This window comes from Streptomyces solicamelliae (assembly GCF_045348655.1).
GTDB lineage: Bacteria > Actinomycetota > Actinomycetes > Streptomycetales > Streptomycetaceae > Streptomyces > Streptomyces solicamelliae.
This window is the reverse complement of record NZ_CP160404.1, coordinates 2,105,289-2,161,495: the sequence shown is the minus strand read 5'-3', so window position 1 is coordinate 2,161,495 and position 56,207 is coordinate 2,105,289. Positions and strand designations below refer to the sequence as shown.

The 56,207-nt window shown below is 73.5% G+C and carries 51 protein-coding genes and 3 tRNA genes (2 of these 54 cut by a window edge); 32 read left to right on the top strand and 22 right to left on the bottom strand.

All coding sequences use genetic code 11. The features are described from left to right. From ABZO31_RS10035 to ABZO31_RS10015, 5 genes are all read right to left on the bottom strand, one after another. A protein-coding gene (locus ABZO31_RS10035) for a hypothetical protein (RefSeq protein ID WP_406860773.1) crosses the window boundary here: on the bottom strand, window positions 1–26 show its start. 211 nt of this gene lie to the left of the window's left edge; the window shows 26 of its 237 coding nt (coding positions 1–26); its start codon is at window positions 24–26; its stop codon lies off the left edge, out of view. Window positions 27–56: 30 nt separating this feature from the next. Beyond that, window positions 57–1,982, bottom strand: a complete 1,926-nt coding sequence (locus ABZO31_RS10030) for an ABC transporter ATP-binding protein (RefSeq protein ID WP_406860772.1) — start codon at window positions 1,980–1,982, stop codon at window positions 57–59. Continuing rightward, the gene (locus ABZO31_RS10025) at window positions 1,982–3,715 is read right to left on the bottom strand and encodes an ABC transporter ATP-binding protein (RefSeq protein WP_406860771.1); all 1,734 of its coding nucleotides are present in this window, start codon (window positions 3,713–3,715) and stop codon (window positions 1,982–1,984) included. Before ABZO31_RS10025 ends, ABZO31_RS10030 begins: the two co-directional genes overlap by 1 nt. A gap of 99 nt (window positions 3,716–3,814) precedes the next feature. Continuing rightward, on the bottom strand, window positions 3,815–5,251 hold the full coding sequence (locus tag ABZO31_RS10020) for a xylulokinase (protein WP_406860770.1): 1,437 nt from the start codon (window positions 5,249–5,251) through the stop codon (window positions 3,815–3,817). A 75-nt stretch (window positions 5,252–5,326) separates the two neighbouring features. After that, window positions 5,327–5,629, bottom strand: a complete 303-nt coding sequence (locus ABZO31_RS10015) for a YtxH domain-containing protein (protein WP_406860769.1) — start codon at window positions 5,627–5,629, stop codon at window positions 5,327–5,329. A 157-nt stretch (window positions 5,630–5,786) separates the two neighbouring features. Between ABZO31_RS10015 and ABZO31_RS10010 the strand changes: the two genes are divergently transcribed. From ABZO31_RS10010 to ABZO31_RS09910, 21 genes are all read left to right on the top strand, one after another. Further along, a tRNA-Asn gene (locus ABZO31_RS10010) sits at window positions 5,787–5,859 on the top strand. 5 nt (window positions 5,860–5,864) lie between these two features. Further along, window positions 5,865–5,940 (top strand) — tRNA-Asn (locus ABZO31_RS10005). A gap of 163 nt (window positions 5,941–6,103) precedes the next feature. Beyond that, window positions 6,104–6,177 (top strand) — tRNA-Ile (locus ABZO31_RS10000). 144 nt (window positions 6,178–6,321) lie between these two features. After that, a complete protein-coding gene (locus ABZO31_RS09995) occupies window positions 6,322–7,308 on the top strand; it encodes a helix-turn-helix transcriptional regulator (RefSeq protein ID WP_406860768.1) in 987 nt (328 codons plus the stop codon). A 301-nt stretch (window positions 7,309–7,609) separates the two neighbouring features. Then, entirely contained in the window at window positions 7,610–7,789 is a 180-nt protein-coding gene (locus tag ABZO31_RS09990; protein WP_406860767.1) for a hypothetical protein, read from the top strand. Window positions 7,790–7,851: 62 nt separating this feature from the next. Next, window positions 7,852–9,177: a nucleotide sugar dehydrogenase gene (locus ABZO31_RS09985; RefSeq protein ID WP_406860766.1), complete on the top strand. Its 1,326-nt coding sequence runs from the start codon at window positions 7,852–7,854 to the stop codon at window positions 9,175–9,177. Then, entirely contained in the window at window positions 9,174–12,320 is a 3,147-nt protein-coding gene (locus ABZO31_RS09980; protein ID WP_406860765.1) for an amino acid adenylation domain-containing protein, read from the top strand. Before ABZO31_RS09985 ends, ABZO31_RS09980 begins: the two co-directional genes overlap by 4 nt. Next, complete coding sequence (locus tag ABZO31_RS09975; protein WP_406860764.1) at window positions 12,317–13,084, top strand: polysaccharide deacetylase family protein; 768 nt, start codon at window positions 12,317–12,319, stop codon at window positions 13,082–13,084. Before ABZO31_RS09980 ends, ABZO31_RS09975 begins: the two co-directional genes overlap by 4 nt. Next, window positions 13,077–14,396: an MFS transporter gene (locus ABZO31_RS09970; RefSeq protein WP_406860763.1), complete on the top strand. Its 1,320-nt coding sequence runs from the start codon at window positions 13,077–13,079 to the stop codon at window positions 14,394–14,396. Before ABZO31_RS09975 ends, ABZO31_RS09970 begins: the two co-directional genes overlap by 8 nt. Before the next feature lie 26 nt (window positions 14,397–14,422). After that, window positions 14,423–15,718, top strand: a complete 1,296-nt coding sequence (locus tag ABZO31_RS09965; protein WP_406860762.1) for an ATP-grasp domain-containing protein — start codon at window positions 14,423–14,425, stop codon at window positions 15,716–15,718. A 58-nt stretch (window positions 15,719–15,776) separates the two neighbouring features. Continuing rightward, window positions 15,777–16,205, top strand: a complete 429-nt coding sequence (locus ABZO31_RS09960; protein ID WP_406860761.1) for a glyoxalase — start codon at window positions 15,777–15,779, stop codon at window positions 16,203–16,205. Between the two features lie 62 nt (window positions 16,206–16,267). Then, entirely contained in the window at window positions 16,268–17,824 is a 1,557-nt protein-coding gene (locus ABZO31_RS09955) for an Ldh family oxidoreductase (RefSeq protein WP_406860760.1), read from the top strand. Continuing rightward, the gene (locus tag ABZO31_RS09950; protein WP_406860759.1) at window positions 17,821–18,756 is read left to right on the top strand and encodes a Gfo/Idh/MocA family protein; all 936 of its coding nucleotides are present in this window, start codon (window positions 17,821–17,823) and stop codon (window positions 18,754–18,756) included. The genes ABZO31_RS09955 and ABZO31_RS09950 overlap by 4 nt, the downstream gene beginning before the upstream one ends. Beyond that, window positions 18,753–19,511, top strand: coding sequence for a hypothetical protein (locus ABZO31_RS09945; RefSeq protein WP_406860758.1), 759 nt, complete (start codon window positions 18,753–18,755; stop codon window positions 19,509–19,511). The genes ABZO31_RS09950 and ABZO31_RS09945 overlap by 4 nt, the downstream gene beginning before the upstream one ends. A gap of 56 nt (window positions 19,512–19,567) precedes the next feature. Next, a complete protein-coding gene (locus ABZO31_RS09940; protein ID WP_406860757.1) occupies window positions 19,568–20,419 on the top strand; it encodes a sugar phosphate isomerase/epimerase family protein in 852 nt (283 codons plus the stop codon). After that, window positions 20,416–21,225, top strand: coding sequence for a sulfotransferase (locus tag ABZO31_RS09935; RefSeq protein ID WP_406860756.1), 810 nt, complete (start codon window positions 20,416–20,418; stop codon window positions 21,223–21,225). The genes ABZO31_RS09940 and ABZO31_RS09935 overlap by 4 nt, the downstream gene beginning before the upstream one ends. A gap of 8 nt (window positions 21,226–21,233) precedes the next feature. Then, window positions 21,234–22,523 carry an ATP-grasp domain-containing protein gene (locus ABZO31_RS09930; RefSeq protein ID WP_406860755.1) on the top strand — a complete coding sequence of 430 codons (1,290 nt, stop codon included), beginning with the start codon at window positions 21,234–21,236 and terminating at the stop codon, window positions 22,521–22,523. Then, window positions 22,520–23,338: a glycosyltransferase family 2 protein gene (locus ABZO31_RS09925; RefSeq protein WP_406860754.1), complete on the top strand. Its 819-nt coding sequence runs from the start codon at window positions 22,520–22,522 to the stop codon at window positions 23,336–23,338. Before ABZO31_RS09930 ends, ABZO31_RS09925 begins: the two co-directional genes overlap by 4 nt. 2 nt (window positions 23,339–23,340) lie before the next feature. Continuing rightward, the gene (cysC, locus tag ABZO31_RS09920; protein WP_406860753.1) at window positions 23,341–23,874 is read left to right on the top strand and encodes an adenylyl-sulfate kinase; all 534 of its coding nucleotides are present in this window, start codon (window positions 23,341–23,343) and stop codon (window positions 23,872–23,874) included. After that, window positions 23,871–24,809 carry a sulfate adenylyltransferase subunit CysD gene (cysD, locus tag ABZO31_RS09915; protein ID WP_406860752.1) on the top strand — a complete coding sequence of 313 codons (939 nt, stop codon included), beginning with the start codon at window positions 23,871–23,873 and terminating at the stop codon, window positions 24,807–24,809. The genes cysC and cysD overlap by 4 nt, the downstream gene beginning before the upstream one ends. Next, on the top strand, window positions 24,809–26,155 hold the full coding sequence (locus ABZO31_RS09910) for a sulfate adenylyltransferase subunit 1 (protein ID WP_406860751.1): 1,347 nt from the start codon (window positions 24,809–24,811) through the stop codon (window positions 26,153–26,155). Before cysD ends, ABZO31_RS09910 begins: the two co-directional genes overlap by 1 nt. Here ABZO31_RS09910 and ABZO31_RS09905 read toward each other — a convergent pair. Then, window positions 26,145–28,202, bottom strand: a complete 2,058-nt coding sequence (locus ABZO31_RS09905; RefSeq protein WP_406860750.1) for a phosphocholine-specific phospholipase C — start codon at window positions 28,200–28,202, stop codon at window positions 26,145–26,147. The two genes, ABZO31_RS09910 and ABZO31_RS09905, sit on opposite strands and share 11 nt — an antisense overlap. 218 nt (window positions 28,203–28,420) lie before the next feature. Further along, entirely contained in the window at window positions 28,421–28,837 is a 417-nt protein-coding gene (locus ABZO31_RS09900) for an organic hydroperoxide resistance protein (RefSeq protein ID WP_406860749.1), read from the bottom strand. Between the two features lie 112 nt (window positions 28,838–28,949). On the opposite strand from ABZO31_RS09900, the gene ABZO31_RS09895 reads away from it, so the two are divergent. From ABZO31_RS09895 to ABZO31_RS09885, 3 genes are all read left to right on the top strand, one after another. Beyond that, entirely contained in the window at window positions 28,950–29,462 is a 513-nt protein-coding gene (locus ABZO31_RS09895; RefSeq protein ID WP_406860748.1) for a MarR family winged helix-turn-helix transcriptional regulator, read from the top strand. Window positions 29,463–29,527: 65 nt separating this feature from the next. After that, window positions 29,528–29,974, top strand: coding sequence for a GNAT family N-acetyltransferase (locus tag ABZO31_RS09890; protein WP_406860747.1), 447 nt, complete (start codon window positions 29,528–29,530; stop codon window positions 29,972–29,974). Beyond that, window positions 29,971–31,233, top strand: coding sequence for an MFS transporter (locus ABZO31_RS09885; RefSeq protein WP_406860746.1), 1,263 nt, complete (start codon window positions 29,971–29,973; stop codon window positions 31,231–31,233). Before ABZO31_RS09890 ends, ABZO31_RS09885 begins: the two co-directional genes overlap by 4 nt. On the opposite strand, the gene ABZO31_RS09880 is transcribed toward ABZO31_RS09885, so the two are convergent. From ABZO31_RS09880 to ABZO31_RS09860, 5 genes are all read right to left on the bottom strand, one after another. Then, window positions 31,217–32,875: a carboxyl transferase domain-containing protein gene (locus tag ABZO31_RS09880; protein ID WP_406860745.1), complete on the bottom strand. Its 1,659-nt coding sequence runs from the start codon at window positions 32,873–32,875 to the stop codon at window positions 31,217–31,219. The genes ABZO31_RS09885 and ABZO31_RS09880 overlap by 17 nt on opposite strands. Beyond that, window positions 32,868–34,319 (bottom strand): acyl-CoA synthetase, encoded by a 1,452-nt coding sequence (locus ABZO31_RS09875; protein WP_406860744.1) that lies wholly within the window; start codon window positions 34,317–34,319, stop codon window positions 32,868–32,870. Before ABZO31_RS09875 ends, ABZO31_RS09880 begins: the two co-directional genes overlap by 8 nt. A 118-nt stretch (window positions 34,320–34,437) precedes the next feature. Continuing rightward, window positions 34,438–35,967 carry a GAF domain-containing protein gene (locus ABZO31_RS09870; RefSeq protein WP_406865306.1) on the bottom strand — a complete coding sequence of 510 codons (1,530 nt, stop codon included), beginning with the start codon at window positions 35,965–35,967 and terminating at the stop codon, window positions 34,438–34,440. A 74-nt stretch (window positions 35,968–36,041) separates the two neighbouring features. Beyond that, window positions 36,042–37,085, bottom strand: a complete 1,044-nt coding sequence (locus tag ABZO31_RS09865) for a rod shape-determining protein (RefSeq protein ID WP_406860743.1) — start codon at window positions 37,083–37,085, stop codon at window positions 36,042–36,044. Between the two features lie 279 nt (window positions 37,086–37,364). After that, on the bottom strand, window positions 37,365–38,003 hold the full coding sequence (locus ABZO31_RS09860; RefSeq protein ID WP_406860742.1) for a hypothetical protein: 639 nt from the start codon (window positions 38,001–38,003) through the stop codon (window positions 37,365–37,367). A gap of 123 nt (window positions 38,004–38,126) precedes the next feature. Between ABZO31_RS09860 and ABZO31_RS09855 the strand changes: the two genes are divergently transcribed. Continuing rightward, on the top strand, window positions 38,127–39,032 hold the full coding sequence (locus ABZO31_RS09855; RefSeq protein WP_406860741.1) for an SCO2400 family protein: 906 nt from the start codon (window positions 38,127–38,129) through the stop codon (window positions 39,030–39,032). 27 nt (window positions 39,033–39,059) lie between these two features. Here the strand turns inward: ABZO31_RS09855 and ABZO31_RS09850 are convergent, their stop codons facing one another. Continuing rightward, a complete protein-coding gene (locus tag ABZO31_RS09850; RefSeq protein ID WP_406860740.1) occupies window positions 39,060–39,518 on the bottom strand; it encodes a MarR family winged helix-turn-helix transcriptional regulator in 459 nt (152 codons plus the stop codon). Window positions 39,519–39,608: 90 nt separating this feature from the next. Here ABZO31_RS09850 and ABZO31_RS09845 point away from each other — a divergent pair, with 90 nt between their 5' ends. The 4 genes from ABZO31_RS09845 (at window position 39,609) to ABZO31_RS09830 (ending at window position 43,676) form a co-directional block, all read left to right on the top strand. Next, complete coding sequence (locus ABZO31_RS09845; RefSeq protein ID WP_406860739.1) at window positions 39,609–40,628, top strand: NADP-dependent oxidoreductase; 1,020 nt, start codon at window positions 39,609–39,611, stop codon at window positions 40,626–40,628. A gap of 61 nt (window positions 40,629–40,689) precedes the next feature. After that, window positions 40,690–41,112: an organic hydroperoxide resistance protein gene (locus ABZO31_RS09840; protein WP_406860738.1), complete on the top strand. Its 423-nt coding sequence runs from the start codon at window positions 40,690–40,692 to the stop codon at window positions 41,110–41,112. Between the two features lie 113 nt (window positions 41,113–41,225). Then, window positions 41,226–42,839, top strand: coding sequence for a serine/threonine-protein kinase (locus ABZO31_RS09835; protein ID WP_406860737.1), 1,614 nt, complete (start codon window positions 41,226–41,228; stop codon window positions 42,837–42,839). A gap of 9 nt (window positions 42,840–42,848) precedes the next feature. After that, window positions 42,849–43,676 carry an EI24 domain-containing protein gene (locus ABZO31_RS09830; protein WP_406860736.1) on the top strand — a complete coding sequence of 276 codons (828 nt, stop codon included), beginning with the start codon at window positions 42,849–42,851 and terminating at the stop codon, window positions 43,674–43,676. 13 nt (window positions 43,677–43,689) lie between these two features. On the opposite strand, the gene ABZO31_RS09825 is transcribed toward ABZO31_RS09830, so the two are convergent. After that, window positions 43,690–44,409: a carbon-nitrogen hydrolase family protein gene (locus ABZO31_RS09825; protein ID WP_406860735.1), complete on the bottom strand. Its 720-nt coding sequence runs from the start codon at window positions 44,407–44,409 to the stop codon at window positions 43,690–43,692. Between the two features lie 7 nt (window positions 44,410–44,416). Continuing rightward, window positions 44,417–44,995: a TetR/AcrR family transcriptional regulator gene (locus tag ABZO31_RS09820; protein ID WP_406860734.1), complete on the bottom strand. Its 579-nt coding sequence runs from the start codon at window positions 44,993–44,995 to the stop codon at window positions 44,417–44,419. Between the two features lie 154 nt (window positions 44,996–45,149). Between ABZO31_RS09820 and ABZO31_RS09815 the strand changes: the two genes are divergently transcribed. Beyond that, the gene (locus tag ABZO31_RS09815) at window positions 45,150–47,618 is read left to right on the top strand and encodes a beta-glucosidase (RefSeq protein WP_406860733.1); all 2,469 of its coding nucleotides are present in this window, start codon (window positions 45,150–45,152) and stop codon (window positions 47,616–47,618) included. A gap of 65 nt (window positions 47,619–47,683) precedes the next feature. Here ABZO31_RS09815 and ABZO31_RS09810 read toward each other — a convergent pair whose 3' ends face one another. Continuing rightward, entirely contained in the window at window positions 47,684–48,565 is an 882-nt protein-coding gene (locus tag ABZO31_RS09810; RefSeq protein ID WP_406860732.1) for an SGNH/GDSL hydrolase family protein, read from the bottom strand. Between the two features lie 261 nt (window positions 48,566–48,826). Between ABZO31_RS09810 and ABZO31_RS09805 the strand changes: the two genes are divergently transcribed. After that, complete coding sequence (locus ABZO31_RS09805) at window positions 48,827–49,321, top strand: DUF3145 domain-containing protein (protein ID WP_406860731.1); 495 nt, start codon at window positions 48,827–48,829, stop codon at window positions 49,319–49,321. Between the two features lie 148 nt (window positions 49,322–49,469). Here the strand turns inward: ABZO31_RS09805 and fabF are convergent, their stop codons facing one another. The 5 genes from fabF to fasR form a co-directional block, all read right to left on the bottom strand. Then, window positions 49,470–50,732: a beta-ketoacyl-ACP synthase II gene (gene fabF / locus ABZO31_RS09800; protein WP_406860730.1), complete on the bottom strand. Its 1,263-nt coding sequence runs from the start codon at window positions 50,730–50,732 to the stop codon at window positions 49,470–49,472. A 79-nt stretch (window positions 50,733–50,811) separates the two neighbouring features. After that, window positions 50,812–51,060 (bottom strand): acyl carrier protein, encoded by a 249-nt coding sequence (locus ABZO31_RS09795; protein WP_406860729.1) that lies wholly within the window; start codon window positions 51,058–51,060, stop codon window positions 50,812–50,814. A gap of 84 nt (window positions 51,061–51,144) precedes the next feature. Further along, the gene (locus tag ABZO31_RS09790; RefSeq protein WP_406860728.1) at window positions 51,145–52,146 is read right to left on the bottom strand and encodes a ketoacyl-ACP synthase III; all 1,002 of its coding nucleotides are present in this window, start codon (window positions 52,144–52,146) and stop codon (window positions 51,145–51,147) included. A gap of 13 nt (window positions 52,147–52,159) precedes the next feature. Continuing rightward, the gene (locus ABZO31_RS09785; protein WP_406860727.1) at window positions 52,160–53,071 is read right to left on the bottom strand and encodes an ACP S-malonyltransferase; all 912 of its coding nucleotides are present in this window, start codon (window positions 53,069–53,071) and stop codon (window positions 52,160–52,162) included. A gap of 89 nt (window positions 53,072–53,160) precedes the next feature. Continuing rightward, window positions 53,161–54,342, bottom strand: a complete 1,182-nt coding sequence (gene fasR / locus ABZO31_RS09780) for a fatty acid biosynthesis transcriptional regulator FasR (RefSeq protein ID WP_406860726.1) — start codon at window positions 54,340–54,342, stop codon at window positions 53,161–53,163. 91 nt (window positions 54,343–54,433) lie between these two features. Between fasR and ABZO31_RS09775 the strand changes: the two genes are divergently transcribed. Beyond that, window positions 54,434–55,096 carry a pirin family protein gene (locus ABZO31_RS09775; protein ID WP_406860725.1) on the top strand — a complete coding sequence of 221 codons (663 nt, stop codon included), beginning with the start codon at window positions 54,434–54,436 and terminating at the stop codon, window positions 55,094–55,096. 266 nt (window positions 55,097–55,362) lie between these two features. On the opposite strand, the gene ABZO31_RS09770 is transcribed toward ABZO31_RS09775, so the two are convergent. After that, window positions 55,363–56,207, bottom strand: the 3' portion of a protein-coding gene (locus ABZO31_RS09770; RefSeq protein WP_406860724.1) for a L,D-transpeptidase. It continues 325 nt past the right edge of the window; 845 of the gene's 1,170 nt are visible here — the last part of the coding sequence; its start codon lies off the right edge, out of view; the stop codon is at window positions 55,363–55,365.

Sequence of the window (56,207 nt, the reverse complement as noted above, 5' to 3'; positions counted from 1 at the left end):
TCCTGCTCGTTCTTCTCGTCCGCCATGGCGGTTCCCCCTTCGTGGTCGTGCTGTGGTCAGTCGACCTCGGCGACCGCCTGGGCGAACTGGGCCGCGTACAGGCGCGCGTACGCGCCCTCCGCCGCCAGCAGCTCGCTGTGCGTCCCCTGTTCGACGATGGCGCCATTCTCCATCACCAAGATCACGTCGGCGTCGCGGATCGTCGAGAGCCGGTGCGCGATCACGAAGGACGTGCGGCCGTGCGCCAGCCGGGCCATCGCCTTCTGGATCAGCACCTCGGTGCGGGTGTCGACGGAGCTGGTCGCCTCGTCGAGGACCAGGATCACCGGGTCGGACAGGAACGCCCGCGCGATGGTGATCAGCTGCTTCTCGCCGGCGCTGACGCCGCTGCCTTCGTCGTCGAGGACCGTGTCGTACCCGTCCGGCAGCGTCCGGACGAATCGGTCCGCGTGCGCCGCCCGGGCCGCCTCCTCGATCTCCTCCCGGCTCACCGCGCGCGAGGCGCCGTACGCGATGTTGTCGGCGATGGTGCCGCCGAACAGCCAGGTGTCCTGGAGCACCATGCCGATCCCGGCCCGCAGGTCCTCCCGCGACATGTCCGCCACGTCCACCCCGTCGAGGGTGATGCGGCCGCCGGTGACCTCGTAGAACCGCATCAGCAGGTTCACCAGGGTCGTCTTGCCGGCGCCGGTCGGGCCGACGATCGCGACCGTCTGCCCCGGCTCCACCGTGAGCGACAGGTCCTCGATCAGCGGCTTCTCCGCCTCGTAGCGGAACGCCACCTTCTCCAGCGCCACCCGGCCCTTGAGCTGCTCCGGCTTCTGTGACCCGGGGGCGTCCGGCTCCTGCTCCTCCGCGTCGAGCAGCTCGAAGATCCGCTCGGCGGAGGCCACGCCCGACTGCACCAGGTTCGCCATCGACGCGACCTGCGTCAGCGGCATCGAGAACTGCCGGGAGTACTGGATGAACGCCTGCACGTCGCCGATGGACAGGGTGCCCGAGGCGACCCGCAGACCGCCGACCACGGCGACCAGCACGTAGTTGATGTTGGAGATGAAGAACATCACCGGCTGCATCACACCGCTGTTGAACTGGGCCTTGAAGCCCGCCTCGTACAGCGCCTCGTTCTGCTCGGCGAAGTCCTTCGCGGCCTCGTCCTGCCGGCCGAAGATCTTCACCAGGGAGTGCCCGGTGTACATCTCCTCGATGTGCGCGTTCAGCTTGCCGGTGGACTGCCACTGCTGCACGAAGTGCGGCTGCGAGCGCTTGCCGATCCGGGCCGCCGCCACGACCGACACGGGCACGGTCACCAGCGCGACGAGCGCGAGCAGCGGCGAGATCCAGAACATCATCACCAGCACGCCGACGATGGTCAGCAGGGAGTTGATCAGCTGGCCCATCGACTGCTGCAGGGTCTGCGAGATGTTGTCGATGTCGTTGGTGGCCCGGCTCAGCACCTCGCCGCGCTTGGCCTTGTCGAAGTACGACAGCGGCAGCCGCGACAGTTTCGCCTGGACGTCCTCGCGCATCCGGTACACGGTCCGGTTGATCACCGTGATCGACAGCCGCGTCGACACCAGCATCAGCAGACCGGCCGCCACGTAGATCGCGAGGACCAGCAGCAGCACCGTGCCGACCGCGGAGAAGTCGATGCCCTGCCCGGGGGTGAAGTCGACGCCGGAGAGCATGTCCGCCATGCCGTCGTCGCCCTCGGCGCGCAGCCCGGCGACGGCCTGCTCCTTGGTGGTGCCGGCGTCCATCCCGCGGCCGACGACGCCCGCGAACACCAGGTCCGTCGCCTTGCCGAGGATCAGCGGCCCGACCACCGAGGCCGCCACGCTGAGCACGCAGGCGGCCAGCATCAGCCACAGCGCGCTCCGCTCCGGCGCCAGCTGCTTCAGCAGCCGCTTCCCGGAGCCCTTGAAGTCCATGGACCGCTCACCGGACTGGCCCATCATCATGCGTCCGCCAGGACCGGCCATCAGGCAGCCTCCGCCTCGGTCAGCTGGGAGAGCACGATCTCCCGGTACGTCTCGTTGTCCGCCATCAGCTCGTGGTGCCGTCCGGCGCCCACGACCCGGCCCTCGTCGAGGACCACGATCCGGTCGGCCTCGCGGATGGTCGACACCCGCTGGGCGACGATCACCACGGTCGCGTCCGCGGTCTCCCGCGCCAGCGCGGAGCGCAGCAGCGCGTCCGTCTCGTAGTCGAGGGCCGAGAACGAGTCGTCGAAGAGATAGATCTCCGGCCGCTGCACCAGGGTCCGCGCGATGGCGAGCCGCTGCCGCTGGCCGCCGGAGACATTGGTGCCGCCCTGCGCGATCGGCGCGTTCAGCCCGTGCTCCAGCTTCCGGACGAAGTCGGCGGCCTGCGCCACCTCGAGCGCCTGCCACAACTCCTCGTCGGTCGCGTCCGGCTTCCCGTACCGCAGGTTCGTCGCCACCGTCCCGGAGAACAGGTACGGCTTCTGGGGCACCAGGCCCACCGTCCTGGCCATCAGCTCCGGGTCGAGGGACCGCACGTCCACGCCGTCGACGAGCACCTCGCCACCGGTCACGTCGAACAGCCGCGGCACCAGGCCGAGCAGTGTGGACTTGCCGCTGCCGGTCGAGCCGATGATCGCGGTGGTCTCGCCCGGACGGGCCACCAGCTCCACGTCCCGCAGCACCGACGCCTCGGCGCCCGGGTAGCGGAAGTCCGCGCCCCGGATCTCCAGATGGCCGCGCCGGTCCAGCTCCCGCACCGGCTCGGCCGGCGGGACGACGCTGGAACCGGTGTCCAGCACCTCCTGGATGCGCTCGGCGCAGACCTCGGCGCGCGGCACCATCATGAACATGAAGGTGGCCATCATCACGGCCATCACGATCTGCATCAGATAGGCGAGGAAGGCGGTCAGCGCGCCGATCTCCATGTCGCCGCTGTCGATGCGGTGCGCGCCGAACCAGACCACGGCCACGCTGGAGACGTTCACCACCGTCATGACGGTCGGGAACATCAGCGCCATCAGCCGGCCCGTCGCCATCGAGACGTCCGTCAGCTCCGTGTTCGCGCCCCGGAACCGCTCGCTCTCGTACCCGTCGCGGACGAAGGCCCGGATCACCCGGTTGCCGGTGATCTGCTCGCGCAGCACCCGGTTCACCGTGTCGAGGCGCTCCTGCATCGTCCGGAACAGCGGCCGCATCCGCTTCACGATCAGCGAGACCGCGATGCCCAGGACCGGCACCACCGACAGCAGTACCGCCGACAGCGGCACGTCCAGCGACAGCGCCATCACGATGCCGCCGACGCACATGATCGGCGCCGAGACCATCAGGGTGAACGCCATCAGCACCAGCATCTGCACCTGCTGGACGTCGTTCGTGGTCCGGGTGATCAGCGACGGCGCGCCGAACTGCCCGACCTCACGGGCCGAGAAGGACTGCACCCGGGCGAACACCGTGGCGCGCACGTCCCGGCCCAGCGCGGAGGCGGTCCGCGCCCCGTAGTACACGGCGCCGATGTTGCAGACGACCTGCACCACGGACACGGCGACCATCAGCGCGCCGAACCGCAGGATGTAGCCGGTGTCCCCCTGGACGACACCGCGGTCGATGATGTCGGCGTTGAGGGTGGGCAGGTAGAGGGTGGCGCAGGTCTGCAGGAACTGCAGCAGCACCAGCAGGGCGATCGGTTTTCGGTACGGTCCGAGGAAGGTCCGGAGCAGTCTTATGAGCACGGGACCTACTATCGCCCGTCGCCCGGCGACGTTACGAGCCGGTTTTCCCCAGGGCCTGCGACACGTGCGACTGTCGTACTTTCCGGCCTGCCGCCCGCCCTACGCGAACGCGCCCGGGTGGATCTGCTCGCGCGTCGCCGTGTACTGCTGCCGCACCGCCTGACCCACCGCCAGCTCGCCGCCCGGCTCCAGGACCTGGGCCACCGCGCCCTGCCAGGCCGGCGGCGTGTGCGGGGACAGGGTGCCCTGGGCCACGCCCAGCGCCCAGGCCGCCTGCCGTGCCGCGCCCAGTGCCGCGTAGTCGGCCGGCTGGGGGACGACGGCCTGCGCGCCGAAGATCGCCGGGGCCATCGCCTGGACGGCCGGCAGCTCGGCGGCCTGGCCGAGCAGGAACACCCGGCGCACCTCCACCCCGCGCCCGCGCAGGACGTCCATCGCGTCGGCCAGCGAGCACAGCATGCCCTCGAACGAGGCCCGCGCCAGGTGCTCGGGCTTCATCGACTCGCGCCGCAGCCCGCTGAGCGTGCCCGCGGTGTGCGGCAGCTGCGGGGTCCGCTCGCCCTCCAGGTAGGGGAGCAGCACCAGACCGGACGAGCCCGGCGTGGACTTCATGGCCAGCGCGGACAGCTCCGCCAGGTCCTCGCAGCCGAGCAGGTCCGCGGTGCCGCGCAGCGCCCGCACCGCGTTGGAGGTGTGCACCACCGGCAGGTGCATGCCGGTGGCGTCGGCGAAGGAGGTGATCATGCCGCGCGGGTCGGCCAGCGCCTCGTGGTGCACCGCCATCACGGAGCCGGACGCGCCGAGCGACACCACCGCGTCGCCGGGCCCGAGCCCGAGCCCGAGCGCGGCCGCCATGGTCTCTCCGGTGCCGGCCGAGATCAGCAGGCCCTCGGGGGTGGTCCCGGCCGCGTCGGACGGCCCGAGCACCTCCGGCAGCGCCGCCTGGTGGCCGAGCGCCATCTCGACGAGGTCGGGACGGTACGAGCCGGTCGCCGCCGACCAGTAGCCGGTGCCCGACGCGGCACCCCGGTCCGTGGTGCGGCGCACCGGCCGGCCCAGGAGCTGCCAGACCAGCCAGTCGTGCGGCTGCACGAGGGCGGCGACCCGGGCCGCGGCCTCCGGTTCGGTGCGCGCCAGCCAGCGCAGCTTGGCCACCGGCTGCCCGGCCTGCGGGACGCAGCCCACCGCCTCGGCCCATGCCTGCCGGCCGCCGAAGGCCTCGACGAGATCGGCCGCGGCGATCTGCGCCCGCCGGTCGTTGCCGACCATCGCGGGCCGCACCAGGCCGCCGGTCCGGTCCAGCGGCACGAGTCCGTTCTGCTGCGCCGAGACGCCGATCGCCTGCACGCCCTCCAGGAGCCCGCCGGTGGCGGCGTCCCCGAGCGAGAGGAGCCACGCCTGCGGGTCGACGTCGACGGCCTTGGGTTCGACGGGATGGGGGGCATAGCCCTGCCGCAGTACCGCGCCGGTGTCGCCGTCACAGACGACGATGCGCGTGAAGTCGGTTGAGCTGTCGAGACCGGCCACTATCCCCATGCTCAAGATTCTGCCGCACGCGCGGGCATCTTGTGACGCGCGTGGACCGGCCCCGGCCGCGCCGCGCCCGAGGACTCAGGTGTTGCTGGTGCCCCAGTCGTCGTCGAGGTCCTCGTCGGAGCGGCGGCGCCCCGGCCGCAGCCGGTCCGTCACGGCGGCCGGCAGCCGGTCGCCAACCTTCTCGCTCACCGAGTGGTACGCCCTGCCCGCGTACTCGCGGCCGGTGGTGGCGGCCGTCTCGCAGGCGTTGCGCACCGCGGGGTTCCGGGCGAGCTCGCGCGCGGACTTCTTCATCTCCTCGTAGCGCTCGCGTCCTGCATGGGTGCCGAGGACGTAACCGAGGGCCAGTCCCGCGACGAACGTCAGCTTGTACCGCATGGCTGCGAACCTTCCCTGGAGCGTCGTGCCTGCGTCGTGCGTCCCTGGGGGATACCGATTGGCGGAGCACCCCCCTGCTTGCGCTAATGTATGTGTCGCAGCGAGCGAGCGCCGCCCGGGAACACCCCAGGTGGGTCAGTTCGGTGCAACGCAGCAATCCCCTGTAGCTCAATTGGCAGAGCAGCCGGCTGTTAACCGGCAGGTTACTGGTTCGAGTCCAGTCGGGGGAGCGCGATCCCCTGTAGCTCAATTGGCAGAGCATTCGGCTGTTAACCGGAGGGTTACTGGTTCGAGTCCAGTCGGGGGAGCCATCGGAAGAGGACCCTTCGGGGTCCTTTTTCGTTTCCCCGGGAACCGTGTGCGGCGGCGCGAAGTCCTCATGGTCGGGCATCGCCGAGCATCCGGAGCAGGAGATCGTATGAGCGGCTATGCTGCGGCAGACGGCGCGCACACATGTACGCGCCACGCCGTGGAGGGGCGGTAGCTCAGCCGGTTAGAGCAGCGGACTCATAATCCGTCGGCCGTGGGTTCGAGTCCCACCCGCCCCACCGAGCGGTTCGTCTACAGAACCGTTTCTACCTGCGGAAACGAAGGACCCGGGGGCGCCGCGCCAGAGCGGCGCCCCCGGTTCATTCTTCCGGACCAAGATCGTGAGCGCAGGGCTGCCGGGACGGGTACAGGGGGGCGTCGTCGTGGAGGGGAACAGTGATGCGCGAAGAGAGATCTACGGGCTGATCTCCCGGAACCCCGGGTGGTCGCTCGAGGACATCGCGACCGAGGCCCGCTGCTCGCGCGCCGAGGCCGAGCAGCTCTGCGACGAACTCAGTCTGCTCGGGCTGCTGACACCCGCCTCCGACTCGCCCAGCGGCTATGTGACCGTGGCCCCGGAGGCGGCCCTGATCCGGCTGTTCTCGGCCGAGGAGCGGCAGACCGCCGCCCACCTCCAGCTCGTCACGAAGATCCGCTCGTCCATCTCCACGCTCGTACGCGACTACAGCCGGCTCGCCGAGGAGCGGCGCGACTCGGTCGAGGTGCAGATCCTGCCCGACCCGACGCTGGTGAACGCCTTCCTGGAGGACGCGGGCAGCGCGGCGCGCGTCCGGATGCGGTCGATGCACCCGGGCGGTCCGCCGCCCGAGGAACTCATCGACGACATGCTGCTGCGGGACAAGGAGATGGAGAGCCGCGGCATCCGGGTCGAGGCGCTCTACCTGCGGCGGACCGCCGAAGTCCCCTTCATGGCCGGCTATCTGGCGGACGCGGTGCGCCCGGGCCGGGAGGCCCGTACCGCCGACTACCTGCCGCTGCGCATGATCCTCTTCGACGACGACCTCGCGGTGCTCCCCATCGACCCGGAGGACAGCCGGCAGGGGGCCGTCGCGGTGCACGGGAAGACGCTGGTCCGTTCGCTGCACGCGCTGTACGACTACTGCTGGTACAACGCCACGCCCTCGCCGCCGCTGCAGTCCTGCAGGACCGTCGGCCTCGTGCTCGACAGCCAGGAGCTGGTGATCGTGCGGATGCTGGCGGACGGGGTCAAGGACGAGGTGATCGCCCGCCGGCTCGGCATCTCGTCGCGCACGCTCAGCCGCTCCATCTCGGGGCTCATGGAACGGCTCGGCGCGCAGACGCGGTTTCAGACGGCGCTGCGGATAGCCGAGTCGGGGCTGCTCGGCTGAGACGGGAAGGCCGCCCTCCGCCGGAGGCGGGTCACCGGACCCTCAGGGTCCGGTGACCCGCCTCTTCGCGTTTCCGCTGATGGCGCCCCTGCGCTTGAATCTCCCTTTGCCTCCGGTCTCGCATGGTGAGATGCGGCGAAGGTCTGTCCCACCTCCGCCATGTCGAGTTGCCGCCGCTCCGATGGCTTGATCGGGCAGGAGGCGGGCGAGCAGGATTCCAGTGCGATCCCGGCCCGGGCGACACCGCCAGAGGCCGGACCGAATCTCGCACCTCACTGACATTGATCCCGGGGGGACAGTCATGTCTGCGACCATCCGCGCCTTCCTCTGTACCGCGTGCACCGCCCCGCTCCTCCTCGCCCTCGCCGTCACCGGGCCGGCCGCCGGAACGGATGCCACGAGCGCCTCGGAGGCCACCACGGCCGTCGCGTCCCTCACCACCGAGCCCTCGGGCCCGCGCGACGACAACGGCTGGTGGTAGAGGGCCCGCGCCGCCACGCCCTCCCCGCCCCCACGCCAGTTCGTGCCTCCCAGGAGCAACAGATGGACGTCATCGCCGCCGCGCCGCCCGAAGGCGTGGACACGGCCGCCCGTGACCGCACGCAGAGCCTGTCCCGCACCGTCGAGGTCGCCGTCGTCGGCATCGGCTACGCCGGGCTCCCGCTGGCCGTCTCCGCCGCGTCCGCCGGCTACCGCACCCGCGGCCTCGACCTGAGCGACTTCCTGGTGGCCCAGGTCAACATCGGCCGGCCGCCCGTGGACACCGTCACCGGCGGTGAACTGGCCGCGACCGCGGGGCTGCTGGACGCCACCACCGACCCGGCGTTCCTGCGCGACTGCTCGATCGTCGCGCTGTGCGTGCCCACCCCGGTGGACGCCCACGGCGTGCCGGACCTCGAGCCGCTGCTGTCCGCGGCGCGGACGGTCCGTCACCATCTGTCGCCGGGCCAGCTGATCATCGTCGAGTCGACCACCTACCCCGGCACCACCGAGGGCGTCATCCGCGACATCCTGGAGGAGTCGGGCCTGGTCGCGGGCCTGGACTTCGGCCTCGCGTTCTCCCCGGAGCGCGTCGACCCGGGCAACACGCGGTTCGGCTTCCACAACACGCCCAAGGTCGTCGGCGGTCTGACCGCGCAATGCGGCACGCGGGCCGCCGAGTTCTACGGAAAGCTCACCGAGCGGGTGCACGTCACCCGCTCCCCGCGCGAGGCCGAGGCCGCGAAGATCCTCGAGAACACCTACCGCCAGGTGAACCTCGCCCTCGTCAACGAGTTCGCGCAGATCTGCCACCGGCTCGACGTCGATGTGTGGGACACCATCGAGGCCGCCGCGACCAAGCCCTTCGGCTTCACGCCCTTCCGCCCCGGCGCGGGCGTCGGCGGCCACTGCATCCCCGTCGACCCGCTGTACCTGGTCCACCGCGCCACCCAGGCCGGCGTGCCGTTCCGGATGGCCGAACAGGCCCAGCGCATCAACGACTCGATGCCCGTCTGGGTCGCCTCCCGCGCCCGCGAACTCCTGGCCCGGCACGGCGTGCCCGTCCGCGGCGCGCGGATCCTGCTGCTCGGCGTCACGTACAAGCCGAACATCGCCGACACCCGCCACTCGCCCGCCGAGCCGCTGGCCGCCGAACTGCTCGGCGCCGGCGCGGAGGTGACCTTCCACGACCCGTACGTCGAGTCGTTCGCCGTACGCGGCCGGCCGCTCACCCCGAGCCGCGACCTGCGGGCGGCCGTCGCCGCCGCCGACCTGACGGTCGTCGTCCAGCGCCACGAGGTGTACCGGGACGAACTCCTCGCGCCGGCCCGGCTCGTGCTCGACCCGTGCGGCCCCGCCACCACCACCGCGGAGGTCCGGCCCTCGTGAACCCGCACCTGCCGACCGTCGCCGCGCTCGTCCACGAGCGCGTCGCCGCCGCACCGGCCGCCGTCGCCCTGCGCACCCCCCGCTCCGCCGTCACCTACGCCGAGCTGTGGGAGCGCGCCGAAAGCACCGCCCGCGACCTCGAACGGCTGGGCGTGCGGGCCGGGGACGTCGTCGCCGTACGGCTGCCGAACGGGCCGGACGCGATCGTCGCCATGCTCGGGACCTGGCTGGCCCGCGCCGCGTTCCTGCCGATCGACACCGCGACCCCCGACGAGCGCCGCGGCCATCTGCTCCGGCACTCCCGGGCCGCCGCGGTCCTCGACGCCGAGACCGGACCGGCCGCCTCGGGGGCCGACCGCGCGGACCTCGGCGCGGACCAGCCCGCGTACGTCGTCTACACCTCCGGCTCCACCGGCGTGCCCAAGGGCGTCCTGGTCGGACACCCCCAGCTCGCCGGGCACGTCACCGCCGTGCAGGACCTCCTCGGGCTGACCGCGCGCGACACGGTGCTGCAGTTCGCCAGCATCGGCTTCGACGTCGCCCAGGAGGAGATCTGGCCCACGCTGGCCGCCGGCGGCACGCTCGCCTTCCACGACGGCGGCGTCCCCGACGCCGACGCGCTGGCCGGGATCGCCGCGTCCCTGGACGTCACCGTGCTCCAACTCCCCACCGCCTACTGGCGGATGCTCTGCGCGGAGCTCGACGGAGCGACGGGCCCGTCGTTCACCGGCGTCCGCACCGTCGTCATCGGCAGCGAGAACGCCACCGCCGACGACGCCCACGCCCACCGGCGCGGCCCGCTCGCCCACACCACCCTCGTCAACGGCTACGGCCCGACGGAGACCGTGATCACCGCGAGCGCCCTGGTGCTCCCGCCGCACGCGCCCGTACCCGCCGGCGACGGCCTGGCCATCGGCGGACCGGTCGGCGACCGCCTGCTCCACGTGCTCGACGACCACCGCAGGCCGGTCGGCCCCGGCGAGAGCGGCGAACTGTGGATCGGCGGGCCGCTGCTCGCCGCCGGGTACCTGTACGACCCGGCGCGCACCGCGGAGCGCTTCGTCCCCGACCCGTTCGCCGAGGACCCCGCCGCGCGCATGTACCGCACCGGCGACCTCGTGCTGCGCCACGAGGACGGCCACCTGGAGTTCCTGGGCCGGGCCGACAACCAGGTCAAGGTACGCGGCCACCGCATCGAGCTCGACGAGGTCGACCGCCATCTGCTCGGCGTCCCCGGGGTGACCTCCGCGGTCTCCTTCACCGTCGACGGGGGCCCCGCCGGACGCGTCCTCGCGGCCGCCCTCGCCCGCACCGCCGACGGGCCCGACCCGCAGGCCGTCCGCACCCACCTGCGCGAACGCGTGCCCGCGTACCTGGTGCCCGGCCGCATCGCCGTGCTCGACAGGCTGCCGCTCACCACCTCCGGCAAGACCGACCGGCACGCCGCCGCGGCCGCCGCCGCGGAGCTCCTCGCCGACCCGGACGGGACTCCGGACGACGAGGGGCTGTCGCCGCTCGACACCGTCGTCCTGCTGCTGCGCGGACTGCTGCAGGACCCCGGCCTCGGCCCCGACGACGACTTCCTCGCCCGCGGCGGGGACTCCCTGATGGCCATGCGGGTCTGCGCCCGGATGCGCGCCCAGGGCGTGCCGATGCGCCCCGCCGACCTGCTCACCGGGCGCACCGCCCGGACCGCCGTCGCCCGCGCCGCCGAACGGTCCGCGCCGGTGGCGCCGACCGGCGAGGAGCCGGCCGGTCCGCTGGACCTGCTGCCCGCGCAGCAGCGCTGGCTGTACGACGGGGAGCTGCCCGAGCCGGACCACTTCTGCCTCAACGCGCTGTTCACCGCCGAACCCGGCCTGACCCGGGACCGGCTGCACACCGTCGCGGAGGCCCTGCTGCGACGGCACCCCGCGCTCCGCACCGTCCTGCACGCCGACGGCACGGTCGCCCTGACCGAGCCCGACGCGCCCGGCGCGGTCCGGTACGCCGACCTCACCGCCGTACCGCCCGACGAGCGGACGGCCCGCCTGGAGGCGGAACTGGCCGCCGCGCAGCGGGAGATGTCGCTGGCCGGCGGGCGGGTCTTCGGGCTGCTCCACGCGGAACTCGGCGACGGCACGGCCCGGCTGCTGATGACCGTGCACCACTTCGTGCTCGACGGCGTCTCCATGGGACTCCTCGTCGACGACCTCGAAGCCCTGCTCACGGACGGCTCCGCAGCCCAGCCGCCCGCGACCGGACCGCGCGCGGTCGCCACGGCCACGGCCGCCTGGCTCGGCAGCCCCGAGGCCCGCCGGGACGCCGGCGTCTGGGCCGTACACACCGGGGAGTTCGCGGAGCTGCGGCCCGACCGGGACGACGACGACCGGCTGCCCAGCCTGCGCACCCACCGCTTCCGGCTGTCCGCCGAGGCCACCCGGCTGGTCACGCACGTCCTGCCGGCCCGCGGCGTCGCCCCGCACGACTTCGCCCTCGGCACGCTCGTCGGCGGCCTCGCCGCATGGACCGGCGAGCCGGTGCACGGCGTGGACGTGTACGCGCACAGCCGCGACGTCTCCGTCGGCGACCTCGACCTGTCCCGCACCGTCGGCTACGTGCAGAGCACCTTCCCCGCCGTGCTGCGCTGGGAGGGCGACGGCCTCGCCGCCCTGCACGCCGCCCTGGCGGAGCTGACCGCCCTGCCCGAGCGGCGGTACGGCTACGACGCGCTGCGGTACGCCTCGCCCGTCGCCGCCGAACGGGCCGCCCTGCAGGCCCGCCCCCGGCCCGCCGTCCGGCTCAACTTCCGCGGCCATCTGCTGCGGCTCGAACAACGGGCGCCCGGGGCGGTGCTGCGCCCCGCCGGCGAGAGCTTCGGCGCGCACCGCTCGCCGCTGCAGCGGGAGCGCTATCTGCTGATGGCGGAGGGCGACATCGTCGACGGGCAGCTGGAGCTGAGCCTCAAGTACTCCACCGGTCGCTTCGATCCCGCGCGGATCGAGGAGCTGGCCGCGGCGGTCGAGCGGGTCATGACCGGTGTCCTGGCCACGGTGGAAGCCACAGGGGAATCCCCGGCGGACTCTTCTGCGGACGCGGTGGCGGACCCCTCGGCGGACTCCGCGGGGGACGACACCCACGAGACCTCCGGAGCCGCCCGATGACCGTGCCCGCCGCCCCGTACGTCGACGGCATTCCCGACGAGCACCAGCCCGCCACGGGCAGTGCCGCCGGCTGGCCGCTGGTGCTCTACTTCCACCACGTCCACCCCGACGTGCGCCACTACACGGCGCTCACCCCGGGCGACTTCGAGCGCGGACTGGCCCGCGTCCTAGAAGACTTCGCGCCGTACGACCCGGCCGGACTGCTCGCCGCGGACGGGCCGCACCGGCCCGACCGGCCCAGCGTGCTCGTCACCTTCGACGACGGCTACCGCGACAACCTCACCCACGCCGCCCCGATCCTGGACCGGCTCGGCGTGCGGGCGCTGTTCTTCGTCTGCACCGGCCTGCTCGGGCGGCGCAGCGACCGGCCGCGCGAGGACCACCTCACCTACGAGGAGTGCGACCGGCTCGCCGCCGACGGCCACCTGATCGGCGCGCACACCCGCACCCATCCGCACCTGGACCGCAGTCCCGCGGATCTGGTGCGCGAGGAGACGCGCGGCTCGCTCGCCGACATCGCGGCCCGTTACGGGCCGGGCCCGGCGCGGCTGTTCGCGTACCCGTACGGAGGGATCCCCGGCACCGGCGACCTGCTGCCGGACGACGTCCTCGCGTTCGCCACCGTGCGCTCGCCGGCCGAGCCGTGGACCGCGCACCCGCACGCGATCCGGCGCACCTATCTGCCCGAGGGCCAGGTCCACGCCTGGGACGCGCTGGTGGACCACTGGCGGGACCAGTGGACCGGAAGGAAGACCCATGACTGAAAGCACCGCCTGGTACACCCGGTTCCTCGGGGCGATGCCCGCCACCCGGGAATCCCGGATCATCGCGCTCAACGCGCTCATCGGCTCCGTCGGCACCGGCATGTTCCTGGCCGGTTCGGCCCTGTACTTCACCCGGTTCGCCGGACTGTCCGAGACGCAGCTCGGCCTGGGCATGGGCATCGCGGGCGTCGTCGGTCTGGCGACCACCGTGCCCATGGGCCGGCTCGCGGACCGGTTCGGGCCGCGCAACGTGCTGCTCGTCGTGATCGTCTGGCGGGCCATCGGCTATCTCGCGTACCTGAACGTGCAGGGCTTCACCGAGTTCGTGGTGACGGCCTGTCTGCTGTTCGTCATGGACCGGGCGGGCCAGCCGCTGAACCAGGCCCTGGTGGGCCGGCTGATCACCGGCACGGAACGCAACCGCACGATGGGGTTCATCCGGGCCCTGCGCAATCTCGGCTTCACCGTCGGCTTCGCACTGGCCGGCATCTCGCTCACCACCGGCTCGGAGACCGCCTTCCGCTGGCTGTTCATCGGCAACGCGATCAGCTTCGTGTTCGTCTTCTTCTTCGTCTGCCTGCTGCCGAAGGTCGGCCCCAGCGCGCCCAAGGAGGCCGACGGCGGGAAGGCCGCGGCCGACGTCCGCCCGCCGATCCGGGACTGGCGGTTCACCGCCGCGATGGCCGCGAACGGCGTGCTGTTCCTGCACGACGCCGTCCTGATCACCGTGCTGCCGCTGTGGGTGGCCGAGCACACCCGCTCACCGATCTGGATGATCACCGTCCTGGTCACCACCAACACCGTCATCACCGTGCTCGGCCAGGTCAGGGTGACCCGGCACATCGACGACCTGGCGAGCGCCACCCGTGCCACCAACTGGTCCGCCCTGCTGCTCACGTTCGCCTGCTGCGCCTTCGCGGCGAGCGGCGTCGTGAAGACCCCGGTGTGGGCCGCGGTGACGCTGATGGCCGCGCTGCTGCTGCTGACCGTCGCCGAACTGCTGCACTCGGCGTCGTCCTGGGAGATCTCCTTCGCGCTCTCCCCGGAGGCCGCGCAGGGCCGCTACCTGGCCTACTTCAACCTGGGCTTCTCGGCCGCCGAGATCGCCGGACCGGCCGTCGTGCTGTGGCTGCTGACCCGGACCGGGCCCGCCGGCTGGCTGATCCTCGCCGTGTGCTTCCCGCTGGCCGCCGCCCTCAGCTGGACGGGCACCCGGCCCCGTCCGAAGGCCGTGCCGGAGGGGCCCGAGGCCGAACCGGAAGCCGACGCCGCAGACTCCGACACCGCCGTGCCCACCGCGACCGGCCGCTGACCCACCCGTCTCCCCGGAGGAGCTCCATGTCCGACACCCCGCCCCCGCTGCACCTGTTGATCGTCAGCGGCGGCCGCGACCTGCCCGACCGGGCCCGCGACGCCTGGCCCGGCCTGCGCACGACCGTCATCTGCCGCCCCGAGGTGGTGCCCAGGCTGCGCAGCCGGGAGAAGATCCAGCGGCTGATCGTGCTGAAGGAGGACGCGCCCGTCGACGAGTGGGTGGCCGCCGCCCGGTTCGTGCACGCCGTCGACCCGGTCGACCGGCTCACCAACTTCACCGAGAAGGACACCGAGAAGACCGCCGCCATCGGCCTCGACCTCGGCCTGCCCTGGCACAGCCCCGAGACCGTGCGCGCCGTCGCCGACAAGTGCGAGATGCGGCGGGTCCTCGCGGCCGCCGGCGTCAGCGACATCGTGGCCGAGACCGTGCACGACGCCGAGGGCATCCTCAAGATCGCGGAGAAGGCCGGCTACCCGCTGATCTGCAAGCCCGTCCGGGGCGTCGCCAGCAAGGGCGTGACCCGCATCGACGGCCCCGCCGACATCGAGCGCGCCCTGGAGTGGGGGGCCACCGGCGCCGGCGACCTCGACTCGCCCGAACTGCTCGTCGAGCCGTTCCTCGGCGGCGAGGAGTACAGCGTCGAGAGCGTCAGCGAGGACGGCGAGCACCTCGTCGTCGGCATCACCCGCAAGATCTCCGAGCACGATCACTTCGTCGAGGTGGGGCACGTCGTCCCCGCCCCGCTGCCCGGCGGCGACGAGGAGCGCATCGCCACCGCCGTCCGGGACATGCTCACCGCCCTGGAGGTGCGCCGCGGCGTCACCCACACCGAGGTGATCGTCGCCGCCGACGCGGTGCACGTCGTGGAGACCCACCTGCGGCCCGCCGGCGACGAGATCCCCGAACTGTGGGCGCGGATCAGCGGCGTCGACCTGATCGACGTGGTCGCCCGCCAGGCCGTCGGGCTCAGCGTCCTCGACGACGTACGGGCCGCGCTCGCGCGGACCACGGACGGGCCGCGGGCCGCCGCCATCTGGTACGCCTGCCCGGACGCGGTCGGCGAGATCACCGAGGTCACCGGCGAGGAGGAGGCCCGCGCCCTCGAAGGCGTCGTGGACGTCGAGGTGTTGCGCGAGCCGGGCAAGCGACTCGACGGCGTGACAGGCTCGTTCGCGCGCGGGGCGCACGTCTGCGCCGTGGGAAGCACTCCGGACGAGGCGCTGGAGCGCGCCAAGGAGGGGGTGCGGAAGCTGTCCTTCACCGTCCGCAGCGACGGCATGGCCGCCCGTCACGACGCACTGGCGTCCGCCACCGGCTGACCTCGCGTCGGCCCCCGCGTACCGACCGCAACAGCACGCACACGAAAGAGAGTTGAGCATGACCACCGAGAACACCGCCGAGACCACGGAAGAGACCGGCGCCGAGACCGCCTCCGCGTACTCCTTCGGCGGGCTCCACCACGTCCAGCTCGCCATCCCGGCCGGTGCCGAGGACCTGTGCCGCCAGTTCTGGGGCGAGGTCATGGGCATGACGGAGCTGGAGAAGCCGCCGGTGCTCGCGGCCCGCGGCGGCTGCTGGTTCCGCGGCGGCGGCCTGGAGGTCCACCTCGGCGTGGAGCAGGAGTTCAGCCCGGCCCGCAAGGCCCACCCGGGCATCCTCGTCCGCTCGCTGCGCGATCTCGCGAAGCGCCTGGAGGAGTGCGGCCACGAGGTGACGTGGGACGACAACTTCCCCGGCCACGACCGTTTCTACGCCTTCGACAAGCTCGGCAACCGGCTGGAGTTCCTGGAGCCCCAGGCCTCCTGACCGGGTGACCCCCTGAGTCCACCGCCGTCCGATCCGTACCACGGCACCAAGAGAGGCCAGTGATGACCGAAGCAGCGGGCAGGCCGCCCGCACTCCGCGTGGCGGACCTGATCGTGGCCGAGGGCCCCGAAGGGGCCGAGCGCATCCTGATCGCCGGGCTGACCGTCGGCGTCGCCGCCGGCGAGATCGTCGCGGTGCACGCCGACGACAGGGAGGCGGCCGACGCCCTGGTGCAGGTCCTGGACGGACGGCGGCGGGCCCAGTACGGGGCCATGACCGTGGGCGGCGGCGGCCGCCCACGGCGGGTCGCCCCCACACGGCCGGCGGGCGTGAGCGTCGTACGGGCCGGGCAGCCGCTGCCCGGCGGCGACCCGCGGCCGGTCGTGGTCGTGGACGCGACCCGGTCCGCCGCCGGCACGCCCGACACGGCGCCCGCGCAGGCCGCCGCCCGCGGCGGCAGCGGCGTGCTCCTCGTGACCACCGACCCGGAGGCCGCGGCGGCCGCCGACCGGGTCGTCCACCTCAACCGGCCCCCGAAGCCCCCCGTCGCGCCGGAGCCCGAGGCCCGGTTCTCCGTGGGGGCCCTCACCGACGCGGCCGTCGGCTCCCTGGTCGCGGCCGGTGTCGACGCCGAGCGCGCCGCGCTCGTCGCGCGGGTGCTCGTCGACGCCGACGCGCGCGGTCACTTCTCGCACGGCGTCGGACTGCTCCCCATGTACCTCGACCGGCTCGCGCAGGGCGGCATCGACGCCGCCGCCGAGCCCGCATGGAACTCCGAGGACGGCCCCGTCGCCGTCCTCGACGCCCGCGGCGGCTTCGGACAGGTCGCCGCCGAACTCGCCGCCGCGCACTGCGCCCGGCGGGCGGCCGAGACCGGACTGGCCGCCGTGGCCGTCCGCGGCAACAACCACATCGGGATGCTCGCCGCCTACCGCGACCACTTCGTCCGGCACGGCGTCGTCGGCCTGGTGCTCAACGTCTCCGGGCCGAGCGTCGCCGCCCCCGGCGCCGGACGCCCCACCCTCGGCAACGACGCCGTCTGCATGGTGGTGCCGCGCGGCGAACAGCGGCCGCTCGTCGTGGACTTCGCCACCGGCACCGTCGCCAGCGGCAAGATCCGGCACGCCGCCCACCGCGGCGAACCGGTGCCCGCGACCTGGCTGGTGGACCGCCAGGGGCGGCCCACCACCGACCCGGAGGAGCTGGACCGCGGCGGCGCCGTCCCCGTGTTCGGCGGCCACAAGGGACTCGGCGTCGCCGTGATCACCGAGGTCCTCGCCGGCATCCTCGCCGGCCACACCGTCAGCCCGCTGGTGCACAAGCAGCGCGCCGAGCCCGACCGGGCCATGGACTGCTCCCAGCTGTTCCTCGCCCTGTCCCCGTCGGCCTTCGGCGACCCGCCCGTCGACGAACTGCTCACCGTGCTCTCGAACGCCGTCGCGGCCGGCTACCCCGAGGGCGCCCCCCGCGTCCACCTGCCCGAACAGCAGGAGGAGCTTGCCGAGGCGGCGGCCCGCGACGACGGCGTACCCGTGCCGCTCGCGGTCGTCGAGCGACTCGGCTGGACCGCGGACCGCGCCCCCGCCGTGCCGGGAGCCGTCCCGGGAGGCTCCCGATGAGCGTCGGAGTGGGCCTCGTCGGCTTCGGGGCGGCGGGCCGGCAGCACGCGGCCGCCCTCGACGGGCACCCCGCGGCCCGGACCGTGGCCGTCCTCGAACTGGACCCGGCGGTCGACGTCGCCGGACTGCCCCGGGCCGGCTCCTGGCGGGAACTCCTCGCCGATCCCCGCATCGGCCTGGTGTCCCTGTGCCTGCCGCCCGGCCACCGGGCCGAACTCGCGGTCCAGGCCCTGGAGGCCGGCAAGGCCGTCCTCCTGGAGAAGCCGCCCGCCCGGTCCGTCACCGAGATCGACCTGCTGAGCGCCGCCTCCCGGCGCGCCGGGAGGCCGGTCGGGGTGATGCTGCAGCACCGGATGCGGTTGCCCGCGGCCGCCCTGGCCGCGAACTGGGCCGTGCCCGCCGTCACGGCGGTCCTGGAGGTGTCGCGGTTCCGGCCGCCGGCCCACTACCGCAGGGCCGGCTGGCGCAGCGACCCCGCCGAGGCGTTCGGGGGCATCGCCGCCCACCTCGGCGTCCACTACCTCGACCTCGCCTGCCAGTTGCTCGGCCACCCCGAGAAGGTGCGGCTCGCGCCCAGCCGGGAGCTCGCACCCGGCATCGACTCCCGGGTCACCGGGCACATCGAGTTCCGGGCCGGTGCCACCCTCGCGTTCACCGTCACCGCCGAGTCGGCCGTCCGCAGCGAGCGGCTGCAGATCCTCGGTCCCGACGGGGGGCTCTGCATCGCCGACGGCATGGTCACCACGCAGATCGGCGACACCGAGCAGACCCTGCCCACCGTGACCACACCGGAACTGCGGCGCATGGTCTACCAGGAGATGGCCGAGGCCGTGACGACGGGACGGCCGCCGCTGCGCTGCCACCTGGACGGCGCCCGCCCGGTGACGGAGATCCTGACGTTCGTCGCGCGGGAGCTGGCGGTGGCCTCATGAGCACCACCGGGGTCACCCCCACGAGCGCCACCGGAGTCGGGCTCTCCTCCGGCTCGGCCCCCGGCCTGGACGCCGCCGCGCTCGCGGCCCTCACCCGGCAGCTCGGCGGCGGCACCGTCGACGTACGCGCCGGGAAGGGCCACGCCTGGGAGGAGACGGGCGGCCTGGCCGGACTGCGGGCAGGCGGTGTGGAGGTCGGCTTCGTCGGCGTGAGCACCGTCCTCGGCGATCCCGCCCACCCGGCGGACGGCTGCGCCGCGCTGCCGTGGCTGGAACCGGGCCTGCCCGTCAAGGTGTTCGCCGCCGAGGGCTGCACCGCACCCGGGCGCTACGAGCTGACGCTCGCCCAGGTCGCGGCCCTGACCGCGCGGACCGGCGACAGCCGTCTCGTCCTCGTCGAGACCCACCACGGCTACGCGCCGGTCGGCGAACTCGTCGACCTGTGCGAGCGCGCCGGCACCGGCATCCTGCTCGACACCATGGGCCTGGCCCGCATCACCGACGACCCCGCGGCGGCCGCCGCCCGGCTCGCCACCTGGACCACGTACGGCCAGGTCAAGGGCTTCGACTGGGCGGACCCGGCCGGCTCCCGGCACCGTCCCCTCGCCTCCTGCGCCGGCCCCACCCGCGAGGTGCTCGCCGCCGCCGGCGCGCTGCGCGCGGTCACCGTCGAGTCGAAGGCGCCCTCGCTCGCCGAGGACACCGCGCTGCTCCTCGACTGGTACGCCGCGGGCGCCTCGCGCGCCATCGCGTGACGCGACGCAGTCCCTGCTCCCGACTCCCCTCCCCTCCGTGAGGAGAAGACCCACCCATGAGACTCGCCATCATCAACGACGAGCTGTCCCAGGACATCGAGGCGGCCGCGGCGCAGAGCGCCCGGCTGGGCTTCGGCGGCCTGGAGATCCGCTCCTCCGGCGGCGTCCCGCCGCACCTGATGAGCGACGCGCAGCTCACCGCCGTACGCGACACGATCGCCGGTCACGGCCTCGTGGTCGCCGGCTTCGACCCGCCCGCCCTGAAGTGCGCCCTGCCGCGCACCGACGCCGAGATCACGGCCGTCCGGGACCTCGTCGTCGACGCCGTCCGGCGGGCCGAACTGCTCGGCGCCCCGTTCGTCCGCATCTTCACCTTCTACCGCGAGGGCGACCCGGACCCGCGCGCTGCCGCGAAGGCCGCGCGGGAGGTCCTGGACGGCGTCCCCCACGACCGCGTCCCGCTCGTCGTGGAGACGGGCATGCGCACCAACAGCCCCACCATGCGCCACACCCTGGCGTTCCTCGACGAGCTCGGCGACGACCGGCTCGGCATCCTGTGGGACCCGGGCAACAGCGTCTTCAGCGGCTGGGACCCCGCGCCGTTCCCACAGGACTACGCGCTCGGCCGGGAACGCATCCGGCACGTCCACGTGAAGGACCCCGACGGCCGCACCGCCTACGTCCGCCTCGGCGACGGCGACCTGCCGTGGCCCGCGATCCTCGCCCGGCTCGCCGAGGACGGCTACGACGGCTGGCTCTCCCTGGAGACCCACTGGCGGGTCGGCCGCCCGCCGCTCACCCAGCAGCAGCGCGACGAGCCGTGGGGCGAGGAGTTCACCGCCGGCGGCTTCGAGGCCAGCTCGCAGTGCATGGAGCTGCTGCGCGAGATGGTGGAGGGCCTCGCATGACCACGTCCCCGCTGATCCTGCTCGGCGCCCAGCGCTGTGGCACCACGGCCTTCGCGTACGCCCTGAACCTGGCCTTCCACGACGCCGGCGGCCACTTCACCGTCAACGGCAAGGTGCCCTACCTGCTGCACCGCTGGCTGTCCCGGCAGGATCTGACCGACCGCCATCTGCGCACGGACGAGATCCTGCACGCCCTCGACCGCCGCCCGCCGGACGGTGCCGGCGTCGACGCCTGGCGCACCCGCGTCGAGCAGAGCCTGCGCACCGCAGCCCGTGAGGTCGCCGAGGGCACCGCCGGGGACGACCCCGCGGCCCTCGCCCGGCGCATCCTCACCGAGAGCAACCAGGACCTGCCCTGCTGGGGCGACAAGTACAACGAGTACCTGCTGCACCTGCCCTGGCTCGGCGACGTACTGCCCGACGCGCGGTACGTGATGCTCGTCCGCCACCCCCTGGAGGCCGCGCGGTCCATGCTGCGGTGGACCGGCGACCGGCCGTGGGTGCCGGTCAGCGAGGCCGCGGCGCTCGCCAAGTGGACCGCGTGGAACGCGCACTGGCTGGACTTCGCGCCGCGGGTCCCGGCGGAGCGGCGGCTGGTCATCGAGTACCAGGCGCTGTGCCGGGGCGAGGAGACCGCCCGGCTGGAGGAGTTCACCGGCATGAACCTCCGCCCGTACCTGGCCGGACTCGCCCCGCGCAACCCGGCCGCCCACGCCGACGACACCCTGCCGCCGGAGACCGCCGCCGTCTGGGAGGCGCTGCAGCAGGCGGCCGCTCCCGCCCTCACGACAACCACGCCGAGGTGACCACCCCCATGTCCACACCCCGAGTCCTCGTCCTCGGCGGCAAGGCCGGCATCGTCCGCAAGGCCGCCGCCCTGGGCTACGAGCTCGTGCACGTCCAGAAGCCGTCCGCCTTCGACCCGTCGGTCGTCGCGCACTGCGCCCAGGTGCTGCTCGTCGACTACCAGGACGTCTCCACCGTCACGGCCGTCGTCCGCGCCCTGCACGAACAGCGGCCGATCGCCCGGGTCTTCACCCAGACCGAGGCGGCCCAGGTCGTCGCCGGCCATCTCACCGAGACCCTGGGCCTGCCCGGCAACACCACGCGCACCACCCGCCTGCTGCACGACAAGCCCGCCCTACGGGCGCTGCTCAACGAGCGGGGCATCGGGCCGGTCGCCACCCTGACCCGCCCCACGCTCGACGAGCTGCGCGACTTCGTGAAGACGCACGGCGCCGCCGTGCTCAAGCCGACCATGGGATCCGGCAGCCTCGGCGTGCGCATGATCCACTCGCCGGACGGGACCGACGCGGCCTGGGCCTGGCGCGAGGAGTTCGGCCTGACCGACTTCATGGTCGAACAGCTCCTCGTCGGACAGGAGCTGAGCGTCGAGACCTTCTCGACGGGCGGCGCGCACACGGTCGTCGCGGTCACCGGCAAGGAGACCGGCGGGGGAGTGGTCGAGCTCGGCCACGTCGTCCCCGCCCCGCTCGCGGAGGACGAACTCACCGCCGTGCACGGCATCGTCCTGGACCTCCTCGACGCGGTCGGCCTCCAGGACGGCCCCGCCCACACCGAGCTGATCCTCACCGCCGACGGACCGCGCGTCGTCGAGTCGCACAGCCGCCGCGGCGGCGACCGCATCAACGACCTCGTACGGCTCGTCCACGGCGTCGACCTGGAGGAGGCCACCTACCGGCTGGCCGAGGACGCCGCGCCGCTGCGGGCCGTCCCGGCCGACGGCGCCGCCGCCATCCGCTTCCTCGTCGCCGCGCCCGGCGTCGTCACCTCCGTGACCGGCGTCGCGGACGCCGAGTCGGCGCCGGGCGTCGCCGACGTCGACGTCCAGGTCGAGGCCGGGGACACCGTGCACGAACTGCGCTGGTCGGAGGACCGCTGCGGCTACGTGGTCGCGCACGCCGCCGACGCCGCGACCGCCGTGCGGCTCGCCGCCGAGGCCGCCGCCCGCATCGTCATCACCACCGAGCCCACGGCCGGCGCGGCAGCGCCCGAGGCCACCCTGGGCGAGCTCCTCGACGAGGTCGACGAGGTGCTTGACCCGTTCGCCGCCCCCGAGCACGTGCAAGGAGTACGGCAGTGAGCACTGCAGACCACCCGCAGAAGCGCGTCACCGCGGTCGTCGCCACCCGCAACCGGCCCGGCGACGTCCGCCATCTGCTGACCGCGATCGCGGCCTGCGACACCGGCATCGTCCACGAGGTCCTGCTCGTCGACGACGCGTCCGACACCCCGCTCCGCGCTGACGACGCCGAGCACCCCTTCCCCGTCCGGGTGCTGCGCAACGCCGTCCGGCGCGGCGCCGCCGCCAGCCGCAACCTGGCGGCGAAGGAGGCGACCGGCGACGTGCTGGCCTTCCTGGACGACGACGCCCGGCCCCTGCCGGACTGGTTCCACGTCCTCGGCGACGCGCTGACCCCGGAGCGGGCGGCGATCACCGGCCGGGTCCTGCCGTTCGACAGCAGCGTCGTCGCGCGGGCCCGCCAGTACCGGTACGAGGTGCGCTACGCGCAGCACGCGCCGTTCAGCCCGGTGACCTTCTTCGCGGGCGGCAACTCGGCCGTGTGGACCGAGCTGTTCCTGACCGCGGGCGGCTTCCCGGACGTGGTCACCGCCAGCGACAACGGGCTCGTGGAACGGCTCGCCGAGTCGGACCGCCAGGTGTACTTCGTGCCCGCGCTCCGGGTCGCGCACCGCAACAGCAAGGGCGCCGGCATCGCCTTCCGCGAGGCGTGGCGGGCCGGCCGGCTGGCCCCGCGCAGCACGCCCCAGGCGGCGCTGCGCCGCTTCACCGCCGCCGCGCGGGTCCAGCCCTGGTCGGACGACCCCGCCGCGGCGGGTCTGAACCTCGGCCTGCAGGCGGCGAACTCCCTGGCCACGGCGCTTCCGGCGGCCTGACGGTGACCGGTGCCACCATCTGGCTCACGGGTCTGCCGAGCGCCGGCAAGACGACCATCGCGTGCGAGCTGGCCGGACGGCTGCGCGGTGAGGGCCGCCGGGTCGAGGTGCTCGACGGCGACGAGATCCGCGCGTTCCTCTCCGCGGGCCTCGGCTTCAGCCGCGAGGACCGGCACACCAATGTGCAGCGGATCGGCTTCGTCGCGGAGCTGCTGGCCTCGCACGGCGTGACGGTCCTCGTCCCGGTCATCGCCCCGTACGAGGACAGCCGCGCGGCGGTTCGGAAACGTCACGCCGCCGAGGGCACCCCGTACCTGGAGGTGCACGTCGCCACACCGGTCGAGGTGTGCGCGGCGCGCGACGTGAAGGGGCTGTACGCCAAGCAGGCCGCGGGCGAGATCGGCGGACTGACCGGCGTGGACGACCCGTACGAGGAGCCCACCGCACCGGACCTGCGCATCGACTCGCAGCAGCAGACCGTCCGGGAGTCCGCGGCGTCCGTATACGCCCTGCTGAAGGAAAGGAAACTGGCATGACGACCACCGTCCCCGCGGTGGCGGGCGGTACGGAGTCCCCGTACGCGCTCTCGCACCTGGACGCGCTGGAGTCCGAGGCCGTCCACATCTTCCGGGAGGTGGCGGGCGAGTTCGAGCGGCCGGTGATCCTGTTCTCCGGCGGCAAGGACTCCATCGTCATGCTGCACCTGGCGCTGAAGGCCTTCGCCCCGGCGGCGGTCCCGTTCGCGCTGCTGCACGTCGACACCGGGCACAACTTCCCCGAGGTCCTCGAGTACCGCGACCGCGTCGTCGCCGAGCACGGGCTGCGGCTGCACGTCGCCTCCGTGCAGGAGTACATCGACCGCGGGGCCCTCAGGGAGCGCCCGGACGGCACCCGCAACCCGCTGCAGACGGTGCCGCTGACGGAGATGATCCAGAGCGAGCGGTTCGACGCCGTCTTCGGCGGCGGCCGCCGCGACGAGGAGAAGGCGCGGGCCAAGGAGCGGGTGTTCTCGCTGCGGGACGAGTTCTCGCAGTGGGACCCGCGCCGGCAGCGGCCGGAGCTCTGGAACCTGTACAACGGCCGGCACGCCCCCGGCGAGCACGTCCGCGTGTTCCCGCTGTCCAACTGGACCGAGCTGGACGTCTGGCAGTACATCGCCCGCGAGGCCGTCGAGCTGCCGGAGATCTACTTCGCCCACGAGCGCGAGGTGTTCCGGCGGGGCGGCATGTGGCTGACCGCGGGCGCGTGGGGCGGCCCCAGGGACACCGAGACGACCGAGACACGGCAGATCCGCTACCGCACCGTCGGCGACATGTCCTGCACCGGCGCCGTCGACTCCGACGCCACCACGCTCGATGCCGTGATCGCCGAGATCGCCGCCTCCCGCCTCACCGAGCGGGGCGCGACCCGCGCCGACGACAAGCTCTCCGAGGCCGCGATGGAAGACCGCAAGCGCGAGGGGTACTTCTGATGAGCCTGTCCACCCAGCAGCCGGCGACGGCCGCCCAAGAGCCGGCCACCCTGCTCCGGTTCGCCACCGCAGGGTCCGTCGACGACGGCAAGTCCACCCTCGTGGGCCGCCTGCTGCACGACTCCAAGTCCGTCCTCGCCGACCAGCTGGAGGCCGTCGAACGCGCCTCGGCCGCGCGGGGGCAGCACGGCCCGGACCTCGCGCTGCTCACCGACGGTCTGCGGGCCGAGCGCGAGCAGGGCATCACCATCGACGTCGCGTACCGCTACTTCGCCACGCCCCGGCGCCGGTTCGTGCTCGCCGACACGCCCGGCCACGTCGAGTACACCCGGAACATGGTCACCGGCGCCTCCACCGCCGAGCTGACGGTGATCCTGGTCGACGCCCGCAACGGCGTCGTCGAGCAGACCCGCCGGCACGCCGCGATCGCCGCGCTGCTGCGGGTGCCGCACGTCGTCCTCGCCGTGAACAAGATGGACCTCGTCGGCTACGCGGAGCACGTCTTCGCGGCGATCGCCGAGGAGTTCACCGCGTACGCCACCGAACTCGGCATCGCCGAGGTCACGGCGATCCCGGTCTCGGCGCTCGCCGGCGACAACGTCGTGGAGCCCTCCGCCACCATGGGCTGGTACGGCGGCCCGACCGTCCTGGAGCACCTGGAGCGGGTCCCGGCCGGGCACGAGGCGGGCGACCGGCACGCCCGGCTGCCCGTGCAGTACGTGATCCGGCCGCAGACCCCCGAGCACCCCGACTACCGCGGCTACGCGGGCCAGATCGCCGCCGGCTCCTTCCGGGTCGGCGAGCCGGTCACCGTGCTGCCGTCCGGCCGCACCTCCCGGATCGCCGGGATCGACCTGCTCGGCCGGCCGGTCGAGGTCGCCCGGAGCACCCAGTCGGTGACGGTGCTCCTGGAGGACGACCTCGACGTCTCGCGCGGCGACCTGATCGTGCCGAGCGGCGACGCGCCCCCGACCACGCAGGACATCGAGGCCACGGTCTGCCATGTCGCCGACCGGCCGCTGACCGTCGGCCGGCGGGTGCTGCTCAAGCACGGCACCCGCACGGTCAAGGCGGTCGTGCGAAACATCCCGTCCCGGCTCGCGCTCGACGACCTGTCGCTGCGGCCGGTCCCCGGTGAGCTGGTCGCCAACGACATCGGAAGGGTCGCGGTCCGCACCGCCGAGCCGCTGCCGGTCGACGCGTACGCGGACTCGCGCCGCACCGGTTCGTTCCTGCTGATCGACCCGGACGACGGGACGACGCTCGCGGCCGGCATGGCGGGGGAGTGGTTCCTCACCGCCGGGGAGCAGCACGCGAGCGCCGCCGTGGGCACCGTCAGTAGGTGAGGATGCCGGGGTCCGTCAGGCCGGCCGCGCCCGTCTCGACGTGGCCGGCCAGACGGCGCAGGTAGTCCCCGCCGGTGGACGCGGTGACCGTCACGTCGTACCAGCGGGACGAGGCCGTCAGGTCCACGGTGTGGGTGACCGTGGCGCCCGTCGGGACGGTCAGCGTCTGCGGCCCGCCCGCGTAGGCGTGGGCGATCGTGACGGTGACCGACGCGTTGGTCCCGTTGGTGAAGGTGAGGTCCAGGTTGCCCGTGGTCGCGTTGTGGCGGGCCCGGACCTCGGGGACGGCCGTCTTGCCGGGGGAGCGGAAGCGGCGCAGGAAGCCGTTGGGGCCGTGGACGGTGAGGTCGGTGAGCCCCTTGGAGTACTTGGTGTTCCAGGTGTCCGAGAGGGACTTGTTCGCCTCCGCCGTGTACGTCCAGGGCGCGTCGGTGCGGTTGGCCGAGGTCACGTAGAACTGCGCGCCGGCCGCGGGGCCGCCGCTGAACGTGAGCCGGAAGGTGCCGGCCGCGGCGTCGGCGGCGCCGTCCACGTACGGGGCGTACTTCAGGGGCCGGGTGGGCTTGGCGCCCGGCTCCTGGCGGGGCATCGTGCCGACGGCCGGGGCGGTGGCCGGGAAGTCGGGGTGCCGGTTGCGGTCCGGCGGGTAGTAGCCGTCCACCGGGGGCAGCGCGGCCGGCTCCGTCTGCGTACGGGAGAAGTCGAAGGCCGAGGTCAGATCGCCGCAGACGGCGCGCCGCCAGGGCGAGATCTGCGGCTCGCCGACGCCGAAGCGGGCCTCCATGAAGCGGATGATCGACGTGTGGTCGAAGGTCTCCGAGCAGGTGTAGCCGCCGGTCGACCACGGGGAGACGACCAACATCGGGACGCGTGGCCCGAGACCGTACGGCCCGGCCACGTACCCGACCTTGCCGGGGAAGTGGTCGAGCGCGGTGGGCGTCGTGGACAGTCCCTGCGCGGCGGAGGCGGGGACGTACGGCGGGACGACGTGGTCGAAGAAGCCGTCGTTCTCGTCGTACGTGATGAACAGGGCCGTGCGTGCCCACACGTCCGGGTTGGACGTCAGCGCGTCGAGGACCTGCGCGATGTACCAGGCGCCGTAGTTGGACGGCCAGTTGGAGTGCTCGCTGAAGGCCTCGGGCGCGGCGATCCAGGAGATCTGCGGCAGCCGGCCGGCCTGCACGTCGGCCCGCAGGCCGTCGAAGTAGCCCTCGCCGTTCCTGTTGTCGGTGCCGGTGCGGGCCTTGTCGTAGAGCGGGTTGCCGGGCTGGGCGTTGCGGTAGGTGTTGAAGTACAGCAGCGAGTTGTCGCCGTAGTTGCCGCGGTAGGCGTCGTTGATCCAGCCCCAGTGGCCGGCGGCGTCCAGGCCGTCGCCGATGTCCTGGTAGATCTTCCAGGAGACGCCGGCCGCCTCCAGGCGCTCGGGATAGGTCTTCCAGCCGTAGCCCGCCTCGGCGTTGTTGAGCACCGGGCCGCCGCCGGTGCCGTCGTTGCCGGTGTGCCCCGTCCACATGTAGTAGCGGTTCGGGTCGGTCGAGCCGATGAACGAGCAGTGGTACGCGTCGCAGATGGTGAACGCGTCGGCGAGCGCGTAGTGGAACGGGATGTCCTCACGGGTGAGGTACGCCATCGTGGCCTTGGTCTTGGCGGGCACCCACTGGTCGTAGCGGCCCTTGTTGAACGCCTGCTGGCCGCCGGCCCAGTCGTGGTTGAGGCCCTGCAGGAACTCCATGCCGAGCTGGTCGCTGGACGGGCGGAACGGCAGCGTCACCTTGTTCCCGTCCGCCTGGTTCCAGACGGACTTGCCGCTCGGCAGCGTCACCGGACGCGGGTCGCCGAAGCCCCGGACGCCCTTCATCGCACCGAAATAGTGGTCGAAGGAACGGTTCTCCTGCATGAGCACCACGATGTGCTCGATGTCCTGGATGGTGCCGGTCGATCCCTGCGCGGGTATCGCGGCGGCGCGGGCGATGCTGTCCGACAGCATGGTCAGTGCGGCGGTGCCGCCCGCCAGTTGCAGGAACCGGCGGCGATTGAGGTCGGCCATGGGTCGTGGTCCTCCGTGGTGAGGGGATGGACTTGGGTGCCGCGCGGGTGCGGACGCGCTGAGCGCCCCAAGGAGAGCGTCCGCGAACCACCGCCCGGCGGCCGTCCCATGACTGCCCGCCGTACGGCAGGCGAATCCCCCGTGACCGAACATGAGTCACCACGCACGAACGCCCCCGGTGCGCGGAAAGCGCACAAGGGGCGTTCGGTGTCGGCCGGTTACTCGACGACGAGGTCGACCTGGATGTTGCCGCGGGTGGCCTTGGAGTACGGGCAGAAGGCGTGGGTCTTCTTCAGCAGGGTCTGACCCGCCTCGCCCTGGAGGTGGTCGGGGAACTCGGCGCGCATCACGACGGCCAGACCGAAGCCGTTGTCCGCGGCGTCCTTGCCGATGCTGACCTCGGCGGTCACCGAGACCTCGGAGATGTCGATCTTCTCCTGGCGGGCGATGACACCCATGGCGCTGGCGAAGCAGGCCGCGTAGCCGGCGGCGAAGAGCTGCTCGGGGTTGGTGCCCTGACCGTTGCCGCCGAGGGCCTGGGGGTGGGCCAGCGGGAGGTCGATGTGGCCGTCGGAGCTGACGGCGCGGCCCTCGCGGCCGTTGGCGGTGGCGACGGCGGTGTACAGCGCGTTCATGTGTCGGATCCCTCGGTCGGAGTCTCGTGGCGGTGCGGTGTGGCTCTTCATTTGTAGCGCACGATTCAGTTGTGCACAACTTAATCGCGTGCATGTGACGTAGTCTGGGGTCATGGAGATGACGCCGGCCACCGTGCGGGACGAGGAGCGGAACGAGGACTTCCTCCGTCTCGACCACCAGATCTGCTTCTCGCTGCACGCGGCGACCCGCGCGTTCAACGGGATCTACCGCGGTGCCCTCAAGGACCTCGGGCTCACCTACCCCCAGTACCTGGTGATGCTGGTGCTCTGGGAGCACGGCGAGCTGCCCGTGAAGGGCATCGGCGAGCGCCTGCGGCTGGACTCCGGCACGCTGTCGCCGCTGCTGAAGCGGCTGGAGGCGGCCGGCTACGTGGAGCGCCGGCGCAGCGCGGAGGACGAGCGCTCCGTCACCGCCCGCCCGACCGGCACCGGCCTCGCGCTGCGCGAGCAGGCCCTCGGCGTGCCGCGCCGGATCGCCGCCGCGACCGGGCTGCCGCTGCAGGAACTGCAGGAGCTGCAGGAGCGGCTCAACGCCCTGTCGGCCCACCTCGACGCGGTCGACCCGGAGCTGCTGACCGCGGACGGCGGGTGCGCGACCGAATGACGGCGGGCGCGCTACCGAGAAAAATGTAAGGCCCTGATCCACGGCCCGTTCCTATACTCACCCCCATGCCCTCGATCACCCTCCGGCGCGCGACCGCCGACGACGCGCGGCGTCTCACCCAGCTCGTCCGGAGATCCGGCGCCTACCGCGGCGACTACGCCGCGATGGTCGACGGCTACGTGGTCGGCGGGACGTACATCGAGACGCACGCCGTCCATGTCGCCGCCGACGAGAGCGGCCGGGTCCTCGGCTTCTACGCGCTGCTCGTCGACGAGGCCGAGCTCGACCTCGCGTTCGTCGCCGACGAGGCGCAGGGACGGGGCATAGGGCGGCGGCTCATGGACCACATGCGCGAGCAGGCACGGGCGGCCGGGCTGAGCTCCGTACGGGTCGTGGCGCATCCGCCCGCGGAGGACTTCTACCTCCGCACCGGCGCCCGCCGCACCGGCACCCTCGAGCCCGCCGGCCACGTCCACTGGGCGCGCCCCGAGCTCCGGTACGACCTCGCGTGAGCGCCACGGAGCAGGAGAAGGCCGAGGAACCCCGGCAGCGCGTCTTCGCCGACCTCACCCCGCTGAGGACCTCCCCCGACTACCGCCGCCTCTGGTTCGGCAACACGGTCTCCTGGGTCGGCCAGGGCATGACCTCCCTGGCGATCTCCCTCCAGGTGTACGACATCACCCGCTCGCCCTTCGCGGTCGGGCTCGTCGGCGTGTTCTCCCTCGTCCCGCTGATCGTCTTCGGGCTGTACGGCGGGGCCATCGCCGACACCGTCGACCGCCGCAAGCTGGGCCTCGTCAGCGCGGCCGGCTCCGCCGTGCTGTCCGCGGTGCTCGCGGCGTCGGCGTTCGCCGGGTTCGAACGGGTCTGGTTCCTGTACGCGGTCGTCGCCCTGCAGTCCGTCTGCGGCGCGCTCAACGCGCCCGCCCGGTCGTCGATGATCCCCCGGCTGCTGCCGGCCGAGCAGCTGCGCGCGGCGAACGCGCTCAACTCGATGACGACGACGTTCGGCACGCTCGCGGGGCCCGCGATCGGCGGGGTGCTGGTCGGGTTCGGCGGCTACCAGACCGCGTACTCCATCGACGCCGTCGCGTTCTTCGCCGCGCTGTACGCGATGTGGCGGCTGCCCGCGATGCTGCCGGAGCGGGCCGGTGCGAAGAGGGCGTCCGTCCTGGACGGGCTGCGCTTCCTGGCCACCCGGCCGAACCTGCGCATGACCTTCTTCTCGGACTTCTGCGCGATGATCCTCGCCCATCCGCGGGCGCTGTTCCCGGCCGTCGCCGCGCTCTGGTACGACGGCGACGCGCGCGTCACCGGCATGCTCGTGGCCGCGCCGGCGCTCGGCGCGCTGCTCGGCGGAGTGATCTCCGGCTGGCAGGGCCGGATCCGGCACCACGGGCAGGCGATCCTGATCTCCGTCGCCTGCTGGGGCACCGCGATCGCGGCCTTCGGGCTGACCCGGAACCTCTGGCTCGGGCTGCTGCTGCTCGCCCTCGCCGGATACTCCGACACCGTGTCCATGATCTTCCGCAACACGATGCTGCAGGTCGCCGCCCCGGACGAGATGCGGGGGCGGCTGCAGGGCGTGTTCATCGTGGTCGTGGCCGGCGGGCCGCGGCTCGGGGACTTCCTGGCCGGCTCGGTCGCGGACCTGACCTCGCCGGCCGTCGCGATCACCGGCGGCGGGATCGCGTGCGTCGTCGCCGTCGGGGCGCTCGCGCTGTACGCGCGGGGCTTCCGGCGCTACGACGCGCTCAGTCCGACGGCTTGACGACCCCTCGGACGACCCCGAGCTCGACGAGGTCCTGCGGGCGGATGCGGAGCTGGTCCGCGGTCGCGGGGGCCTGGTCCGGGGGCCGCTTGAGGATGGCGGCGGCGAGCTCCGGGGCGATGACGGAGAAGTAACTGTCGGGCGTGGCCCACGTGTTGCCGGGGGCGGTCAGGGCGAGGGCGCCGCCGGAGCCGCCCTCGCCGATGAGCAGGGTGGTGACCGGGACGCGGGCGGCGGCCATCGCCGCGAACGCCTCCGCGATGGCGGGGCCCGCGCCCGCGCGCTCCGCCTCGGCGTCGTTGGCGGCGCCGGGGGTGTCGACGAGGGTCAGCACGGGCACGCCGAGCCGGTCGGCCAGCCGGATCAGCCGGGCGGCCGTCCGGAACCCGGCGGGCCGGATGGCCGTCCCGCACTGCGCCGCGTACGCCACGACCCGCCCGCCGTGCACCCCGAACCCGCACTCCACGCCGGGGTCCACGCCACCGGCCCGGTCACCGCGCACGACCGCCCGCACGTCGAAGTACGCCTCGAGATACGCCCCGGCCCGAGCCCGCCGAGTGTCCCGCGCCCGCACCACGGCCTCCCACCCACTCCCGGGCGCACTCCGCACGTCCCCGAGGGCATGGGGCGGGGGAGCGGGCTCGGCAGCCTGCGCGCCGAGGCCGGAGGGCGCGGCGGGCGGTCGGCCGGGCGCGCCCGAGCCGCCGGTGGCCGGCCCGGGGTCCGGGACCGCTCCCGCCGGGCGGCCGGCGGCCGGTTCCGCCGCGGTGGCGGCGTCTGCGGGGACGCCGGTCGTGGCCGAGCCCTCGGCGGGCTTCGCCGCCGCTCCGGCGTTCGGGACCGCCGCTGCGGTGTCCGGTTCGGGGCCGACCGGCCTCGTCCGCGCGTCCTCCGGCGACAGCAGGCGGAGCCACAGGGAGAGCGTGGCGCGGAGTTCGTCCGGGGGGACCACGGTGTCCACGTGGCCGTGGGCGTACTGGTCCTCCGCCGTGTAGGCCGACGGGTCGGCGTCGCGGGGGCGGACGCGGGAGCCCGCGAAGGCGACCTGGGCGGCCGGGAGGGCCAGGACCACGTCCGCGCCCGCGCCGACCGTCGCCCAGCCGCCACCCGTGGACGGATCGCGCAGGACCGCCACATGGGCGACGCCCGCCTCGCGGAGGCGGATCGTCTCGGCCGCCACGCGCTGCAGTTGCGCGAGGGCCACCATGCCCTCCTGCATGCGGCTGCCGCCCGTCGCGACCAGCGACACCAGCGGCAGCCGCCGCTCCGCCGCCGCGCGGTACGCGGCGACCAGGCGGTCGCCCGCGGCGCGGCCCAGCGAGCCGCCGAGGAAGCCGAACTCGAAGGCCAGCAGCACGCACCGCCGCCCGCCGACCACCGCCGTGCCCCACAGCACCGACTCGTCCTCGCCCGTGCGCCGCGCCGCCTCCGCCCGCGCGGCGTCGTAACCGGCCCACCCCAGGGGCGCGTCCGCGACCCCCGCCGCCGGCTCCTCCGGCGTCCAGTCCTCGCCGGTCGTCGCCGTGGCCTCCGCCTCCGGCGTCCAGTCCTCCGCCTCGGGGCCCGGTCCCGGCGCCCCGGCCTGTGCGAAGCGGTCCGTGACCAGGGCGATCACCGCGCGGGCGGACGGGCGCTCAGCCATGGGGGAGCGCCTTCTTCAGGACCTTGCCCATGTCGTTGCGGGGCAGGGCCTCCAGGAACCGGACCGTGCGGGGACGCTTGTGGGGCGCCAGGAGGGTCGCCACGTGCGACGCCAGTTCGTCCTGCGCCGGCGGCTTCTCCGGGTCCGCCGGTACCACCCACGCGACGATCCGCTCGCCCAGGTCCGGGTCCGGCTCGCCGGTCACCGCGGCCTCGCGGACCCCGGGGTGGTCCAGGAGCGCGTTCTCGATCTCGCCCGCGCCGATCTTGTAGCCGCCGCTCTTGATGAGGTCCGTCGCCCGCCGGCCCACGATCCGCACCGCACCGTCCGCGTCCCGCACCGCCATGTCGCCGGTGCGGAACCAGGTCTCGTCGTACGCCGCCGCCGTCGCGTCCGGCCGGTTCAGGTACTCGGTGAACAGGTTCGGCCCGCGCACCTGGATCTCGCCGACCGTGTCCCCGTCGTACGCCTCCAGGGCCGTGCCGTCGTCGTCGACCAGGCGCAGGTCGACGCCGTCCAGCGGCACGCCCACCGACCCCGGCCGCGGGCCCGCCTCCGGGCGGACGCTGCACAGCATGAGGGTCTCCGTCATCCCGTACCGCTCGACGACCTGACGCCCGGTCGCCGCCGTGATCCGCTCGTGGTCGTGCACCGGCAGCGCCGCCGAGCCGGACACCAGCAGCCGGGCCGCGGCGAGCGACCGGACCAGTGCCGGATCGTCGTCCAGCGCGTCCGCGAGGCGGTGGTACATCGTGGGGACGCCGAACAGCATCGTGCCGCCGCCGTCACCGAGTTCGCGCGCCACGCCCGCCGTCGAGAACGACCCGAGGTGCCGTACCGCGCCCCCGCGCCGCAGCGGCCCGAGGACGCCCAGGATCAGTCCGTGCACGTGGAACAGCGGCAGCGCGTGGACCAGGACGTCCTCGTCCGTCCACGCCCACGCCTCCGCGAGCGCGTCCAGCGACGCGGCGATCGCCCGCCGCGAGAGCACCACGCCCTTCGGCGGGCCGGTGGTGCCGGAGGTGTAGACGATCAGGGCGGGGGACTCGGGGTCGGCGGGCTCCGGCACCGGCTCGCCCGGTGCCCGTACGTCCACGTCCACGCGCTCCACGCCCGCGAGCCCCGCGGGCAGTTCCTCGTCCGGGCCCGCGAGGACCAGGGCGGGGGCGCTGTCGCCGAGGATGTGGGACAGCTCCCGTTCCCCGACGCGAGGGTTGAGCGGGACGGCCGGCACACCGGCCAGCAGCGCGCCCACCACGGCGACCGCCGTCGAGGCCGTGGACGTCGCCCACACGGCGACCCGGTCCGCGTCCCGGATCCGGGCGGCCACCGCGCCCGCCGCGGCGGCCAGTTCGGCGTACGTCAGGGCGTCGGCGCCGAAGCGCAGGGCGGGTCGGTTCGGGCGGTCGGTACCGGCCGCCAGGGCCGGGAAGAGCGCGCTCAACGGTCGTCCTCCTCGCATGGGGGCCCCCTGCTCGAGCGAAGCCGAGAGCTTGAGGGAGGGATGCCGAGAGGAATTCTGCCCGGACCGACGGGCGGGCGTGCTGCGACGTTCCTCACCCTCACGGCCATGCCGTGACACGGGTCTCCGCCCCCGCCTCCGCGCTCGCCTCCGTCACCCGCAGCCGGACCGGCGGCATGCCCTCCGGCGGCGACGCCGGGGCCGAGACCACGACCTCGATCGCCGTGACGTCGGGCCGCCGGTGCGCCGCCGCGAGCGCCGTGCGCAGCGCGCCGAGCAGCCGGTCCGCGACCGGCTCGGTGACCAGGGTGTCCACCGGCCCCGCGAAGTGCACCGACGGCTGGAAGCCGAGCAGCGTCGCCGCCCCCGCCGTCTCCCGCAGCACCCGCCCCCGGAACGACGCGGGCGACTCCGCCGGCGGCTGCTGCAGCGCGAAGATCGCGGTACGGACCTCCTGGATCGTGGAGTCCAGTTCGTCCACCGCCCGCCCCAGCAGCACGCCCTCCTGCGGCGGCTCCTCGGTGGACTCCTCCGCCCGCCGCCGCGTCGACTCCAGCATCATCTCCGTCGCGAACAGCCGCTGGACGACGAGGTCGTGCAGGTCGCGGGCGATCCGGTCGCGGTCCTCGAAGACCGCGAGCCGCTCCCGGTTGTGCTGCGCGTCCGCGAGCACCAGCGCCAGCGCCGCCTGCGAGGCGAACTGCGCGGCGAGCAGCCGTTCCACGCCGGTGTACGGGCGGCCGCCACGGCGGCGGGGGAGGGCGAGGGTGCCGATCAGGTTCCCGCCGCTCTGCAGCGGGAGCATCATCGAGGGCCCGAACCGGGTCCGGACGTGCGTGGTCATCCGCGGATCGGTCGCCGAGTCCTCGACGAACACGGCTTCCCCGCCGAGGAGTTGTTTCAAAACCGGGGACCCGGGCTGGATCGTGGTGCCGATCAGGTCCCCGGGGTCGTCCACCGTCGACGCGGCCACGATCGCCATGCCGCCCTCGGGGGTGGGCTGCAGCACCACCCCCGCGGAGGCGTCCGCGAGCACCCGCGCCCGCTCGGCGACGACGGTGAGCGCGTCCCCGGCGGGCCCGCCGGCCAGCAGCGCCGTGGTCACCGCCGCCGCGCCCTCGATCCAGCGCTCCCGCTGCTTGGCGGTCTCGTACAGCCGGGCGTTGCCGATCGCGATACCGGCCTGCGAGGCGAGCACCTTCAGCATCGCGAGGTCCCGGTCGGTGAAGGGCCCTTCGGGCTTCCCGGCCAGGTACAGGTTCCCGAACACCTCGGTGTGGACGCGGATCGGGACGCCGAGGAACGCGCGCACCTCCGGATGGCCCGGCGGTACTCCGGAGGAGCGGGGGTCGGTGGCGACGTCGTCCAGGCGCAGCGGGTGCGGGTCCCGGATCAGCGCGCCGATCAGACCGGCCCGGCCGTCCGGGAGCGCGCCGATCCGGTCCCGTTCGGCGTCGGTGAGCCCGGCGGTGAACAGGTCGGTGAGCACGCCGCGCTCGGGGTCGACGACCCCGAGCGCGCCGTACCGTGCCTCGGTGAGTCCGGCCGCGGTCTCCACGAGGTGCTGCAGCGTGGCCCGCAGATCGAGCTCGGTCCCGACGTCCAGCACGGCCTCGAGCAGCCGGGGCAGCCCGGCGGACGGCCGGTCGTCCGGGGCCTCCGTGGGGCTGTCCGGGGCGTCCGGGACGTCCGAGGGGACCTCCGTCACTCGGCTTCGGCGAGCGGGTCGAGGATCATCGGCTGGATCCGGCCCTCCAGCATCGAGCCGAGGCCCAGGATGGCGCAGACGTCCGGGCGTTCCGCGATGTGCACCGGCATGCCGGTCGCGTCGCGCAGCATCTGGTCCAGGCCCGGCAGCAGCGCGGAGCCGCCGACCATCATGATCCCGCGGTCGGCGAGATCGGCCACCAGGTCCGGCGGGCAGTCCCGCAGGATCTTGCCGATGCCGTCGAGCACCGCCGTCAGCGGCGTGTGGATCGCGTCCCGTACCGCCGCGGTGTCGACCTGGACCGAGCGGGCGAGCCCGGTCGCCACGTCCCGGCCGTGGATCTCGGTGGACGTCGGGCCCTGCAGGGTCAGCCCGTTGCCGCTCAGGGCGAGCTGGAGCGGGCGCACCGACTGGCTCGGCAGCATCAGTTCGTGCTGGTGGCGCAGGTGCTGGATGACCGCGTGGTCGATCGCGTCGCCGCCGACCGGGATCCGCTCGGCCGTCACGATCGAGCCGAGCGAGAGCACCGCCACCTGCGTGGTCGCCGCCCCGCACACCATGATCATGGTCGCGGTGGGCTGCTCCACCGGCAGGCCGCAGCCCACGGCCGCCGCGATCAGCGTGTCGACCAGCTCGACCCGGCGCGCGCCGAGTCCGACGAGGGTCTCCACGGCGGCGCGCTGCGCCAGCGGGTCGGCCTCGTGCGGGGTGCAGGCGGCGGCCCGCAGCCGCGGCTTGCGGCGCAGCTGGCGGCGGAGCTTCTCGCCGAGCAGGTGACGCAGCATCCGCTGCGCCATCTCGATGTCGACGACCGTGCCGCCGGACACAGGGCGCATCACCCGGATGTAGTCGGGCGTCCGCCCGGTCATCTTCTCGGCCAGCGCGCCGACGGCGATCAACGCTCCGGTCCTGGTGTTCACGGCGGCGACGCTGGGCTCGTCGACGACGAGACCGGCGCCCTTGACGAAGACCCGGGTCCTGGCGGCCCCCAGGTCGACGGCCACATGGCAACGGCGCAACTGATCGAGACTGACGGACATGACCGACCCTCCGGAGTGCGGTGCTGGCACGAGTGCGGTGAGCGCGTGGGCGAGTGTGCGAGTGATGGTGCTGTTGGCATCGTGCGACCGCGGCGGCGGCGGCGCGCGTTGAGCGCCGCCGGTCGGGGGTGGCGGGCGTGACGGAGGGTCAGTACGTGTACTCCGTCGGTACGCGTGTCCGCTCAGCGGACACATCGGGCGGGGTCGGCGCCCGGCCGCTGTGACGGGCGGGGTCGGCGGCCGGGCCGCTGTGACCAGCGGGGTCGGCAACCCCGCCCGTCACAGCAGCCGCTGGAACAGCCCCCAGGTGAACTCCGCCGCGTACGCGACCCCGTCCTCCGGTCCCGTGAAGTCGAGCCGCGACCGCGTCGGCGCGTCGCCCTCGCGCGGCACCGCGTCCGGGAACGCCCGCCGCACCTCGCCGAACGTGCAGCCCCAGGGCCGCAGGTCGGCGGCGGTGCGCAGCTCGGGGGAGGGGGCGCCGGGGGCACGGGTCAGGCCCCTGCCCCACACCTGCGTCGGGCTCTCGGGTCCGGCCCGGCCCGTCAGGACCTCCCAGCGCAGGTCCGGCCAGAGCGGCAGGTCCCACTGGAGGACCTCCGCCCCCGGGGCGAACCGGGGGACGGCGTGGCGGGCCACCGGCTCGCCGAGGGCCTGGCGGTAGCGGTGGAGTTCGCCGGGGCCGCGCCGAATGAAAGGGGCCGCGCGAAGCGCGTCAGGCAGGGTGGCGGTGGGTGACGGGCGGGCGTGCGCCCATCTCTGCCAGACGCGGTTCGCCTCGCGCATCTCGCCGCGCGTCGCGCCGAGTTCGCGCAGCGCGTCCTCCACGAGCCCCGGCCGGTGGTCGGCCATCCGGCGCAGCAGCACCAGTTGGAAGGAACGCGGCCCGAACGGGGCGGCCTGCTCGGCACTGGTCATGCAGGTCATCCTGCCCGAAGAGGGAGATACACGGCGGCACGCCGGTGACCTGCGTTTTCCACACAGGACCTTCACTCTTTCGGCTATCTGTGCGATCAGACGGCCGATTAGCCTGCGGGCCCCATGGACTATTGCCATCAGTGCCGACGGCACCTCAACGGGGCCCTCGCCTGTGCCGGGTGCGGGACCCCGTACGAGGAGCTGCGGTACTACGCCCCCCAGGTGCCGGCGCCCGCGCCCGGGCCGGTCTTCCTGCCGCCGCAGCAGCCGCAGGCCGTCCCGCCGCAGCCGCAGGCGGCGCAGTCCTGGCCGGGGCCGGCCGCGGAGTCCCCGGCGCCCGCCGTCGCGGACGGCGATGCGCTCGCGGCCGGGCGGCACGTCTACGAGCTCGACACCCTGGAGCCGCCCGCCGCGGACCGCTCCGAGGCGGCGGCCGGCCGGGCCGCGGCCCGCCGGGCGCGTCAGGGCCGCGCCGCCGGCGGCCGTCCGAGCCGCCGGGCACGCGGTCGGCACCGCGGCCGTGCCGCGCTGGCCGGCGGCATCGGCCTGGTCCTCGCGGCCGGCGGCATCGGCCTGGTCCAGATGATCAACCAGCCCCCCGAGGGCGGTTCCGCGACCGCCGTGGAGCAGGAGGACGTCCTCGAGGCGGAGCTTCCGCCGGAGCCCTCGACCGCGCCGACGCAGCCGACGGCCGACCCCTCGCCCGTGGACGTCCCGGCCTCCGCCACCTCCGGCTCGCCGCGTTCCTCGGACGGGGAGGACGGGAAGGGCGACAGCCCCGCACAGGGCACCGGTACGGGAACCGGATCCGGCGACGGGGTCTCCCGCGGTGCCGACCGGCCCACCGAGCGCCCCCGCCCCTCGACCTCCGCCTCCGCGTCCCCCTCCGGCTCCCCCCGCCCCGGGTCCTCCGGGAGCGGCGCGCCGCCGCAGACCCCGACCGACGGCAAGCCGCCGGCCTCGTCCCCGGCCGCCCCGAGCCCGACCCCGACGCCGTCCTGCACCCCGTTCCTGTGGTGGTGCGTGTAGGACGCGGGACCGCGCCCCTGCCGGGCCCTACAGCTCGACGTCCTCGCCCAGCATCCGCTTCAGCAGGTCGCGCAGCAGCGTCCGCTCCGACTCGCTGAGCCGGCCAAGCGGCTCCCGCGCGAAGTCCAGGGACCCGCGCAGCTCCCGGGCGGTCCGCCGGCCCTCGTCCGTGGCCGCGGCCAGCTTCACCCGGCGGTCGGCCGGGTCGGGACGGCGCTCCACGAGGCCGCGCGTCTCCAGGCGGTCGACGATCCCGGTGATGTTCGACGGCTCGCACTTCAGCTTGCGGGCGATCTTCCGCATCGGTACCGGGTCCATCGAGATCAGCCCGAGCACCCGGGCCTGCGCGCCGGTCAGCGCGTGCTGCGCGGCCGCCTGCTCGTACTCCTCGTGATAGCGGGCCACGACCGTGCCGATGAGCTCGACGACCTCGAGGGTCAGCGGGTCGACGATCGGCGACGGGGTGGTGCGCGAAGTGGTGGCCATGGGCACCATCCTACCCTGATACTTGACATTCTTAAATATTCAGGAGCATGGTTGTTTCAGTACCTGAAACTTTTCCAGGAGGCTCCTCCCATGTCCGTCCTTCCCGCAACCAGCCGTGAGTGGCACCTCGTCGCCCGCCCCCACGGGTGGCCGACCCCGGCCGACTTCGCCCTGCGCGAGGTCCCGGTCACCGCTCCCGCCGAGGGCCGGATCCTGGTCCGCAACCTGCACTTCTCCGTCGACCCGTACATGCGCGGCCGCATGAACGACGTGAAGTCCTACGTCCCGCCGTATCTGCTGGACCACCCCATGGACGGCGGCGCGGTCGGCGAGGTCGTGGCGTCGAACGCCGAGGGCTTCGAGGTCGGCGACCACGTGCTGCACGGCCTCGGCTGGCGCGAGTACGCCCACGTCCCCGCCCAGCACGCCACCAAGGTCGACCCGGAGCTCGCCCCGCTCTCCGCCTACCTCGGCGTGCTCGGCATGACCGGCCTCACCGCCTACGCGGGCCTCTTCGAGACCGCCTCCTTCAAGGAGGGCGACGCGGTCTTCGTCTCCGGCGCCGCCGGCGCCGTCGGCATGCAGGTCGGCCAGATGGCGAAGCTGAAGGGCGCCTCCCGGGTCATCGGCTCGGCCGGTTCCGACGACAAGGTCAGGTACCTCGTCGAGGAGCTCGGCTTCGACGCCGCCTTCAACTACAGGAACGGCCCGGTCAGGGACCAGCTGCGCGAGGCCGCCCCGGACGGCATCGACGTCTACTTCGACAACGTCGGCGGCGAGCACCTCGAGGCCGCCATCTCCTCGCTCAACGTGCACGGCCGCGCCACCATCTGCGGCATGATCGCGCAGTACAACGACACCGAGCCGGTGCCCGGCCCGCGCAACATGGCCATGATCATCGGCAAGCGGCTGCGCCTCGAGGGCGTCCTCGTCGGCGACCACTACGGCCTGCAGCCGCAGTTCGTCCAGGAGGTCGGCGGCTGGCTGCGCTCCGGCGAGCTGAAGTACCGCGAGACCTTCGCCGAGGGCATCGAGGACGGCGTGGAGGCCTTCCTCGGTCTGCTCCGCGGCGAGAACACCGGAAAGATGATCGTCTCGACGACCCGCTAGTCTTCCCTCAGCCGTCGCGATCGTGGGCGCGAGTCGCGGCGAACGAAAAAGGGAACACAGCATGTCGATCACGCAGTCCGACGTCCTCTACACCGCCGTCGCCACCGCCCAGAACGGGCGCGACGGCCGGGTGGCCAGCGACGACGGTCAGCTCGACGTCGTCGTCAACCCGCCCAAGGCCATGGGCGGCTCCGGCGCCGGCACCAACCCCGAGCAGCTCTTCGCCGCCGGTTACAGCGCCTGCTTCCAGGGCGCCCTCGGCGTCGTCGCGCGCAACGAGAACGCCGACATCTCGGGCTCGACGGTCACCGCCGAGGTCGGCATCGGCAAGAACGACGACGGCTTCGGCATCATCGTCAAGATCTCCGCGACCATCCCGAACGTGGACGCGGAGACCGCGAAGAGCCTGATCGAGAAGGCCCACCAGGTCTGCCCGTACTCCAAGGCGACCCGCGGCAACATCACGGTCGAGCTCGCGGTCTGAGTCCACTCCCGGACTCTCCGTACGCCCGAAGGGCCGTACCCCGACCGACCGGGGTGCGGCCCTTCGCGCCGCTGCGGCATCATGGCCGTCATCTTGTGGGGGACGGGGGAACGGTGTCGGAGCAGCAGTGGCCGGTGGGCGGCGAGGGCAGGGTCATCGGCGGGCGCTACCGCCTGGGCGAGTCGCTCGGCCGGGGCGGCATGGGCGTGGTGCGGCGCGCCACCGACGAACTGCTCGGCCGGCCGGTCGCCGTCAAGGAGCTGAACCTCGACGGGGACGCCGACCCGGCACGGGCGCTGCGCGAGGCGCGCGCCGTCGCCCGGATCAGGCACCCGCACGTGGTCGTGGTGCACGACGTCGTCGAGCACGAGGGCCGGCCCGCGATCGTCATGGAGCTGGTCGACGGCGGCTCGCTGGCCGAGCGCCTCGCCCGGCCCGGCGGGGCGATGACCCCCGAGGAGGCCGCCCGCGCGGGGCTCGCGCTGCTCGACGCGCTCTGCGCCGCCCACGCCCACGGCGTGCTGCACCGTGACGTGAAACCGGCCAACGTCCTGCTGGAGGCCGGCACCGACCGCGTGGTCCTGACCGACTTCGGCATCGCCAGCCTCCCCGGCGCGGCGACCACCATCAGCGGCACCGGCGCGTTCGTCGGCACCCCCGAGTACACGGCGCCCGAGCGGATGCAGGGCGCCGCCGCCGAACCGTCGTCCGACCTGTGGTCGCTCGGCGTGCTGCTGTGCGCGGCGGTGGCCGGCGAGTCGCCGTTCCGCCGGGACTCCATCGCCGCCGTGCTGCACGCCGTGGTGTTCGAGGAGATCAAGCCCTCGCCGAAGCTCGGCCCGCTGCTGCCCGTGGTGACCGGCCTCCTGGAGCGGGACCCGCAGCGGCGGCTCGGCGCCGAGGAGGCGCGCCGGCTGCTCGCCGCCTGCGCGGCCGGGACGACCCCGGAGGGGACCCCGCCGGCCGGGGGCACGTACACGCCGACGGAACGCGCCGTCGCCCCGCCGGTCGTTCCGGGGAACGACGGCGTACGCGACGCGCGGGGCCGTCGCCGGGGTGCGCGGGCGGCCCTCGTCGCGGCGGGCGCCGTCGCCGCCTGCGCGGGAGCGGTGACCGCGGTACTGCTGCTCGGCGACCGGGGGACCGGTACGGGCCCGGCCGCCACCGGCACCCACACGACCGCCACCGCCACGACCACGGCCACCGCGACCGCCACCACGCGCGTCACCGCCCCGGCGCCCGGCCCCTCCGCCGCCACGACCGGCACCGGGCCGACGGACGCGCCGCCCGGGTACAAGCGGGTCAGCGACGAGCGGGGCTTCAGCCTGATCGTGCCCGCCACGGCCGAGCGCTCCGAGCAGGGCGTGCGCACCTTCTACATCACCCCCGACGGCACCTTCCGGGTCGGCGTCAAGACCGGCGCCATCCCCTCCGGCGGGGCCATGGCGTCGATGCGGGCCGCCGACGCGGCCGGGCCGAAGAACAACCCCGGCTTCCGCGACAACGCGCTCACCCCCACCACGCACCAGGGCATGAGCGCCGTCCTCTGGCAGTTCACCTGGGACGGTTTCGACGCCGGCGAGGGAGCCCGGCACACCTACGACCTGTGCTGGGAGCAGGACGGACGGCTGTACGACGTCTGGGTCTCCGGGCCCGCGGCCCGCGCCGGGGAGACCCGCGCCCACTTCGACAAGGCGGTGGAGTCGTTCGCCCCGAGCGCCCTTTAGGGTGAACCCATGCGCGAATTCGGGGTGGGTTTCGGTCACCTGCTGAGCGGCCAGAAGTGGGTCCTCAAGCACGGACGGTGGTTCGGTTTCGGACTGCTTCCGGGACTCGTCACCCTGGTCCTGTACGTCGGGGCCCTCGTCGGGCTCGGCTACGGGGCCGACGATCTGACCGCCTGGGCCACGCCGTTCGCCGACGACTGGACCTCGCCCTGGCAGGACATCCTCCGTGGCTTCCTGACCGGCCTCGTCTTCGCCTTCGGGCTGTTCCTCGCGGTGATCACCTTCACCGCCGTCACCCTCCTGATCGGGCAGCCGTTCTACGAGTCGCTCTCCGAGGCGGTCGACCGCAGCGAGGGGGGCGACGTGCCGGAGTCGGGGCTGCCGCTCTGGCGCGAGCTGTGGATCTCGGCCCGGGACAGCCTCAAGATCCTGCTGCGGGTGGCCTGTTTCGGCGTGCTGCTGTTCGGCTGCGGTTTCATCCCGGTGATCGGACAGACGGTCGTGCCGGTGATCGGCTTCTGCGTCTCGGGTTTCTTCCTCGCGGAGGAACTGACGGCCGTGGCGCTGCAGCGGCGCGGCATCGAGCTGAAGAAGCGCCTGCCGATGCTGCGCGCCCGGCGGAAGGCCGCCCTCGGTTTCGGTGTCCCGCTGGTCCTGGCCTTCCTGGTGCCGTTCGTCGCCGTGTTCCTGATGCCCGGCGCGGTGGCCGGCGCGACGCTCCTCGCCCGCGACCTGACGGGCGAGGACGCGGACGCCGGGACGCCCGGGCCCGCGCTGCTCCCGGAGCCGGGCGCCCCGCAGAACGCCCCCGTCCCCGGCAACCCCTACGCGTCCTAGGGCCTGTCCGGCCCTAGCCCACCGGCAGTTCGGCCACCGCGTACCCCCGCTTCGTGCCCGCGTCGGCCAGCCGCTCGCCGTCCGGGCCCCAGGCGCCGCTGCGGCCCTCGCACGCGCCCGCCTCGTTGGTGCCCAGGGTGTTGCCCAGCACCACGTACAGGCCGAAGTCCCGGGCGCGCGCCGGGTAGACCGTCTCGAACGAGTCGTTGGCGGTGTCCAGGACCGAACTCGCCAGGTACACCGGGCAGCCGTCCGCGGCGGCCCGCTCGGCGAGTTCGGGGAAGCGGTTGTCGTAGCAGGTGGCGAGGGCGAACCGGACGCCGTCCAGCTCGAAGCGGCCGTCCCGCTCGCCGGCCGCGAAGACCTCGCGCTCGTAGCCGTACAGATGCTGTTTGTCGTACCGGGTGAGCAGCCCGCCGTCCGGGCCGAACACCAGCGTGGCCAGCCCGAGCCGCTCCCCGTCGCCGGTCCGCACCGGCCCGCCGACCACCGCCGCGGCCGAGGCCGCGCGGCACGCCTCGCGTATCGGGTCGAGCCGTGGGTCGTCCTCGGTCAGGCCGAGCGCCGGGTCGGCGTGGATCAGGCTGGGCTCGTAGCCGGTGACGGCGAGCTCGGCGAGGACGACCAGCCGGGCGCCGTCGGCCCCGGCCGCCCGCACCAGCTCGGCGATGGCACGGACGTTGGCGTCGATGTCCCCGGGGACCGGGGCGAATTGGGCTGCTGCGACGATCATGGGTCCATCATCCCCCGGACGTGTCGCCGCCCGTCAGCAGCCGTACGAAGTCGCGGAACGCGGCCGGCATGTCCACCGAGGCCGGGTCGAGCAGCCACTGGTACTGCAGCCCGTCCATCACCGCCGTCAGCAGCGGCGCGGCCTGTTCGGGCGTCAGGCCGCCCCCGAGGCGCTCGCCGAACTCCAGGCGCAGCACCTGCGCCATGTTCTCCCGCACCTGCGTGTACCGCTCGGTGAAGAACGCGCGCGCCGGATGGCCGTCCGTCACGCTCTCGCCGAGCAGCGCGGAGAAGGTCTGCACGATGCCCGGCCGCATCGCGTTGTACTCGACCAGCGACTCGATCAGGTCGAGCCGCCAGCCCTCGCGGTCCCGGCCGCCGGTGGTGTCCCAGCGGTCCCGCTCCTGGAGCACCGCGACCAGCAGCGCCTCCTTGGTCGGGAAGTAGTGCAGCAGCCCCTGCTGGGTGAGGCCCACCCGCTCGGCGACCGAGCCGAGCGTCGCGCCCCGGTAGCCGCGCTCGGCGATCACCTCCAGGGCGGCGCGCACGATGTCCCCGCGCCGCTCCTCGCTCCTGGCCCGCGCCATCGCCGTGGCCTCCTCTCGCAGGTGTGGTCCGTCGGAGAGGAAGGTACGCCATCCCCGCGACCTGGAGATAACAAGTCTGTCACGTAACCTACCGATCTACCGGTAGGCAGGTGCACCATGGCGGCCACCGACACGTCAACGAGGAGGTTCGGCCATGGCGGAGACCGCACGGGACGACGACGCCCGGAGAGAGGCGGCCGTCGAGGCGGCGCTGGGCAGGCTCGACCTGGATGCCAAGGCCCGGCTGCTGGCCGGCCGGGACATGTGGTCGCTGCCGGCCCTGCCCGGGATCGGCCTGGCGTCCCTGGTCATGTCCGACGGCCCGATCGGCGTCCGGGGTGTCCGCTGGACCGCCGACGACGCGTCCGTCGCGCTGCCCTCGCCGACCGCCCTCGCCGCCGCCTGGGACCCGGAGCTGGCCCGCCGGGCCGGCCGGCTGCTCGCCCAGGAGGCCCGCCGCAAGGGCGTCCACGTGCTGCTCGCGCCCACGGTGAACCTGCACCGCTCACCGCTCGGCGGCCGGCACTTCGAGGCGTACAGCGAGGACCCGTTCCTCACCGGCGCCGTCGCCACCGGCTACGTGCGGGGCGTCCAGGAGGGCGGCGTCGGCACCACCGTGAAGCACTTCGTCGGCAACGACGCCGAGACCGACCGCTTCACCGTCGACAACCGGATCGCCCCGCGCCCGCTGCGCGAGCTGTACCTCGCCCCCTTCGAGGCGATCGTGAGGAACGCCCACCCCTGGGGCATCATGACCGCCTACAACCAGGTCAACGGCACGACCATGACCGAGCACCGCTACCTCGTGAACGAGGTCCTGCGCGGCGAGTGGGGCTTCGACGGCTTCAACGTCTCCGACTGGATGGCCGCCCGCTCCACCACCGGCGACATCGAGGGCGGTCTCGACGTCGCCATGCCCGGCCCGCGGACCGTGTACGGCGAGTCGCTCGCCGCCGCCGTCCGAGCCGGCGAGGTCGCGGAGTCCGCCGTCGACGCCGCCGTACGCAACGTCCTGCGGCTGGCCGCCCGTGTCGGCGCCCTGGACGGCGCGCCGCCGGTCGTCGCCGCGCCGCCCGCCGGCATCGACGGCGACGCGCTGGCCCGCGAGCTCGCCCGCCGCGGCTTCGTCCTGGTCCGCAACGAGAACGACGCGCTGCCGCTCCGGCCGGGCGCGACGGTCGCGCTGTCCGGCGCGGCCGCCCGCGACGCCCGGGTCCTCGGCGGCGGCTCCGCGCAGGTCTTCCCCGACCACGTGGTCTCCCCGCTCGACGGGCTCGCCGCGGTCCTGCCCGAGGGCTCCCTGACGTACTGCGTCGGCGCCGACCCCAGCGACGAACTCGCGCCCGCCGGACAGGGGTTCACCCTGCGCGCGGTCTGCCGCGACGCCGCCGGGAACGTGCTCGGCGAGGGCACGCTGCCGAGCGGCCAGGTGCAGTGGATCGGCGACGACCTGCCCGCCGGGGTCACCCACGAGGCGCTCGCCTCCGTCGAGGTCACCGGCACGTTCACCCCGCGCGAGAGCGGCGCGCACGCCTTCGGCACCCGCGGCCTTGGCGCGTACCGGCTCACCGTCGCCGGGCGGACGCTGTTCGACGGCGTGCAGCACATGGGCCCGGAGACCGACCCGTTCGAGGCGTTCTTCGGCTCGCCCGTCGAGCGCGGACAGGTCGAGCTCACCGCCGGCGAGACGGTGGAGGTGTCGCTGCGGCACACCCTCGCCAAGGAGTTCGCGGCCCGGCTGCCCGCGGTGATGTTCTCCTTCGTCCACCTCGGTCCGCGCCGGGACCCTGCCGAACTGATCGCCGAAGCCGTCGCGGCCGCCCGCGCCGCCGACGCCGCCGTCGTGGTCGTCGCCACCACCGAGCGCGTCGAGTCCGAGGGCTTCGACCGCACCGACCTGGCGCTGCCCGGCCGTCAGGACGAACTCGTCCGCGCCGTCGCCGCCGTCAACCCGAACACGGTCGTCGTGGTCAACGCGGGCTCCCCGGTGGAGCTGCCGTGGCGCGAGGACGTCGCCGCGGTGCTGCTGAGCTGGTTCCCCGGCCAGGAGGGCGGGGCGGCGCTCGCCGATGTCCTCACCGGCGCGGAGGAGCCCGGCGGCCGGCTCCCCACCACCTGGCCGGCCGTCCTGGCCGACGCGCCGGTCACCCGTGTCACCCCGGCGGACGGCGAACTCTCCTACGACGAAGGCGTGTTCATCGGCTACCGGGCCTGGGACCGGTCCGGCGCCGTCCCCGCGTACCCCTTCGGCCACGGCCTGGGCTACACGACCTGGTCGTACGACTCCCTGGAGTGCGGCCCGGAGCGGGCCACCGTCCGGATCACCAACACCGGCGCGCGTACCGGCCGCGAGGTCGTCCAGCTCTACCTCGCCCCCGAACCCACGGAGTCGTTCGGCGTGCAGAGCACGACGGCCGAGCGCCCGGCGCGCTGGCTGGCCGCCTTCGCGAGCGTCGAGGCAGCCGCGGGCGAGTCGGTGGACGTCGAACTCGCGCTGCCCCGGCGGGCCTTCGAGATCTGGGACGAGGAGAAGGACGGCTGGGTCTTCGTGCCCGGCACGTACCGGGTCGTCGCCGCGCACTCGCTCACCGACGAACGGCTCGCCGTGACACTGGAGCTGTGACCGGCCGACCGACCGGCGCGGCCCATCGACCGGCCCCGGGGCGGAACCTGACACCGCCCCGGGGTCTACGCCCGCGTGACCTGCCGGTACGCCAGCTCCGCGAGCCGGGCCTGGCCGTCCTTGCTGGGGTGGAAGAAGTCCCAGGGGCTGAGCTGCGCGTCGCCGAACGGGTAGCCGAACACCGCGCCGCCGTCGTACCGGCAGCGGGCGTCCGTCGCGCAGACCTCGCGCAGCACCTCGTTGTACGCCACCACCCGCGCGCGCACCAGGTTGCGGCGCTCCTCGGCGGCCGGGCTGGTGTCCTCGGCGTCGGCGAGCATCGAGCCGCAGATGCCCAGCTTCCATATCTGACGGCTCATCGGATTGGTCCGGCCGGTGGACCACAGCCGCTTCAGGTCCGGCACGCTCGTCACGTACACCTGCGCCTTCGGCGCGCCGGAACGCAGCCTGGCCAGCGCCGTGCTGAACGAGGCCCGGAAGTCGGCGACCGGGGTCATCTGCTCCGGGCGCTCCCGGCAGGCGTCGTTGGCGCCCGCCATCACCGTGACCAGCTCCGGCCGCTCGGCCGCGGCCAGGGCCATCTGCTGCGGCAGTTCGGCCATCCGCGCGCCGCTACGGGCGAGGTTCCAGCTACGGGCCGCCGCGCCCTCGGGGCCGAGCAGCCGCAGCGCGAGGCTGTCGACGGTGGCGTCCGTGCCGGTGGACCAGGACACCTCCGGGCAGTCCGCGAGGACCTGACAGGCGTCGAAGCCACGGGTGATGGAGTCGCCGACGGCGGCGATCGAGGCGGGGCTGCGGTCCCAGACGGGTGTGGGGGAGGGCTTAGGGGTGGGGCGGGCGGCCATCGTGCCGCCGTCGTCCGGTCCGCAGCCGGAGAGCGCCGCCGCGCACAGCAGCGCGGCCGCTCCTCCGGCGACCGTCCTGTGGAATCGTCGCCCCGCGCGCATCCCTCGGTCCCCTCCGTCGCGTCCTGGCGAGTGAAAGCTTGGTGTCCACCCGTACCAGGACCGACCGTACGTCACCCCAAGGAGGGTGCGGCACGGTAGTTTTTCCCCCGTCGAACCAGAGGCGTCTCTGCCTGCCGGCTCCGGTAAATTACATCACGTCACATGCTGTCCCTTTTTCGGTGGTTTGTGACGTTCCGCTCCCGATGCTGTTTACTGAGGCCGCTGGGAAAAGGCGAACCTCGTCCCACACTGGAGGTCCCGGTGACGACACGTGGAGTCCTGTACGTGCACTCCGCACCGCGCGCGCTCTGCCCGCACGTCGAATGGGCGGTGGCGGGCGTGCTCGGTGCGAGGGTCCAGCTCGACTGGATCCGCCAGCCCGCGGCCCCCGGGACGTGGAGAGCCGAGTTCTCCTGGCAGGGGCAGACCGGCACGGCGGCCAAGCTCGCCTCCGCGCTGCGCGGCTGGCAGATGCTCCGCTTCGAGGTCACCGCCGAGCCCTGCCCGACCGCCGAGGGCGAGCGGTACAGCGCCACGCCCGATCTGGGCATCTTCCACGCCGTCACCGGACTCCACGGCGACATCCTCGTCCCCGAGGACCGGCTGCGGGCCGCGCTCGCGCGCTCCACGCGCGGAGAGTCCGAACTCGAGGCGGAGATCGCCAAGCTCCTCGGCAAGCCGTGGGACGACGAACTGGAGCCCTTCCGCTACGCCGGCGAGGGCGCCCCCGTCCGCTGGCTCCACCAGGTCGTCTGACCCCACCCAGACACGCCGAAGGCCCCCGGCAGAGCCGGGGGCCTTCGCGTCGCGTCAGTTGCCGCTTTTTCTGCGTCCCTCGCACCGCTTCGGGGCGCTGTGCCGGGCTCCGCCCGGCGGTCGGGGCGGGCCGGGCCCGCCCCTTGCGTCACACCGTGCGGAACGCCAGGACCACGTTGTGGCCGCCGAAGCCGAACGAGTTGTTGATCGCGGCGATGGTGCCCTGGGGCAGCTCGCGGGGCTCGTCGCGGACGATGTCCGCCTCGACCGCCTCGTCCAGCTCGTCGATGTTGATCGTCGGCGGAGCCGTGCGGTGGTGGAGGGCCAGGACCGTGGCGACGGTCTCGATGCCGCCCGCGCCGCCCAGGAGGTGGCCGGTCATGGACTTCGTCGCGGAGATCGCGACGTGGTCCAGGTCGTCGCCCAGGACCTTGCGCAGCGCCTTGATCTCGGCGACGTCGCCCTGCGGCGTCGACGTGGCGTGCGCGTTGAGGTGCACGACCTCGGAGGGCTTCAGGTCCGTCGAGTCCAGCAGGTTCTGCATCGCGGTGGCGATGCCCCGGCCGGTCGGCTCGGGCTGCGCGATGTGGTGGCTGTCGGCCGACAGGCCCTGCCCCAGCACCTCGCAGTAGATCCGCGCGCCACGGGCCTTCGCGTGCTCCTCGGACTCGAGGATGACGACGCCCGCGCCCTCGCCGAGCACGAAGCCGTCACGGCCGGTGTCGTACGGACGCGAGGCCTTGGTGGGCTCGTCGTTGTTCTTGGACATCGCCATCATGTTGGCGAACGCCGCGATCGGCAGCGGGTGGATCGCCGCCTCGGTGCCGCCGGCGACGACCACGTCGGCCCGGCCGGTACGGATCATCTCGACGGCGTAGCCGATCGCCTCGGCGCCGGACGCGCACGCGGACACCGGGGTGTGCACGCCCGCCCGGGCGTTCACCTCCAGGCCGACGTTCGCGGACGGGCCGTTCGGCATCAGCATCGGCACGGTGTGCGGGGAGACGCGGCGGACGCCTTTCTCCTTCAGCACGTCGTACTGGTCGAGCAGCGTGGTGACACCGCCGATGCCGGAGGCGATGACGGAACCGAGCCGCTCGGGGGCGATCTTCTCGTCCTCGCCGGCCGGGGCGGTGTAGCCCGCGTCGGCCCACGCCTCGCGGGCCGCGATCAGCGCGAACTGCGCCGAGCGGTCCAGCTTGCGGGCCAGCGGGCGGGGGAGCACCTCTTCCGGGTCCACCGCGGCGGGCGCGGCGATCCGGACGGGCAGCTCGGCGTAGCGGTCGCCCTCGAGGGGCTTGACGCCGGAGCGGCCGGCCAGCAGACCTTCCCAGGTCGAGGCCGAGTCGCCACCCAGCGGTGTGGTTGCGCCGATACCGGTGACGACCACGGTGCGATTGGTCGAGCTCACAGGAATTCTTTCTCCATGTGTGTGATGGTCGAAATACGGCGCCACCGCCGGGTGGCTGACCGAGTCAGCAGGGGCCGAATCAGCCCTGGTGCTTCAGGATGTAATCGGCGGCGTCGCCGACCGTCTTGAGGTTCTTGACGTCCTCGTCCGGGATCTTGACGTCGAAGCGCTCTTCGGCGGCGACGACGACCTCGACCATGGACAGCGAGTCGACGTCCAGGTCGTCGGTGAAGGACTTGTCCAGCTGGACGTCCTCGACCGGGATGCCGGCGATCTCGTTCACGATGTCGGCGAGACCGGCGACGATCTCTTCCTGGGTGTGGGCCATGCTGGCGCTCCTTGGGTGTTGTTCAGGTTGTTCAGGTTGTTCAGCGTGGTGCTGCGGCCCCGTACGGAGTGGTCCGTACGGCGCCTAGGGGAGGGTAACGACCGTCGCGGCGTAGACGAGACCCGCCCCGAAGCCGATGACGAGCGCGGTGTCACCGCTCTTCGCCTTCCCGGTCGCCAGGAGCCGCTCCATCGCGAGCGGGATCGAGGCGGCCGAGGTGTTGCCGGTGGTCTCGACGTCACGGGCGACCGTGACGTGCTCCGGCAGCTTCAGCGTCTTCACCATCGAGTCGATGATCCGCATGTTCGCCTGGTGCGGGATGAAGACGTCCAGGTCCGCCGCCGAGATGCCGGCGGCGTCCAGCGCCTGCTGGGCGACCTTCGCCATCTCGAAGACGGCCCAGCGGAAGACCGCCTGACCCTCCTGCGTGATGGCCGGGAACTTCTCGACCTCGCCGTCACGGTAGTCCGTCCACGGCACGGTCTGCTTGATGGTCTCGGACTTGTCGCCCTCGGAGCCCCACACGGTCGGGCCGATGCCCGGCTCCTGCGCGGGGCCGACGACCACGGCGCCGGCGCCGTCGCCGAAGAGGAACGCGGTCGCGCGGTCCTCCAGGTCCGTGAGGTCGCTGAGCCGCTCGACGCCGATGACGAGTACGTACTCCGCCGAGCCCTCGACGATCATGCCCTTGGCGAGGGTCAGCCCGTAGCCGAAGCCGGCGCAGCCCGCGGAGATGTCGAACGCGGCCGGCTTGACCGCGCCGATCTTGTCCGCGATCTCGGTGGCGACCGCCGGGGTCTGCTTGAAGTGCGACACCGTGGAGACGATCACGCCGCCGACCTGCTCCGGGGTGATCCCGGCGTCGGCGATGGCCTTGCCCGCCGCCTCGACCGACATCGCGCACACGGTCTCCTCGGAGGAGGCCCAGTGGCGGGTGGAGATGCCGGAGCGCGAACGGATCCACTCGTCGGACGAGTCGATCGTCTCGAGGATCACCTCGTTCGGCACCACACGGGTCGGGCGGTAGCCGCCGACACCGAGGATGCGGGCGTACGGGGCGCCCTTGCTGGGCTTGATCTTCGACATGCTGGGCGGCTCCTTAGGCAGTGTGCTCGGAAAGCAGCGTGCGGGCCGCGTCGAGGTCGTCGGGGGTCTTCAGGGCGAGGGTCTCCACACCCGGCAGCGCGCGCTTGGCCAGACCCGTCAGCGTGCCGCCCGGGCACACCTCGATCAGAGCCGTCGCGCCGAGCTCCTTGAAGGTCTCCATGCACAGGTCCCAGCGGACCGGGTTGGCGACCTGGCCGACCAGGCGCGAGACGACCTCGGCACCGGTGGCGACCTGGGCGCCGTCCTTGTTGGAGACATACGGCAGGGTCGGGTCGGCGACGGTGAGCTCACGGGCCGCGTCGGCCAGCTTCGCCACCGCGGGCTCCATGTGCAGCGTGTGGAACGCGCCGGCCACCTTCAGCGGGACGACCCGGCGGACGCCCTCGGGCTTGTCCGCCTCCAGCGCCGCGAGCTGCTCCATCGTGCCGGCGGCGACGATCTGGCCGGCGCCGTTCACGTTGGCGGGGGTCAGGCCCAGCTTCTCCAGGTGCGGAAGCGTTACCTCGGGGTCTCCGCCGAGCAGCGCCGACATGCCGGTCCGCACGATCGCGGCGGCCTCGGCCATCGCGAGACCGCGGGTGCGGACGAAGCGCAGCGCGGCGGTGTCGTCGAGGACGTCCGCGAGGGCGGCGGCGGTGATCTCACCGACGCTGTGGCCGGCGACGGCGTTCGGCCGCATGCCGAGCGCCTCGGCGGACAGCAGGCCCGCGGCCACCAGCAGCGGCTGCGCCACCGCGGTGTCGCGGATCTCGTCCGCGTCGGCCTTGGTGCCGTAGTGGGCGAGGTCGAGCTCGATGGCGTCCGACCAGGCCGCGATGCGGTCGGCCGCGCCGGGGAGGTCGAGCCAGGGAGTCAGGAAGCCGGGCGTCTGAGCGCCTTGGCCGGGAGCGACGAGTACGAGCACCCTCACACTCTCTCTTGTGGACGGTTCGGGGCGCCCGTGGGGACAGGGACGAAGAACCGTCGGGGGAATTGTTGACGTCCGACAAAAGTCTAGGACTGCGGATCTCCGTCGGCCAGACGCCCCAGGATCAGGGCGATCCGCAGCGTGAACGCGGACCTGACGTCGGAGGGTGACCACCCGGTGACGTCGGTCACACGTCGGAGCCGGTAGCGCACGGTGTTCGGGTGGACGAAGAGCATCCGCGCCGCGCCCTCCAGGCTGCTCGCCTGCTCCAGATAGACACTCAGAGTTTCCAGCAGCGCCGAGCCCGCTTCCTCCAGCGGTCTGTAGATCTCCTCCACCAACTGCTCGCGGGCCGCAGGGTCGGAGGCGATGGCGCGCTCCGGCAGGAGATCGTCCGCGAGCACCGGGCGCGGCGCGTCCTGCCAGGCCCCGCACGCCTTCAGCCCGGCCGCCGCGGCCTGCGCGGACCGGGTCGCGGCCAGCAGGTCCGGTACGACGGGCCCGGCGACGACGGGCCCGGCGGCGTACGGCCCGATCAGGGCCTTGGCGACGCCGAGGGGGTTGTCGCTGCCGCCCGCGATCACGACGAGCCGGTTGCCGAGCACGCCCGTCAGGACCTGCAGCTTGGCGTGCCGGGCGGCGCGGCGGATCGCCTCCACGGTCAGCTCGCTGTCGCCGTCGGGGGCGGTGCCGAGAACGACGCAGACGTGCTCCGGCGAGTTCCAGCCGAGCGCGGCGGCGCGGGACACCGCGCCCTCGTCGGCCTCACCCGACAGGACCGCGTTCACGACCAGCGACTCGAGCCGCGCGTCCCAGGCGCCGCGGGCCTCGGCGGCCTGCGCGTACACCTGCGCGGTGGCGAACGCGATCTCGCGGGCGTACACGAGCAGCGCCTCGCGCAGCACGGACTCGTCGCCCGGCGCGGCGACCTCATCGATCGCCGACTCCATGACCTCGATGGTCGTCCGGACCATCTCGACGGTCTGGCGCAGCGTGATCGCGCGGGTCAGCTCGCGCGGCGCGGTGCCGAAGACGTCGGTGGAGATCGCCTGCGGGGTCTCGGGGTGCCGGAACCACTCGGTGAACGCGGCGATACCGGCCTGGGCGACCAGACCGATCCACGACCGGTTCTCGGGCGGCATGGCCCGGTACCACGGCAGCGTCTCGTCCATGCGCGCGATCGCATGGGCGGCGAGCCGCCCCGACGACTGCTCCAGGCGCTTCAGGGTCGCGGAGTGGGGATGATCGGCGTTCGTGGGTTCAGGCACGGACTAAGGGTGCCTTATCGGAAGCCGGGGATGTGGCGTAGGGGCGGTTGCGAGCGTCGCCCGCCCCGGGCACCGGGATACCGTGACCCCCGTGATCCGCATCCAGCGTGCCGCCCACCGCTACCCCGGCGGCGACCCCTCGGCCGGCATCGAGACCCGGCACGCGTTCTCGTTCGGGGCGCACTACGACCCCGACAACCTCCGGTTCGGCGCGCTGCTCGCCTGCAACGAGGAGCGGCTCGCGCCCGGCGCCGGGTTCGACGAGCATCCGCACAGCCACACCGAGATCGTCACCTGGGTCGTCGAGGGCGAGCTGACCCACCGCGACACCGCGGGTCACGCCACCACCGTCCGTGCCGGCGACCTGCAGCGGCTCAGCTCGGCCGCCGGCGTCCGGCACGTGGAGCGCAACGACGGCGACGTGCCGCTCACCTTCGTGCAGATGTGGCTCGCCCCGCTGAACCCCGGCGGCGAGCCCGCGTACGAGATCGTGCCCGGGATCGCCGACTCCACCCCGTACGCCCTGCCCGAGGCCGCCGCGATGCTGCACGTCCGCCGTCTGGAGCCGGGGGACCGCACCGCCGTGCCGGACGCCGACCACGTGTACGTGCACGTCGTCCGCGGCACCGTCCGCCTCGACGGCGAGGAACTCGCCCCCGGCGACGCGGCCCGCATCACCGACGCACGGGACCTGGCCCTGATGGCGACGGACGACGCCGAGGTCCTGCTCTGGGAGATGCGGCGCCCGGAGTAGGCCCCTCCGGCCTCGCCGAGCCCCTCACCACGAGGTCCCTGGCACGCGCGCTCGGCGTCAGCGACGCGACGGCCTCGTCCACCGCGACGGCGCTCCGATCGGCCGGTCTGGCGACCACGACGCGCACCGGCCGCTCCGTCATCCACCGGCGCACGCCCCTGGGCACGCTGCTCGCGGGCGGGGGGCCGACGTGACGCGCGGGCGCTCGCGGAGGCCGTCCCCGCGGGTCCGCCGGGCATCCGTGCCGGCGCCTCGCGATCCGGTGGTCAGCGGGTCAGCGCGCTCTTCGCCCTCCACTGCTCCCACGGCACGTTCCACGCCCCGTAGCCGTTGCCCTCCGCCACCGTGCCCTTGGTGTCGGCTCCCTTGATCTCGAACGGGTCGCCGACCCGGACCTCCGCGTAGAACGACGTGGCCTGCGCCGTGCTCATGCCGATGCAGCCGGAGCTGCGGTTCGCCACGCCGAACCACTTCGCGTTCCACGGCGCCGCGTGCGCGTACATGCCCGACCAGGTCAGCCGCATCGAGTAGTCGACCATCTTGTCGTAGGCGTCGCCGAGGCCGACCGTCTCCGAGTTCATGTTGATCGTGCCCTCCTTGGACATCAGCACCGCCGTGCCCCGCCAGGAGCGCTTGTCGCCGCCGGGGGTGCCGCCGGACACGGGGATCGTCCGGACCACCGTGCCGGCCCGCTCCAGCCGCAGCTTCTTCGCGTCCAGGTCCACCTTCACTATCTGCCGCTCACCGACGGTGAAACCCGTCCTGTAGTCGCGGACGAACCAACCGCCGCCCGAGTCCACGCCGTTGAGCGTCGCGTCCAGGGTGACCTTCGTGCCGGTCCGCCAGTACTCCTTCGGGCGCCAGTCGACCCGGTCCTTCCCCGACCAGTCCTTCAGCCAGCCCCACGAACCCTCCGTGCCGTTCGACGTGGTCACCTTCAACTGCCGTTCCACGTCGGCCTTCCGGGTCACCGGGGCGTCGAAGACGATCGACAGCGGCTGGCCGACGCCGACGGTGGTGTTCTTGCCCGGGGCCAGGGTCAGCTTGTTGACCCGCTCCGCGTCGGGGGTGGAGAACGTCGACGCCGACGCCGTCTCCTTCCCGCCCGCCG

Excerpts from the sequence above, each read along its gene's own strand:
- ABZO31_RS09840 (WP_406860738.1), top strand. The coding sequence starts at position 40,690 with ATGTCGATCACGCAGTCCGACGTCCTCTACACCGCCGTCGCCACCGCC.
- ABZO31_RS10015 (WP_406860769.1), bottom strand. The coding sequence starts at position 5,629 with ATGCGGTACAAGCTGACGTTCGTCGCGGGACTGGCCCTCGGTTACGTC.
- ABZO31_RS09890 (WP_406860747.1), top strand. The coding sequence starts at position 29,528 with ATGCCCTCGATCACCCTCCGGCGCGCGACCGCCGACGACGCGCGGCGT.
- ABZO31_RS10030 (WP_406860772.1), bottom strand. The coding sequence starts at position 1,982 with ATGGCCGGTCCTGGCGGACGCATGATGATGGGCCAGTCCGGTGAGCGG.
- ABZO31_RS09815 (WP_406860733.1), top strand. The coding sequence starts at position 45,150 with ATGGCGGAGACCGCACGGGACGACGACGCCCGGAGAGAGGCGGCCGTC.
- ABZO31_RS09830 (WP_406860736.1), top strand. The coding sequence starts at position 42,849 with ATGCGCGAATTCGGGGTGGGTTTCGGTCACCTGCTGAGCGGCCAGAAG.
- ABZO31_RS09855 (WP_406860741.1), top strand. The coding sequence starts at position 38,127 with ATGGACTATTGCCATCAGTGCCGACGGCACCTCAACGGGGCCCTCGCC.
- ABZO31_RS09940 (WP_406860757.1), top strand. The coding sequence starts at position 19,568 with ATGAGACTCGCCATCATCAACGACGAGCTGTCCCAGGACATCGAGGCG.
- ABZO31_RS09975 (WP_406860764.1), top strand. The coding sequence starts at position 12,317 with ATGACCGTGCCCGCCGCCCCGTACGTCGACGGCATTCCCGACGAGCAC.
- ABZO31_RS09965 (WP_406860762.1), top strand. The coding sequence starts at position 14,423 with ATGTCCGACACCCCGCCCCCGCTGCACCTGTTGATCGTCAGCGGCGGC.
- ABZO31_RS09880 (WP_406860745.1), bottom strand. The coding sequence starts at position 32,875 with ATGGCTGAGCGCCCGTCCGCCCGCGCGGTGATCGCCCTGGTCACGGAC.
- ABZO31_RS09820 (WP_406860734.1), bottom strand. The coding sequence starts at position 44,995 with ATGGCGCGGGCCAGGAGCGAGGAGCGGCGCGGGGACATCGTGCGCGCC.
- ABZO31_RS09910 (WP_406860751.1), top strand. The coding sequence starts at position 24,809 with ATGAGCCTGTCCACCCAGCAGCCGGCGACGGCCGCCCAAGAGCCGGCC.
- ABZO31_RS09955 (WP_406860760.1), top strand. The coding sequence starts at position 16,268 with ATGACCGAAGCAGCGGGCAGGCCGCCCGCACTCCGCGTGGCGGACCTG.
- ABZO31_RS09850 (WP_406860740.1), bottom strand. The coding sequence starts at position 39,518 with ATGGCCACCACTTCGCGCACCACCCCGTCGCCGATCGTCGACCCGCTG.
- ABZO31_RS09810 (WP_406860732.1), bottom strand. The coding sequence starts at position 48,565 with ATGCGCGCGGGGCGACGATTCCACAGGACGGTCGCCGGAGGAGCGGCC.
- ABZO31_RS10020 (WP_406860770.1), bottom strand. The coding sequence starts at position 5,251 with ATGGGGATAGTGGCCGGTCTCGACAGCTCAACCGACTTCACGCGCATC.
- ABZO31_RS09825 (WP_406860735.1), bottom strand. The coding sequence starts at position 44,409 with ATGATCGTCGCAGCAGCCCAATTCGCCCCGGTCCCCGGGGACATCGAC.
- ABZO31_RS09905 (WP_406860750.1), bottom strand. The coding sequence starts at position 28,202 with ATGGCCGACCTCAATCGCCGCCGGTTCCTGCAACTGGCGGGCGGCACC.
- ABZO31_RS09990 (WP_406860767.1), top strand. The coding sequence starts at position 7,610 with ATGTCTGCGACCATCCGCGCCTTCCTCTGTACCGCGTGCACCGCCCCG.
- ABZO31_RS09795 (WP_406860729.1), bottom strand. The coding sequence starts at position 51,060 with ATGGCCCACACCCAGGAAGAGATCGTCGCCGGTCTCGCCGACATCGTG.
- ABZO31_RS09865 (WP_406860743.1), bottom strand. The coding sequence starts at position 37,085 with ATGTCCGTCAGTCTCGATCAGTTGCGCCGTTGCCATGTGGCCGTCGAC.
- ABZO31_RS09985 (WP_406860766.1), top strand. The coding sequence starts at position 7,852 with ATGGACGTCATCGCCGCCGCGCCGCCCGAAGGCGTGGACACGGCCGCC.
- ABZO31_RS09860 (WP_406860742.1), bottom strand. The coding sequence starts at position 38,003 with ATGACCAGTGCCGAGCAGGCCGCCCCGTTCGGGCCGCGTTCCTTCCAA.
- ABZO31_RS09950 (WP_406860759.1), top strand. The coding sequence starts at position 17,821 with ATGAGCGTCGGAGTGGGCCTCGTCGGCTTCGGGGCGGCGGGCCGGCAG.
- ABZO31_RS09790 (WP_406860728.1), bottom strand. The coding sequence starts at position 52,146 with ATGTCGAAGATCAAGCCCAGCAAGGGCGCCCCGTACGCCCGCATCCTC.
- ABZO31_RS09930 (WP_406860755.1), top strand. The coding sequence starts at position 21,234 with ATGTCCACACCCCGAGTCCTCGTCCTCGGCGGCAAGGCCGGCATCGTC.
- ABZO31_RS09895 (WP_406860748.1), top strand. The coding sequence starts at position 28,950 with ATGGAGATGACGCCGGCCACCGTGCGGGACGAGGAGCGGAACGAGGAC.
- ABZO31_RS09935 (WP_406860756.1), top strand. The coding sequence starts at position 20,416 with ATGACCACGTCCCCGCTGATCCTGCTCGGCGCCCAGCGCTGTGGCACC.
- cysD (WP_406860752.1), top strand. The coding sequence starts at position 23,871 with ATGACGACCACCGTCCCCGCGGTGGCGGGCGGTACGGAGTCCCCGTAC.
- ABZO31_RS09900 (WP_406860749.1), bottom strand. The coding sequence starts at position 28,837 with ATGAACGCGCTGTACACCGCCGTCGCCACCGCCAACGGCCGCGAGGGC.
- ABZO31_RS09945 (WP_406860758.1), top strand. The coding sequence starts at position 18,753 with ATGAGCACCACCGGGGTCACCCCCACGAGCGCCACCGGAGTCGGGCTC.
- ABZO31_RS09960 (WP_406860761.1), top strand. The coding sequence starts at position 15,777 with ATGACCACCGAGAACACCGCCGAGACCACGGAAGAGACCGGCGCCGAG.
- ABZO31_RS09970 (WP_406860763.1), top strand. The coding sequence starts at position 13,077 with ATGACTGAAAGCACCGCCTGGTACACCCGGTTCCTCGGGGCGATGCCC.
- ABZO31_RS09845 (WP_406860739.1), top strand. The coding sequence starts at position 39,609 with ATGTCCGTCCTTCCCGCAACCAGCCGTGAGTGGCACCTCGTCGCCCGC.